47 protein-coding genes (2 of these 47 cut by a window edge) are annotated in these 57,671 nt (G+C 45.4%); 33 read left to right on the top strand and 14 right to left on the bottom strand.

From position 1 onward, the window contains the following. The 4 genes from KDM92_RS15430 to KDM92_RS15415 all read left to right on the top strand — a co-directional run. Positions 1–345, top strand: partial view of a phosphoheptose isomerase gene (locus KDM92_RS15430; RefSeq protein WP_212685334.1) — the 3' portion only. Its footprint begins 252 nt before the window's first position; the window shows 345 of its 597 coding nt (coding positions 253–597); the start codon falls outside the window, past its left edge; it ends in the stop codon at positions 343–345. Then, positions 338–1,009: a BON domain-containing protein gene (locus KDM92_RS15425; RefSeq protein ID WP_212685333.1), complete on the top strand. Its 672-nt coding sequence runs from the start codon at positions 338–340 to the stop codon at positions 1,007–1,009. Before KDM92_RS15430 ends, KDM92_RS15425 begins: the two co-directional genes overlap by 8 nt. Positions 1,010–1,072: 63 nt before the next feature. Continuing rightward, a complete protein-coding gene (locus tag KDM92_RS15420) occupies positions 1,073–1,663 on the top strand; it encodes a LemA family protein (RefSeq protein ID WP_212685332.1) in 591 nt (196 codons plus the stop codon). Between the two features lie 48 nt (positions 1,664–1,711). Then, complete coding sequence (locus KDM92_RS15415) at positions 1,712–3,718, top strand: M48 family metallopeptidase (RefSeq protein ID WP_212685331.1); 2,007 nt, start codon at positions 1,712–1,714, stop codon at positions 3,716–3,718. 47 nt (positions 3,719–3,765) lie between these two features. Here KDM92_RS15415 and KDM92_RS15410 read toward each other — a convergent pair whose 3' ends face one another. The 4 genes from KDM92_RS15410 to KDM92_RS15395 all read right to left on the bottom strand — a co-directional run bounded on the left by KDM92_RS15410 (position 3,766) and on the right by KDM92_RS15395 (position 5,872). Further along, positions 3,766–4,191: a BLUF domain-containing protein gene (locus KDM92_RS15410; RefSeq protein ID WP_189345678.1), complete on the bottom strand. Its 426-nt coding sequence runs from the start codon at positions 4,189–4,191 to the stop codon at positions 3,766–3,768. A gap of 35 nt (positions 4,192–4,226) precedes the next feature. Further along, positions 4,227–4,931: a GTP cyclohydrolase I gene (gene folE / locus KDM92_RS15405; RefSeq protein ID WP_212685330.1), complete on the bottom strand. Its 705-nt coding sequence runs from the start codon at positions 4,929–4,931 to the stop codon at positions 4,227–4,229. A 142-nt stretch (positions 4,932–5,073) separates the two neighbouring features. Next, positions 5,074–5,280 carry a zf-HC2 domain-containing protein gene (locus tag KDM92_RS15400; RefSeq protein WP_212685329.1) on the bottom strand — a complete coding sequence of 69 codons (207 nt, stop codon included), beginning with the start codon at positions 5,278–5,280 and terminating at the stop codon, positions 5,074–5,076. A gap of 7 nt (positions 5,281–5,287) precedes the next feature. Then, positions 5,288–5,872: a sigma-70 family RNA polymerase sigma factor gene (locus KDM92_RS15395; protein ID WP_212685328.1), complete on the bottom strand. Its 585-nt coding sequence runs from the start codon at positions 5,870–5,872 to the stop codon at positions 5,288–5,290. Positions 5,873–5,962: 90 nt separating this feature from the next. On the opposite strand from KDM92_RS15395, the gene argB reads away from it, so the two are divergent. The 4 genes from argB (at position 5,963) to slmA (ending at position 9,031) form a co-directional block, all read left to right on the top strand. After that, positions 5,963–6,886 carry an acetylglutamate kinase gene (gene argB, locus KDM92_RS15390; RefSeq protein WP_189345682.1) on the top strand — a complete coding sequence of 308 codons (924 nt, stop codon included), beginning with the start codon at positions 5,963–5,965 and terminating at the stop codon, positions 6,884–6,886. 160 nt (positions 6,887–7,046) lie between these two features. Next, positions 7,047–7,379: a hypothetical protein gene (locus KDM92_RS15385; RefSeq protein WP_189345683.1), complete on the top strand. Its 333-nt coding sequence runs from the start codon at positions 7,047–7,049 to the stop codon at positions 7,377–7,379. A 342-nt stretch (positions 7,380–7,721) separates the two neighbouring features. Then, positions 7,722–8,426 carry a pyrimidine 5'-nucleotidase gene (locus KDM92_RS15380; RefSeq protein ID WP_212685327.1) on the top strand — a complete coding sequence of 235 codons (705 nt, stop codon included), beginning with the start codon at positions 7,722–7,724 and terminating at the stop codon, positions 8,424–8,426. Positions 8,427–8,458: 32 nt separating this feature from the next. Continuing rightward, on the top strand, positions 8,459–9,031 hold the full coding sequence (gene slmA, locus KDM92_RS15375) for a nucleoid occlusion factor SlmA (protein WP_212685326.1): 573 nt from the start codon (positions 8,459–8,461) through the stop codon (positions 9,029–9,031). An 82-nt stretch (positions 9,032–9,113) separates the two neighbouring features. Here slmA and KDM92_RS15370 read toward each other — a convergent pair whose 3' ends face one another. The 3 genes from KDM92_RS15370 to ettA all read right to left on the bottom strand — a co-directional run bounded on the left by KDM92_RS15370 (position 9,114) and on the right by ettA (position 12,028). Then, the gene (locus KDM92_RS15370; protein WP_212685325.1) at positions 9,114–9,710 is read right to left on the bottom strand and encodes an IMPACT family protein; all 597 of its coding nucleotides are present in this window, start codon (positions 9,708–9,710) and stop codon (positions 9,114–9,116) included. A 79-nt stretch (positions 9,711–9,789) separates the two neighbouring features. Further along, complete coding sequence (locus KDM92_RS18755) at positions 9,790–10,221, bottom strand: flagellar basal body-associated FliL family protein (protein WP_212685324.1); 432 nt, start codon at positions 10,219–10,221, stop codon at positions 9,790–9,792. A gap of 139 nt (positions 10,222–10,360) precedes the next feature. Next, positions 10,361–12,028, bottom strand: coding sequence for an energy-dependent translational throttle protein EttA (gene ettA, locus KDM92_RS15360; protein WP_212685323.1), 1,668 nt, complete (start codon positions 12,026–12,028; stop codon positions 10,361–10,363). A 602-nt stretch (positions 12,029–12,630) separates the two neighbouring features. On the opposite strand from ettA, the gene KDM92_RS15355 reads away from it, so the two are divergent. The 3 genes from KDM92_RS15355 to KDM92_RS15345 all read left to right on the top strand — a co-directional run bounded on the left by KDM92_RS15355 (position 12,631) and on the right by KDM92_RS15345 (position 17,004). Next, entirely contained in the window at positions 12,631–13,680 is a 1,050-nt protein-coding gene (locus tag KDM92_RS15355; protein ID WP_212685322.1) for a GGDEF domain-containing protein, read from the top strand. Between the two features lie 134 nt (positions 13,681–13,814). Beyond that, positions 13,815–14,783, top strand: a complete 969-nt coding sequence (locus tag KDM92_RS15350; RefSeq protein ID WP_212685321.1) for a LysR substrate-binding domain-containing protein — start codon at positions 13,815–13,817, stop codon at positions 14,781–14,783. A gap of 265 nt (positions 14,784–15,048) precedes the next feature. Next, positions 15,049–17,004, top strand: a complete 1,956-nt coding sequence (locus KDM92_RS15345; RefSeq protein ID WP_212685320.1) for an alpha/beta hydrolase family protein — start codon at positions 15,049–15,051, stop codon at positions 17,002–17,004. 110 nt (positions 17,005–17,114) lie between these two features. Here KDM92_RS15345 and KDM92_RS15340 read toward each other — a convergent pair whose 3' ends face one another. Both KDM92_RS15340 and KDM92_RS15335 read right to left on the bottom strand, forming a co-directional pair. Continuing rightward, complete coding sequence (locus tag KDM92_RS15340; RefSeq protein WP_212685319.1) at positions 17,115–19,244, bottom strand: M56 family metallopeptidase; 2,130 nt, start codon at positions 19,242–19,244, stop codon at positions 17,115–17,117. Further along, positions 19,237–19,638 (bottom strand): BlaI/MecI/CopY family transcriptional regulator, encoded by a 402-nt coding sequence (locus tag KDM92_RS15335; protein ID WP_212685318.1) that lies wholly within the window; start codon positions 19,636–19,638, stop codon positions 19,237–19,239. Before KDM92_RS15335 ends, KDM92_RS15340 begins: the two co-directional genes overlap by 8 nt. Positions 19,639–20,290: 652 nt before the next feature. Here KDM92_RS15335 and KDM92_RS15330 point away from each other — a divergent pair. From KDM92_RS15330 to KDM92_RS15305, 6 genes are all read left to right on the top strand, one after another. Beyond that, positions 20,291–23,899, top strand: a complete 3,609-nt coding sequence (locus tag KDM92_RS15330; RefSeq protein WP_230408374.1) for an indolepyruvate ferredoxin oxidoreductase family protein — start codon at positions 20,291–20,293, stop codon at positions 23,897–23,899. Positions 23,900–24,202: 303 nt separating this feature from the next. Then, positions 24,203–27,553 (top strand): fused isobutyryl-CoA mutase/GTPase IcmF, encoded by a 3,351-nt coding sequence (gene icmF / locus KDM92_RS15325; protein WP_212685317.1) that lies wholly within the window; start codon positions 24,203–24,205, stop codon positions 27,551–27,553. A 158-nt stretch (positions 27,554–27,711) separates the two neighbouring features. Further along, positions 27,712–29,082, top strand: coding sequence for an AAA family ATPase (locus tag KDM92_RS15320; RefSeq protein WP_212685316.1), 1,371 nt, complete (start codon positions 27,712–27,714; stop codon positions 29,080–29,082). Between the two features lie 4 nt (positions 29,083–29,086). Next, positions 29,087–29,755 carry an RloB family protein gene (locus KDM92_RS15315; RefSeq protein WP_212685315.1) on the top strand — a complete coding sequence of 223 codons (669 nt, stop codon included), beginning with the start codon at positions 29,087–29,089 and terminating at the stop codon, positions 29,753–29,755. Between the two features lie 156 nt (positions 29,756–29,911). Beyond that, positions 29,912–30,460 carry an REP-associated tyrosine transposase gene (locus tag KDM92_RS15310; protein ID WP_212685314.1) on the top strand — a complete coding sequence of 183 codons (549 nt, stop codon included), beginning with the start codon at positions 29,912–29,914 and terminating at the stop codon, positions 30,458–30,460. Positions 30,461–30,712: 252 nt separating this feature from the next. Further along, positions 30,713–31,570 (top strand): alpha/beta hydrolase, encoded by an 858-nt coding sequence (locus KDM92_RS15305; RefSeq protein ID WP_212685313.1) that lies wholly within the window; start codon positions 30,713–30,715, stop codon positions 31,568–31,570. Positions 31,571–31,634: 64 nt separating this feature from the next. Here the strand turns inward: KDM92_RS15305 and KDM92_RS15300 are convergent, their stop codons facing one another. The 3 genes from KDM92_RS15300 to KDM92_RS15290 form a co-directional block, all read right to left on the bottom strand. Further along, positions 31,635–33,470: a serine hydrolase gene (locus tag KDM92_RS15300; protein WP_212685312.1), complete on the bottom strand. Its 1,836-nt coding sequence runs from the start codon at positions 33,468–33,470 to the stop codon at positions 31,635–31,637. Between the two features lie 390 nt (positions 33,471–33,860). Then, positions 33,861–34,280 (bottom strand): organic hydroperoxide resistance protein, encoded by a 420-nt coding sequence (locus KDM92_RS15295; RefSeq protein ID WP_212685311.1) that lies wholly within the window; start codon positions 34,278–34,280, stop codon positions 33,861–33,863. A gap of 396 nt (positions 34,281–34,676) precedes the next feature. Beyond that, positions 34,677–35,138 carry a MarR family winged helix-turn-helix transcriptional regulator gene (locus KDM92_RS15290; protein ID WP_438947480.1) on the bottom strand — a complete coding sequence of 154 codons (462 nt, stop codon included), beginning with the start codon at positions 35,136–35,138 and terminating at the stop codon, positions 34,677–34,679. A 257-nt stretch (positions 35,139–35,395) separates the two neighbouring features. Here KDM92_RS15290 and KDM92_RS15285 point away from each other — a divergent pair, with 257 nt between their 5' ends. From KDM92_RS15285 to KDM92_RS15275, 3 genes are all read left to right on the top strand, one after another. Continuing rightward, complete coding sequence (locus tag KDM92_RS15285) at positions 35,396–35,938, top strand: hypothetical protein (protein ID WP_212685309.1); 543 nt, start codon at positions 35,396–35,398, stop codon at positions 35,936–35,938. A 15-nt stretch (positions 35,939–35,953) separates the two neighbouring features. Then, entirely contained in the window at positions 35,954–36,499 is a 546-nt protein-coding gene (locus KDM92_RS15280; protein WP_212685308.1) for a hypothetical protein, read from the top strand. 67 nt (positions 36,500–36,566) lie between these two features. Continuing rightward, positions 36,567–36,908 (top strand): hypothetical protein, encoded by a 342-nt coding sequence (locus KDM92_RS15275; protein WP_212685307.1) that lies wholly within the window; start codon positions 36,567–36,569, stop codon positions 36,906–36,908. 51 nt (positions 36,909–36,959) lie between these two features. Here the strand turns inward: KDM92_RS15275 and KDM92_RS15270 are convergent, their stop codons facing one another. Then, positions 36,960–38,009 (bottom strand): type 2 periplasmic-binding domain-containing protein, encoded by a 1,050-nt coding sequence (locus KDM92_RS15270; protein WP_212685306.1) that lies wholly within the window; start codon positions 38,007–38,009, stop codon positions 36,960–36,962. A 431-nt stretch (positions 38,010–38,440) separates the two neighbouring features. Here KDM92_RS15270 and KDM92_RS15265 point away from each other — a divergent pair, with 431 nt between their 5' ends. The 11 genes from KDM92_RS15265 (at position 38,441) to KDM92_RS15215 (ending at position 55,152) form a co-directional block, all read left to right on the top strand. Beyond that, positions 38,441–38,860 carry a DUF2845 domain-containing protein gene (locus KDM92_RS15265; RefSeq protein ID WP_212685305.1) on the top strand — a complete coding sequence of 140 codons (420 nt, stop codon included), beginning with the start codon at positions 38,441–38,443 and terminating at the stop codon, positions 38,858–38,860. Between the two features lie 429 nt (positions 38,861–39,289). Continuing rightward, positions 39,290–39,379, top strand: coding sequence for a K(+)-transporting ATPase subunit F (kdpF, locus tag KDM92_RS15260; protein WP_212685304.1), 90 nt, complete (start codon positions 39,290–39,292; stop codon positions 39,377–39,379). Further along, the gene (gene kdpA, locus KDM92_RS15255) at positions 39,379–41,199 is read left to right on the top strand and encodes a potassium-transporting ATPase subunit KdpA (protein WP_212685303.1); all 1,821 of its coding nucleotides are present in this window, start codon (positions 39,379–39,381) and stop codon (positions 41,197–41,199) included. Before kdpF ends, kdpA begins: the two co-directional genes overlap by 1 nt. 16 nt (positions 41,200–41,215) lie before the next feature. After that, complete coding sequence (gene kdpB, locus KDM92_RS15250) at positions 41,216–43,399, top strand: potassium-transporting ATPase subunit KdpB (RefSeq protein ID WP_212685302.1); 2,184 nt, start codon at positions 41,216–41,218, stop codon at positions 43,397–43,399. Between the two features lie 49 nt (positions 43,400–43,448). Next, the gene (kdpC, locus tag KDM92_RS15245) at positions 43,449–44,021 is read left to right on the top strand and encodes a potassium-transporting ATPase subunit KdpC (RefSeq protein WP_212685357.1); all 573 of its coding nucleotides are present in this window, start codon (positions 43,449–43,451) and stop codon (positions 44,019–44,021) included. A gap of 30 nt (positions 44,022–44,051) precedes the next feature. Then, complete coding sequence (locus KDM92_RS15240; RefSeq protein WP_212685301.1) at positions 44,052–46,811, top strand: DUF4118 domain-containing protein; 2,760 nt, start codon at positions 44,052–44,054, stop codon at positions 46,809–46,811. Then, the gene (gene kdpE / locus KDM92_RS15235) at positions 46,808–47,527 is read left to right on the top strand and encodes a two-component system response regulator KdpE (RefSeq protein ID WP_212685300.1); all 720 of its coding nucleotides are present in this window, start codon (positions 46,808–46,810) and stop codon (positions 47,525–47,527) included. Before KDM92_RS15240 ends, kdpE begins: the two co-directional genes overlap by 4 nt. Positions 47,528–47,700: 173 nt before the next feature. Beyond that, the gene (locus KDM92_RS15230) at positions 47,701–48,447 is read left to right on the top strand and encodes a TorF family putative porin (protein ID WP_212685299.1); all 747 of its coding nucleotides are present in this window, start codon (positions 47,701–47,703) and stop codon (positions 48,445–48,447) included. A gap of 278 nt (positions 48,448–48,725) precedes the next feature. Then, complete coding sequence (locus KDM92_RS15225) at positions 48,726–52,433, top strand: response regulator (RefSeq protein ID WP_212685298.1); 3,708 nt, start codon at positions 48,726–48,728, stop codon at positions 52,431–52,433. Positions 52,434–52,658: 225 nt separating this feature from the next. Further along, a complete protein-coding gene (locus KDM92_RS15220; protein WP_212685297.1) occupies positions 52,659–53,849 on the top strand; it encodes a pyridoxal phosphate-dependent aminotransferase in 1,191 nt (396 codons plus the stop codon). 328 nt (positions 53,850–54,177) lie between these two features. Beyond that, a complete protein-coding gene (locus KDM92_RS15215; RefSeq protein WP_212685296.1) occupies positions 54,178–55,152 on the top strand; it encodes an alpha/beta hydrolase family protein in 975 nt (324 codons plus the stop codon). Between the two features lie 225 nt (positions 55,153–55,377). On the opposite strand, the gene KDM92_RS15210 is transcribed toward KDM92_RS15215, so the two are convergent. Continuing rightward, complete coding sequence (locus KDM92_RS15210; protein WP_212685295.1) at positions 55,378–55,932, bottom strand: cytochrome b; 555 nt, start codon at positions 55,930–55,932, stop codon at positions 55,378–55,380. A 241-nt stretch (positions 55,933–56,173) separates the two neighbouring features. Between KDM92_RS15210 and KDM92_RS15205 the strand changes: the two genes are divergently transcribed. Together KDM92_RS15205 and KDM92_RS15200 are read left to right on the top strand one after the other, a co-directional pair. After that, entirely contained in the window at positions 56,174–57,379 is a 1,206-nt protein-coding gene (locus KDM92_RS15205) for a sensor histidine kinase (protein ID WP_212685294.1), read from the top strand. 118 nt (positions 57,380–57,497) lie between these two features. Continuing rightward, positions 57,498–57,671, top strand: partial view of a LytR/AlgR family response regulator transcription factor gene (locus KDM92_RS15200; RefSeq protein WP_212685293.1) — the start only. It continues 576 nt past the right edge of the window; only the first 174 of its 750 coding nucleotides appear in the window; its start codon is at positions 57,498–57,500; the stop codon falls past the right edge of the window.

Raw genomic sequence — 57,671 nt, 5'->3', positions numbered from 1 at the left:
TCGATTATGACTGCGGTTGCTAATGATTATAGTTTTCAAGAAGTGTTCTCTAAGCAAGTACAGGCATTTGGACAAGCTGGAGATGTTTTATTGGCGATCACGACTTCAGGAAATTCGCAAGGTGTCCTGAATGCAGTAGATGCTGCACTTGAACGTGATATGCGCGTGATCGCCCTAACTGGAAAAGGCGGTGGCGAGATGCGCAGTCGATTGACGGATGCTGACGTGCATATATGTGTGCCGCATGACCGCACCGCACGAATACAAGAAGTACATTTATTAACCATACATTGCATGTGTGACGGCATTGATGCCGCTTTATTTGGAGGTGATACGGATGAATAATTCTTTGTGGAATCCGCTAGTGAAAAAAATTTCTCGCCCATTGTTGGCAGTTAGTTTGTCTTGCGCAGCTTTAGTCAGCTTGCAGGGCTGTGTTGCCGTGGTGGTAGGTGGTGCGGTGATGGGGACTTTAGCCGCAACTGATAGACGTACTTTCGGCGCGCAAACCGAAGACAAGGCGATCGTTCTGAAAGGAGAATCGGCTGTTAAACGCGCTTTAGGTGATGCGGCGCATATCAACGTCAATAGTTTTAATCGGGTTGCTTTATTGACGGGTGAAGTGGCTGACGCACAAGCACGCGCAACCGCAGAACGCGAAGTGAAAGCGATTCAAGGCGTATTAGCGGTGCAGAATGAATTAGTCATATCAGGCCTATCCAACTTATCGGCACGCTCATCGGATGTCGTGATTACGACTAAGGTAAAAGCGTCGATTGTTGATACTAAAGATTTGTATAGCAGCGCATTTAAGGTCGTTACAGAAGCTGGTACAGTATTTTTGATGGGACGTGTGACGCATCGTGAAGGCGATTTGGCGGCACGTGTTGCAGCCGGTGTGAATGGTGTGCGTAAAGTTGTGAAAGTTTTTGAATACATTACTGAGGACGAGCTAAAAACCATGTTAGCAACCCCAAGTAAAGTGGATTTGAACGAAGAAAACAAGTAAGCGTGAAGTCAAAATCACAGAGCTGCAAAATATTTTTGCAGCTCTTTTTTTCAGGAGAAAGATATGGGATTCATTATTTTTTTACTTATTATTGGTGGGCTCATCTTTTGGGCGATCAGCACCTACAATAATTTAGTTAGTTTCCGCAATCGTTTCAAAAATGGATTTGCGCAAATCGATGTGCAGCTTAAGCGTCGCTATGACTTGATCCCCAATTTGGTCGAAGTGGCCAAGGGCTACATGAAGCACGAACGCGAAACCTTAGAAGCCGTCATCGCCGCGCGTAATCAAGCAGTCACTGCGAACGCGAAAGCTGCGGTTGATCCATCGGATGCGGCGGCGGTACATCAGTTATCGAATGCAGAAGGCGCATTAGCATCTTCACTCGGCAAACTGTTTGCATTATCTGAGGCTTATCCTGATTTAAAAGCCAATGAAAACATGCTGCAGCTAACTGAGGAATTGACTAGTACCGAAAATAAAATTTCGTTTGCACGTCAGGCATATAACGACAGCGTGATGCAATACAACACGGCGTGCGAGCAATTTCCAGGCAACATCTTTGCTGGTATGTTTGGCTTTAAGCTTGCTGAGTTATTGCAATCCACCGAAGCACCAGAAGAACGAAAAGCAATCAAAGTTTCATTTAATTGAAGTTACAACTGAGTCGATATTTCTGAATTCCAGTACAGGCCAGCGAGCATGAATTTTTTTGAACATCAAGCGCAAGCACATAAAGAAAGTAAGAAATTGCTGTTCTTATTTGTGCTTGCCGTGATTGCGATCGTGTTAGCGGTGAATGGCACTTTAGCTCTGTTATGGATATGGATGAAAGGCCAAATTCCTACTGGGATTTACACTTATCCACGAGGCTTCTTTTTTACTAATACAGCAGTGACTTTGTTGTTCATTGGCGGCGGCATGTTGTTTGAAATGTCGCGCTTAAAAGATGGTGGTGATGCGGTAGCGCGGATGGCAGGTGGTCGATTAGTGCAGCCAGATTCGCGCGATATTCAAGAACGTCGTTTGTTGAATATCGTCGAAGAAATGGCGTTAGCGGCGGGCATGGCATGTCCACGCGTCTATGTGATGGATGAAGAAGATGCGATTAATGCTTTTGCTGCTGGCTATCACCAAAATGAAGCCGTGGTTGCTGTGACACGTGGCAGCTTAACGCGTCTAAGTCGTGATGAATTACAGGGCGTGATAGCGCATGAATTTAGCCATATTTTGAATGGCGATATGCGCATGAATATTAAGTTAATTGGCGTGCTGTTTGGGATACAAATGTTGGCGGGTTTTGGTCAGCATTTGATGGAGTGGGGCGCACGATTCGGTGGTAGTCGGAGCCGTGATGAGAAAGGGCCATCGATACAACTTATCTTGTTTGTATTCGGTTTGGCGCTGTTCGTAATTGGTTATATCGGTATCTTCTTCGGACGTTTGATTAAATCTGCGGTCTCGCGTCAACGCGAATTTTTGGCAGATGCCAGTGCAGTACAGTTCACGCGTAACCCTGATGGCATTGGCGGTGCTCTGCGTAAAATTGGCGGCCTCACACGTAGTAATCAATGTGGTTCACGTATCAAAAATCCAAATGCGGAACAGTTATCCCATATGTTTTTGGGCGCTGCACGGCCAAATCTTATATCTGGTTTGTTTGCCACGCATCCTCCTTTAAGTGAGCGTTTGCAACGTTTGTATGGACGTAATATTGAATTATTGGATGCCAGTGAATTGCCTCCTGAAATGGAGCTTGATGAACATGCAGTGAGTATGAGTTTTGCTGCAGGCGACGGGACGAATGCGGGATCAAGCTCGACCGGACTCACGGTGTCGCCTTTGGGATTTCATCCTGAGTATGGTTATCAAACAGCCCCCGCATCAAGTGCAAATAACTTTAGCGATAATGCGGCTAAACCAAGCACCGCTAAACAAGAAGCACCTATCGCGACCATCCCAGCAGAACTGGTACAGGCTGCGCGTGATCCTAAAGCCGCTAGTGCACTAGTGTATGGACTTTTATTGGATCGACGTGATCCCGCTAGTTTTGAAATTCAACTTGCAATTTTGCGTCAAGCCTTGCCTCAGCAATGTGCGCTCGTTAGTTTGTTGCATGAGACATTAGAAAAACTCACAGTCAGTTTACATCTTCCGATGCTTGATTTGGCAACACCGGCTTTGAAATTGTTAGATGCTGAGCAGCGTCAGCAGGTACTGGGAATTAGTGCACGTTTGATCGCAGCAGATCAAAAAGTATCGCAGGCAGAATTTGTGTTGCAGACCATATTGCAGCGGCGTTTAAGTCCAAAGTCTGGGCGCGATGTTGGCGTGAAATATGCCGGTCTCGCGCAGTTGCAAACAGAAGCCGCTTTGATGATTTCTTTAATGGCGACGACCGAATTTTCTGCTGAACACGCACCGCAGGCGTTTGTAAAAGCGTCGAACAGTATGCCGGAACTACATTTGCAAGCAGCACAATTTGTGGCGCGCGATCAAATGGATTTCTTTGCGGTGAAACAGGCTTTAGACAAGTTTCAACAATTAGCACCATTGGCAAAACCATTTTTGATTCGCCTGATGTTGCAGGCGAGTGGCAATCCATTAAGTGCCGAAGGTGCTGATTTATTGCGTAGTGTTTGCGCTGCGCTCGACGCTCCAGTGCCGGATGTTGTGAGTGCGAGCTATGCTGAAAGACCGCAGCACTGATCATTTGTGTTGCAATCATCCGACAATCATGGTGTGACAGTATTTTCTTAAGCGCGTCCGACGATTGCTGCAGTTGCCATCAGCTCTTCAATCAAAGCCAATGACATTTTTCCCGACATGCGATGAGGGTTGAGCTCAGGCAATGCAGAGTATTTCAATAAAATTGATGGATTGATTTTGCCTAAGTTTGCTTGTCCCATCGTCCAGCCAGCATAACGACGTTGACTAATTTCTTCATAGTCAAGTAACACCACATCGGTATGACGCGGGTCGCGCAAGATGTGCGCATACAGTGTGTTGATTGCTTCGCGCCCACCTTCTAGCACTTGCATGAAAACTTGATCGCTATGGCAGAGTATGCCGGTGATACCGTGTTGAGGATTGTGATCGCGCGATTGTTGCATGATGCTCTGCACGATTTCACCTAGGTTTCCATCGACAGCACGGCTGGCATATAAGAGACGAACTAACATACGATATTCCTCATCACAGTGGATATTTTGTTGGCTTATTTTTTGATCAGCGATAAAAATTCACGACGCAAGTTTGGATCTTTCAAGAATGAACCATGCATCACGCTATTAATCATTTTTGAATCCATATCTTTCACGCCGCGCCAATGCATACAAAAGTGATCGGCTTCCATCACGACAGCTAATCCGTCTGGTTGCATTTTTTCTTGCAATGTATCTGCCAATTGCACCACTGCTTCTTCTTGAATTTGCGGGCGACTCATAATCCAATCCGCAATCCGCGCGTATTTAGATAGACCGATCAGATTGGAATGTTCATTCGGCATCACGCCTATCCACACTTTGCCGATGATAGGGCAAAGATGATGTGAGCAAGCTGAGCGTACCGTAATTGGGCCGATGATCATCAACTCGTTCAAATGTGATGCATTGGGAAACTCAGTGACTGGCGGCATTGGCAAATACCGGCCTTTAAAAATTTCATTCAAATACATTTTGGCGACACGACGTCCGGTGTCTAAAGTATTGTGATCACTGGCGGTATCAATCACGAGGCTTTCTAATACGCCACGGAGTTTTCCTTCGACTTCCGCTAATAATTCGTCGAGTTCACCGGGTTCAATGAAGTCAGCAATATTATCATTGGCGTGATAGCGAACTTTGGCTTTGACGATGCGCTCACGAATACGTTGTGAAACTGGGATCGCGGGAACGGCTTGATATTGAGAATCGGTCGGCATTATGTATCCAATCGGCGTAGGCGCCAAAATGCAAGAAATTGGTATGGTAACTGAATCGTAGTACTTGTGTTTTTTGTTTGGGAATTTTTTCGGTTCAACTTTAGCAAGATCGTTTTTTTGCGACCGCGCTTATCTGCACTTACTACTGTGGATCTTGGTCAGATGATTTGCCAGCTGCCATTTGTTTCATCGCCATGCGGATAGTTTGCATCTGCGTTTTAAAATTACTACAAGATGCACACATACTCAGATGCAGCTTGAGTTGCGCGCGCTCTGTTAGACTCAGTTGGCGGTCTAAATTCTCTGAGAGTTTTTGATGGGCTTGTTTGCAAGTGTATAGAAATAGCATAGCGATCCTATTTTGTTGTCGTGGCAATGGCGAACCAATTGAGTTCCAAACACTCACGCAGACGCAAGCGCGCTCTATACAAAAGAACCCATAAGTTAGACGAGCTGAGGTCTAATTCCTTACAAATTTCTTCGCTTGATAATTCCAACCACTCGCGCATCATGAATACGCGTGCGGTTTGTGCTGGCAGTTTCTCTAGACATAGTTCTAATGTTTTGAAAAAGTCATTTTGCTGCAAGTTGGCTTCTGGAACACCCCAAGCACTCGCTGCGGTTAAGGTATGTCCACTCGCATGAAATAGATGATCAACGATATCATCATCGGCTTGATCTATCGCGCCAAACTCACTGAGTTGCGCCTCACGATTGCCGCTACGTAAAAAATCAATAATTTTGAATTTTAAAATGCCAATCACATAAGTTCGCAGGCTGGAATGACCTTGGAAGTTTTCTGGCTTCTCTAACACTGCCAGTAGCGTTTCCTGAATCGCGTCTTCTGCATGAACGGCATTTCGCAACTGTAGCATGGCAAATCGATACAGAGCGGGACGCATCGCTTCGAGCTCTTGCGCTAAATTGACTATGGGAGCCATGTATAAAAATACCTGATGAGGTTTTAACGAGGGATGGATTTGCCTGTAAAATTCAGGCTAAACCCCGATTCTTCATAGGATAACCTTAATATGAGCAATACGACAATCATCCCTCACGAAACTTCTGATCGTTTGGCAGGTGTAGAGCCTGAGATCAAAGCAGAGATTCTAGCTGAGGCTTTACCGTATATCCGTAAATTCCACGGTAAAACTATCGTCGTCAAATACGGCGGCAATGCAATGACGGAAGAGCGTCTCAAACACGGGTTTGCGCGTGATGTGATTTTGCTTAAATTGGTTGGCATGAACCCAGTTGTCGTACATGGCGGTGGTCCACAAATCGACAACGCGCTGAAAAAAGTCGGCAAGCAAGGCACTTTCGTACAAGGGATGCGCATCACAGACGAAGAAACTATGGAAGTGGTGGAATGGGTACTAGGTGGTGAAGTACAACAAGATATCGTGATGCTGATTAACCACTACGGCGGCCAGGCGGTTGGTTTAACAGGCAAAGACGGCGGCTTAATCCGCGCCCGCAAAATGAAGATGCCAGATCGCGAGAATCCAGGTGAATTCTTAGATATCGGCTTCGTTGGTGAAATTGACGCCATCAATCCAGCAGTGGTCAAAGCCCTGCAAGACGACGCCTTCATCCCGATTATTTCGCCTATCGGTTTTGGTGAAGACGGCCAAGCCTACAACATCAACGCCGACCTAGTCGCAGGAAAAATCGCCGAAATCCTGAAAGCCGAAAAGCTAATCATGATGACGAATATTCCTGGCGTATTAGACAAACAAGGCAATTTGGTCACCGACTTATCAGCAAGAGAAATCGACGAAATGTTCGCCGACGGTACGATCTCTGGCGGCATGTTACCGAAGATTTCTTCCGCATTAGACGCTGCGAAATCAGGTGTGAATACGGTACACATTATTGATGGCCGCATTCCGCATTCTTTGCTGCTTGAGATTTTGACGGAGCAAGCTTTTGGTACGATGATTCGATCCCACTAATATAAATTCCATTTTCGGGCGCATTGCGTTGTTGCTTGTCCTCGCAATACCTGAGTATTGCTGCGGGAAGCGCCTAGCACTGCATCCCGAGAATGAAATTTCTGACTAGTGGTCTATCCAGTTTGAGAAAGATAGGTTTTTTAATGCAAAGTTCAACATCATGGAAATAGTCTCGAACCATACACACTTGTTAGCACCAGTTGATTGGCCATTCGATGCGCCGACTAACGCTGTTGCGTACACTAATCAGCGAGTTCTACGAGAAGATCATCCAGTACTTTTAGTAAGCCACGACAATGATGGTGATTGGCAGTTCTTGTGTGGAAGCGACGACCCTGGTGAATGTCTTATCGTTTGTCTAGCGTGCGCGTTTGAGCGGGATAGAACCGTGGGCTTAGTAGCCGATCTGCCAGTCGGTTGGCAAGCATGGCGTGAATCAGTAAGTGATCATTGGCATCGTGCACCGCGTGAAGACGATGAAAATGATGTTTGATATTACATTCGGGGCGGATTGGCTTGAAGAGGTTTGATTCTTTAAAAATTGTCTGTTCGGCCTGCAATTCAATTCCACGTTGAGTAGTCCGACTTCATTCGCATGTGACACTGCCAATTGTGCGGGACAGAAATGGGAAAAAGAGAGTCAGATGTCTGAGCGAAGCGAGTTTCTGACTCTCCCCATTTTTGTCTTGCACAATTGGGAACCCGAAGGGCAGTGGCGCCTGCGACGCCTTTTTTGGGTTACCTTTTTTGGCGAAGCAAAAAAGGTAACTGGCTGTCGGGCCACCCCCGACCAGTAAACAACATAGCTTAGCTCAGGTCGCGAAAATCGCTACAAATGAAACAAAAAACAAAACCAACCATCTGGCTATTCGACCTAGACAACACCCTACACAACGCCAGCGCAGCAGTCTTCCCCAGCATAGCCAACAACATGACCCGCTACATGACACAAGTCTTAGCGGCGGCAAACCATCCTTCAGACATAGATACCGTCAATCAATTAAGAGTCGATTACCTAAAACGTTACGGTGCCACGCTTAAAGGTATGGTGATCCACCATGGCGTCAACGAAGCGGACTTTTTACGTGAAGCACATCAGTTTGAACATCTTCCTGATTTGCTCAGAAGAGAACGTGGTTTATCAAAAATTCTTGCACTACTACCTGGCCAGAAAATTTTATTTACGAATGCGCCGCAAGAATATTCAAAGCAAGCGATTCGCTATTTCAATTTGCATCGTCACTTCTCGGACCACATTTCGATAGAGTCTATGCATGTACATGGCAAGTCGCATCCCAAGCCAAGCAAGCCCTATCTTAGAAAATTATTGGCGCAACATGCTTGGTCGCCACAACAATGTATTTTGGTGGAAGATAGTGTTGCGAATTTGGTCGCCGCGAAACAAATTGGTTTGCGCACAGTGTTGGTGACTGGGCATGGCCAGCATGTACAGCAGAAAAGTATTTCTGCCAGCGCCGATATCAAAGTAAAATCGGTGTTTGAATTGCCGCATCGTTTGCGTCAATTAGGTTTCTCTTAGTTGTCCTTAGTTGTTCTAATTTGTCCAAAACTATGTCTATCACAAAGCCCGGTGAGCGTAAGCTCCAGATTTTGCAAACTTTAGCCGCGATGTTGGAAAACCCGAAAGGGGAAAAAATTACGACGGCGGCATTGGCAGCGAAGATCGACGTGTCTGAGGCGACCTTGTATCGACATTTTGCCAGTAAGGCGCAAATGTTTGAAGGCTTGATCGAGTTTATCGAGACCACAATCTTTGGTTTGATCAATCAAATCAGCCAACAACATAAAGATGGTTTGCAGCAAGCGCATAACATTACCTTGATGTTACTCAGTTTTGCAGAACGTAATCCAGGTATGACCAAGGTCTTGATCGGTGATGCTTTAGTCAATGAAGACGAGCGTTTGCAGCAACGCATGAATCAGTTGATGGATAGAATTGAACTGGCTTACAAACAAGCTCTGCGACAAGCCGGTGTGCAAGGGCAAGTACCAGAATCAGAAGTGGCAATGCGCGCGAATCTACTAACGACTTTCGTGTTGGGTCGCTGGCAGCGTTATGCAAAAACTGGTTTTAAAGCGAGCCCAACCGAGTTGGTCACCGCGCAAATCACTTTATTGCTGTGAGTCGCGAGCAATTGGATAGCCGCGCAAGTCAGAAATAAACTGCTCACCGAATGCTTGATTGACCTAAGTAAATGAATTGAACTCAGGCGACATCGTCGATCGCAAGTTTTTCGAGATTGCCACGCAATAAATTGTGCGCCTCGTTGTAGAACGCATCGACTTGATTTTCTTTGAGTCGAATCCGCAAGATGGCGCGATCGGTATAGTCTGATGCGATGATGTTCGCTTGGTAGTACTCACATAGGCGACGTAGTTGTGATTCATCGGCAAATTGAACCGCTAACTTGATCTCGCTGAGCACCTCAATCGCGATTAATTCTGCATTTTTGAATGCATCAGAAATGGCTTGACCATATGCACGTGTTAAACCGCCTGCACCAAGTTTCGTGCCACCCCAATAACGCACGACTACCGCCAGTACATTGAATAGTGCTTTATGCACCAAGACGTTGTACATTGGTTTTGCTGCGGTGCCCGATGGTTCGCCATCATCGTCTAAACCTGAATCACCCTCACACAAAAGTACCCAGCAAACATGCACTGCACTGGGATGTTGCGCACGAATCTGCGCCAGCATTGCTTGTGCTTCGACACGACTAAGAACTGGATAAAGCTGTCCGAGAAAGCGGCTTTTCTTGATTTCGATTTCAGCACTGACGGCTGATTTAAGTTGATACATAAAGTTGATACATAGATCCCAGCGATTGATTCCTAGTAGAAGAATCTTGGGCGTATTTTAGTGCTGCAAATGAAGCTTCTTATTGAATGACAAAATTTTCAAAGAAGATATCTTGTACACCATCGTGATCTTTCGCCGACAAAGCACCATTGATCTTCTTACGCAACTCTTCAATCAAGGTCTTTTTCCCCTCGACGGTTTGTATTTCAGTATAGTCCTTGCTGCTAAGCGTCGTAATCACTGCATGACGAACCATAGGCATAAACAACTTTACTTTGTCGGCCGATTCAGGAGCGCCCATTTGCAAAGTGATGATCGTTTGTAAGTAGCGATCAAAGCTCGCGAGATTTACTACAAATGGTTCTAGACGCGCGGTTGGTGCTGCGCCCGCAGATGCACTTGCGCTCGCCTTGTCGCTAGCATGTGCCGAGCCGATGCTAACGACGCATCCTATGCTCAACAACACGCTAGCTATCCAATTTTTTGCAAACGATTGAGATTTGTTCGACACAATTCACTCCTTTAATTTTGCTACGCATGAATGTCAAGAATTAGGTCTGCAGATTTGCTAAATAAGACTGCACAAATTAAGCACACTAATTCTTGAACATCGTCATGGCGCGATTGGCTTGCGACTACTTTAGTTTGCCTTAGGTCGTTAAAGGCTTGTAGCGAATGCGTTTTGGTTTAGCTCCTTCTTCACCTAAACGTTTCTTCTTATCAGCTTCATATTCTTGGTAGTTACCGTCGAAGAACGTGACTTGTGAGTCGCCTTCAAATGCCAAGATGTGTGTTGCAATACGATCCAAGAACCAACGGTCATGCGAAATCACCATCACGCTACCAGCAAATTCCAACAAGGCGTCCTCTAATGCACGCAATGTTTCAACGTCTAAGTCATTTGATGGTTCATCGAGTAGCAGTACGTTACCGCCTTGCAGTAAAGTTTTCGCCAAATGCAAACGGCCACGTTCACCACCAGATAAATTACCAACGATTTTCTGTTGATCGCCGCCTTTGAAATTGAAGCGACCTAAGTAGGCACGTGAAGGCATCTCGAAACGACCCACCGTTAAAATGTCGGCACCATTGGCGACATCTTCGAATACCGTTTTGGTATTACCCAAATCCTCACGAGATTGATCAACCAAAGAAATTTTGGCAGTTTGACCCAATACCACTTCACCGCTATCTGGTTGTTCGATGCCTTTGATCATTTTGAACAATGTCGATTTACCGGCACCGTTTGGACCAATGATACCGACGATAGCACCAGGTGGAATTTTAAAACTGAGATTGTCGATTAACAGACGGTCACCAAATGATTTGCTGACGTTTTTAAATTCAATTACTTCGTTACCTAAACGCTCAGCAACAGGGATGAAAATCTCTTGTGTCTCATTCCGTTTTTGGTATTCGTGTTCACTCATCTCATTAAAGCGTGCCAAACGCGCTTTGCTCTTGGCCTGACGTGCTTTTGGATTTTGACGCGCCCATTCCAATTCTTTTTGCAAGGCTTTTTGGCGTGCAGATTCGGTTGCTTCTTCTTGCTTCAAGCGTGCTTGTTTTTGATCTAGCCAAGAAGAGTAATTGCCCTTCCATGGAATACCAGCGCCACGGTCTAGTTCTAGAATCCATTCCGCCGCATTGTCCAAGAAGTAGCGATCATGGGTAATGGCAACGACGGTGCCAGGGAAGCGTAATAAGAATTGTTCTAGCCAATCGACTGATTCTGCATCCAAATGGTTGGTAGGTTCATCAAGCAACAGCATGTCTGGTTTGGATAACAATAAGCGACAAAGTGCGACGCGACGTTTTTCACCACCGGATAACACACCGATTTTTGCATCCCATGGTGGCAAGCGTAATGCATCCGCCGCCATTTCTAATTGCAGTTCGACATTGTCACCAGCAGACGCAGAAATAATCGCTTCTAGACGCGCTTGTTCATTGGCAAGTGCATCGAAATCTGCATCTTCTTCAGCATAAGCCGCATAGACTTGTTCGAGCTTTGCTTTCGCTTCAAATACTTCACCTAATGCGCCTTCAACGGCTTGGCGTACGGTTTGTTCAGGATCTAGTTGCGGTTCTTGCGGCAAGTAACCGATATTCAAATTCGGCATTGGCACTGCTTCGCCTTGAATATCTTTATCGATCCCTGCCATGATTTTTAACAGAGACGATTTACCTGAGCCATTTAGACCCAAGACACCGATTTTGGCACCAGGGAAAAATGAAAGTGAGATATCTTTCAGAATTTGACGTTTAGGCGGCACGATTTTGCCGACTCGGTTCATGGTGTAGACGTAATTTGCCATTTTTGGAGTAATTTTATAGAGGAAATTGGAAGCCGCTAGGATACCTCAATCGCATCCTTAAAGTATCGATAAACGGCTTGTATGGAATAAAAATAATTCCGTATTTCACCGATGATGATCGATCAAGTTGCTATGAATACGATTGTCTATGCTCTTGCAATTTAGATTGTTACAAAATGTTACTTCTTCTCGAACTGCGCGTTTATCGTCGCCAATTTTGTGTTGAATGTGGTGGTGTGAGGTGTTTTGCCTAGATAGGCTTTACTCAATAAAAAAATCGACCACAAGTTTGGGTGGTGCAGGCCTGACATAGTGCGTATTTCCACCGATGGAAAGTCTTGCTATCACCACCCTATGTAGTTAAGATGTTTGGATGTGTTTTGATGATGGTTATCAAAGAAATAAAATGCTGTTATAGTTTATGCTTGTCATTGCTATTTTGATTCATTTTGATGGTGATTTCGCCCTTATAGAAATCAATTGATTGGTTTGGGATTCGCCTAAGTAGTGATGAGTAGTTCTTTTACGATGTATCACGATTTGCACTTACTTGGCACGTACCGCTAGTGTCTTTTCTGGAATTTGTTCCTTAGATTGTGTTTATGGAATCAATCATTAAACATTTGATGGAGATTACGGGTCACCGCGACCACGATCTTCTCAATATTTCTGTGATCTCAGCCTTGAGCGAGCTAACCCATGCGTCACGCGCACGAGTGCTCGATATTTTGCACGTTGGCGACAATGTTTTCGTGAAGGCGCAAATTACGATAGATCATGGCAAATTGGCTTCCAATGAAGAGCACCTGGTTCACTTGATTCCAGAAGTCCCGATTGAGCAGTTTCCTCAGCTTGCTTCCGGATTGCAGCAACATGAAAATGTGATTGAGCATGTCGCCGATAATGGCGATCGTACTGTTTGGTTGCCGATCTGGATGAATGAAAAAGTCCACGTTTGCCTCGAGATTTTTAATCCCGCCTCATTTACTGACAACACTAAAGAAGTAATGAGTGGTATTTTGGTTGTATATCGCAATTTCCAAAACTTACTTGATTACAGTGAGCGTGATTCATTGACTGGGCTATTAAATCGTAAAACCTTTGACGATAATTTCTCAAAAATATTACGTACTAGCGTACAGAAGCAATTATCCGAAGAAGTGGGTCAACCTGCAATTGAACGACGTCGCGACGACAAAGAAAAACAGCATTGGTTGGCTGTATTGGATATTGATCACTTTAAACGCGTCAATGATACTTTCGGACATTTGTATGGTGACGAAGTGTTGATTTTGGTGGCGAATCTGATGCGCAGTTCTTTCCGTCCAAGTGATAAATTATTTCGATTTGGCGGCGAAGAGTTTGTGATTTTGTTGCGCTCAACAACCAAGGAAGACGCGCACATGATTTTTGAGCGCTTCCGTGAAAATGTGGCGCGTTATCCATTCCCACAGGTTGGTACGGTAACGATCAGTATTGGCTTCGCCCATATCGATCCGTTTGAACCGGCGGTCGGCATCATTGGTCGTGCTGATCAAGCTTTGTATTACGCCAAGAGCAATGGGCGTAACCGAATTTGCCATTACGAAGATTTGGTTGAATCGGGCTTACTACACATCGAGCACTCTCAAGATAGTGTCGAATTCTTTTGATCTTTTTCTGATCTAGTTTGATGAGGAAACTCCTTGCCTTCAAAGATTTTAGGTGAGCGACTTCGTTAGTCTTGCTTGCTAATTACGACTTAATTTCCAGTTCTTCGTTGAGCTAATCTGCGCTAATTCATATTATGGAACTACGTCAACTACGCTATTTTGTCGCCATCGTTGACCACGGTTCACTATCTCGTGCCGCACGTGTTTTGCATATCGTGCAACCAGCGTTAACCCAACAAATTCAGCAGTTAGAAGAAGAACTGGGCGCGAGTTTGTTGCATCGTTCCGCACAGGGAATGCAAGCAACCGACGCAGGAAAAATTTTCTATGAGCATGCGCTGGCGATCTTAAAGCAAATCGCTGACGCTAAATCTGCGGTTGCGCAATCGACCGATAAACCAACCGGAACGGTCGCTTTAGGAATCCCACAAAGTGCTTCTGGTGCTTTGGCGTTTCCTTTGTTGACGGCAGTGCGTGCTGCTTATCCCGATATTGTGTTTCAGTTGACAGAAGAGTTGACTGGAAACTTAACTGAGCAGTTGGCTTCGGGGCGCTTGAATTTAGCGATCTTATTTGATGATGGTCAGCTTGGTAAATTCCATACTAAGACCTTGGTTGAAGAGCAGATGATGTATATCACGCGCGCCAATTCGCAGTTTGCATGCAAGCGCAAATCGATCACCTTGGATAAGGTATTGCAGTCACCATTGATCTTGCCTAGCATCCAACATGGTGTACGACCACGTATCGAACAAGTGGTGCGCGCACAAGGAAAGCAAATCGAGAATGTCATTGATATTACCTCGATTGCGATTTTAAAGTCTGCGATTTTGGCCGATATGGGCGCCACCATTTTGCCCATTTCTCCTTTTTTTGCGGAAATCCAACGCGGCGAAATGTGTGCTACGCCGATTAGTGATGTCACTCTATCGCGCACCGTGAGTTTGTGTGCGTCAAAAAATATTCCTTTGACGAATGCAGCGATGGCAGTTGAAAGACTGGTACTTGATGTCAGTCGTGACTTGTGCGAAAGCGGTCGTTGGCTTGGGGCGAAAAGTCTCGCAGAAATGAAGCCAGTCAAATCCTGTTCACCGAGTAATTAAAATCATCAATGCCTAAATCGCATCACGATAATCGATGATGCGAGATGTCCTCTCTTTGGCGCTGATCTTTGTTGAGATCTTTTCTAATTAAGTGTTACTTGCCCAAACATCAAATCAGTAATCATGTGGCTTGAGACATGAACACCTTGGTTGCCACTAGACAGTGGATTTTCCATAGAAATTTTTAGTAATAGATAATTAAATTTAGCTATTAAGCTTTCGATATTGCAGTTATGATCACTGTTTTCGATTAAGGGAGACATTAATGAAAAGACTGCTGTTATCTGGATTAATTTTAGCGATTCCAACTTTTGCAAATGCACAAACAAGCAATAAGCTTGTGCCGATAGATGCTTTTGTTGAAGAACAAAAATACAGTATGCCGCGCTTGTCGCCAGATGGTAAGCATCTGGCTGTGAATGTGCGGATACAGCGTCGTGATCGTATTGTTCCAACCATGACGATTTATGCCTTACCTGATTTAAAGGTCGTTAATACTTTCGTGCTGCCCGGCTACGAAGTGCCCATCGATTTTGGATGGATAAAAAATGATCGTTTGGTCATTCAAAAAGGGATTGAGGTCGGCTATCGCGAACGGCCCGAGGCAACGGGTGAGGTTGTTGCGGCAAATATGGACGGCACTGAAATTGAGTACCTGTATGGTTACAACGGCTCCACACAGTCGAAACGTGCCTCACGTTACCACGACGATTTGGGCTATGGAATTATCAGTCACATTCCAGCATCGATGGATGGCACGATACAGCTGACGTCGAATGAGTGGCGAGTTGACCGTACGCAGTTATATGAGATCAATACATTCAGTGTGTATCGCAAACTACTGGCTGATATTCCCATGCGTCGTTTGAGTTTTGTGCATCAATCTGATGGAAAGCCACGATTCGCAATTGGTTCCAATCAAAAAAATGAAACCATCGTATTGAGAAAAGATGACGCAACCGGAGCTTGGAATAGCATTGATCAAGCTTCCTTAGATATGCATCTTCAACCATTTGACTTCACAGCAGACGACAGCGCGTTCTATGCAAACTTTAGTCAAGATGACGGTCCATATGGCTTGTTGCGCGAAGACATAAAGACAGGCAAGCGCAGCATTATTGTGCAAGACAAATTGTCGAGTCTGGGAACCATAGAATACACATCTCACCCATCTACACCATTTGCCTACACCCTAAGTGTTGGAGTACCAAAGGCACGCTATTTAGATGAGAGCTCAGCGGATGCACAATTGCACAAATCCTTGAGTGCTTCGTTTCCTGATGCTTACGTGCACTTTATTAACTTTACGATGGACGGACAGAAATTGCTATTTAGTGTGAGCAGTGATCGCGATCCAGGTTCCTATTATATTTTCGACAGAAAGACAGGCAAGGCAGATTTATTGTTAACGAATATGCCGGGGATCAATGCTGAGCAGATGGCTGAACGCCGTGCGATTAAATTTAAGGCACGCGATGGTTTGGAACTTACGGGTTACTTGACGATGCCAAACAATCCAGATGGGAACAAATTGCCGATGGTTTTGTTACCTCACGGTGGACCATTTGGGGTGTCAGACACGTGGTATTTTGATGACGAAGCGCAATTCTTAGCAAGTCGTGGTTACGCAGTATTACAAGTCAATTTTCGCGGCTCTGGAGGACGAGGCCCGAAGTTCCGTAGAGCGGGCTATCGTGAATACGGTGGAAAGATGATGGATGATCTGATTGATGGCGTGAAGTGGGCGAATAATCATCCAGAAATTGATAAAGATCGTGTTTGTGTCTTTGGTATTAGCTTTGGTGGTTACGCTGCACTAATGGCACCGATACGCGCGCCTGGTATGTTTAAATGTGCAGTTGGATATTCCGGCCGTTACGACTTAGCAAGTCGTTTGAAACGTGAAGATATTAGTTCAGATAAACAAGCAACAAATTTTGTAGTTGAATCAATGGGAAACGATCCACTCGTTTTGGCGCAACAATCGCCAACAAGCCAAGCAGAGAAGATCAAAATTCCGGTGTTTTTAGCGCATGGAACTAAAGATGAAACAACCCAATTAGATCAAGCGGAAAAGATGCGTGACGCCTTGATTAAAGTTGGAAATTCACCTGAGTGGATGCTAGCTAAAAACGAAGGTCACGGTTTCTATGATAGCGAACATCGTCGTGATTTTTATACACGTTTAGAGACGTTCTTGAAAAAGCATTTGTCTAAATAATCATCTACTCAGAATATTCGACTTCGTAAAAAAATGAAGCATAGCCAGATCTGCTTTTGGCTATGCTTCATTCAAGGGGAGACTATTCTTTGCTATCGACTTACTTCAATTTATTTGGTGTTCACAACTGGAGCGACGTTTGGATTGCTAGACGTTGTAACTGAGCGAACTCCAGTTTCAATTTCTACTGGCCTGCGTTCCATTCTGGCAAAGTGCTCTGTATCCCAATCGTTTTTGCGAATGGTATTGCGTGCCAATTGCAAACTAATTTCTGATCTCCAGATTTCATTTTTTTTGTTGAATTCAACCAACATCTCTTGACTATCACGCATCGCGCGCAAACCCATCTCAAAGTATGTGTCTTGTACTAATTGTTTAGCCTGTTCGATTTCATCTTTGCGCATTAGACGACGTAAGTCAGGGCCAAGATAGTCTTCGTTGTTGAAGCTCTGCTGAAGACTAGCGACATAATTGTTATAGCAGCCTAAGTTGGCGTTGAGTTTGTTGACGATCTCCTTATATTCTTTCAGAGATGGGCGTGCACTATTCAAGCTAGGTCGTTCACAACTTTGTGCTTTCCATTTCAATTTCCCACCATCAAATTGTTGCGTGTAGAAAGTGATTTCTGTCTGACGTTTAGCTCTTTCGGCAAACAAGGCTGTGTATTGCTGAGCCTTAGCGTGCCCTTGATTGGCAGCTTGCGTCAACATCGCTATGGCTGTTTCTGGATCGACATTGCTGCCTTCACCGCGCCATAGCATATCGCCAGCCATATATAAGGCTTCTGTGTGTCCACGTTTAGCGAGATCGCGAAATAGTTGCAGCGCTTCCGTGAAATTCTTATTCTCATAGGCGGCCTGTGCCTTTTCAAACTCATTGGCTTGTGTCGCTCTTGTCTCACTAGGAGTAACGGCTAGCTCACTTACTGATATATGATTTTTAGGTGGATCATCATTAGTATGAACAGCAATCGTATGTGTGACTTCTGCATCATCTTGCGCTTCAGTTTGTGTCACAGGCATCAGCATGCTTGGTGCATCAACTTTACGAACTTCTTGGCGAGTGGGAGCAGATGGTGCAATGCTTGCTTTAGCGATGGGAACATCAGCAAATCCTATCGTTGGCATCGCGTAACTGATTCCTGATAGGCTAGCGATTGCGATTAGGCCTAGCGCTAAGTTGCTAACGCTTGAGGGTTTATTGTGTTCTCTTGGTGTTTGCTTGTTCATAATATCCTCATCTAAGATGAATTCAATGCGTTGAAGTAGAGACGTACTTTTTGCCATGGGTATAGCGAACGAGGGATGTTTGCTGGAGACGACCATTTCTGCACAGCGCACAAGAGCTTGAGCAAAGGTGTCGACCCCATTTGCTCTGACTGCGACATAGTCGCAATCGATTTCTGCGAGCAGTGTTAATTGCTTATCTGCTGCACGATTTAATACCTGAAAAAAGAAAGCAGTTTTAATAAATTCTTGGGCGATACGCCAAGCGCTATCCTTCCGAATAATGTGCCGAATTTCATGTTGCAACATCGCATGACATAAAGCTTGATTTTCTTGCTCTAGAGCCCATGCGGGCAAACATATGATGCCGTTTGGACAGACAAAGGGGCTATTAAAATTAGTACTAACACGCAGCGCCTGTGCATTGTTTCGTTTAGGTAGTGCTTTGGCGACTAAAGCTGTTAAATCTTTACGAGAGACGATAGGCATTGCGTTTGCTATGCGATTTAAATGGCGCACGTGGAGCGCTATTTTGGCAGCGATCAGCGCGCAATAACCTAGCCAAATCAGAGCCATTGCACTTATCAGATCTTGTAAGTTTGCCGGCAAACGAATCGTAGCCTTGTCAGATGGCGTGTTTGTTGCAAGTTGAGCGACGGTCTGATTGTGTACATGACTTGCAGAGGCTGTTAAATCGACTGGTTCATTCATGGACAACAGTTTTCCTGAATCATTCGCAAAGTTGACTTCCTTAGTCGAGATGATCTCAGAAGGAGCACTTATCAAGCTATTGTTATTTGGTGTTTGCAAATATAGTTGCACGCCAAGTTGTAAGCTTGCCGTTGCCAGACCACCAAACAATGCTAAGCGCCAAACCAATTCCGCTAGTCGTCTTTGTTGGAGTGCTCCGCAGTACTGAGCCAGACCGGCGCAGCCAAGTAAGATGCTGCTGTGAACCAGATAATTGAACAACCAGCTCAATGTGTGTGCGGCCAGTGAGTGGACGTTATCCATGTGTCTTTCCTTTGCTGGAATGAGCAAGCAATCGCTGACGAATTTGTTCTAGATCTTCTTCTTTGATTTCTTCTTCGCTGACGAGGTGTGAGAGTAGTGCGCGTGCATTTCCCATAAAGACGGAAGAGAGCAATTCCGAAACCATCGATTTTTGAATTTCGGCTTCAGAGTAAGATGCGCGGTAGATTAATTGACGACCTTCTTTGATGGTCGTTACTAGACCGCGCTTTTCTAACCTGCTGAGCATAGTTGCGATGGTGGTATGCGCGAGTGGACGGGTTTGGCGCATCGCATCGACGACTTCACTAACGCTGGAATTGGGTTTGCTCCATAGCACACGCATTAAGGCTAACTGTGGCTCACTAAGCGAAACGTTTTTGCTATCTTCTTCCATGCTAAGTATCTCTAAATATCTTTCGGTTGTTGGCGATGTTCGAATAGTTAAGCTGCTTTGTCTTTGCATAACTACTCATGTAGTTCTACAAATGTAGTTGATTAAAAATGAGAAGTCAACATAAAAACTTACATTTATTTTTTAGGTGTATGTTTGTGCAACATGTTGATGTGTTTTAGACCGGTTTGCATGGGTATCACTTTTCATGATATCCCTATGATTATTCCGTATTTTTCAAATGTCTAAACTCTGACTACACTGTGAACACAGCAGATTTCAAAGGAAGTCGAGAAAGCGCTGCAGCGAATGGGTGTGGTCTCCATCCCGGTATTTCGAAAGCTTTCTTTGATGTCTCCGATTCAGATTTGCCTGAAACTACGTAAAGTATTAAAACCTGATGTTCAAGCGCCGTTCATAGGAATTGTGGCGCGGCTCATTAGGTTTTAAGAAACTTTCTTAAGAAAAACGACCATGTTCGCGGGCGTTTTCTTGGGTATCAGGCCTGAATTGAATTAAAATGGCTGCCATCTCAGCCGATGCAACTTGAACTTATGGCGATTACCTTCCCATAAGCTCAGAACAGACTTGTGTCTTACCGGACGCAGCCCAAGTTCTTTGCACACAAAAATCACAAATTTTTTGGAGCTCTACAATGTCATCCGACACAGCAATGAAATCTGCTGGTCCGGTGGAAGCGTCTTCGCTTTCGTCTAACCTAGCATCTACAGCATCAGCAACATCCTCCGTCGTTTCCAATTCTGCGTCACCGTTGGTACCCATCTTGGCACCAGTCACGCTGGACGACAAATACACTTCTAATTCCGGCACCATTTTCTTATCAGGCATTCAGGCATTAGTGCGCTTGCCGATGATACAAAGACAGCGTGATCTCGCCGCTGGCTTGAATACGGCCGGTTTCATTTCAGGATATCGCGGATCACCGCTCGGTGGTTTGGATGAAACTTTGTGGAAAACCAAAAAATTACTGGAACAGAATCATATTAAATTCGTTCCTGGTGTGAATGAAGATTTAGCCGCTACCGCCGTGTGGGGTACGCAAACTGTCGATCTGATTGGCCCTGCCAAATACGACGGCGTGTTTGGTTTGTGGTATGGCAAAGGTCCGGGCGTCGATCGTAGTGCCGACGTTTTCAAACATATGAATCATGCGGGCACTTCGAAACACGGTGGCGTGATCTTGGTGGCCGGTGACGATCACGGTGCTTATTCTTCGACACTACCGCATCAGTCTGATCATATTTTCTCCGCTTGCATGATCCCGATGTTGTATCCAGCGAATGTGCAGGAATACTTGGACTTGGGTTTGCATGCATGGGCCATGTCGCGCTTCTCCGGTTGTGCGGTCGGCTTCAAAGCCTTGGCAGATACGGTGGAATCGACATCGTCGGTCGATGCTGATCCTTTCCGCTTGAAAATTACAATCCCTGAAGATTTTGTGATGCCTGAAGGTGGTCTGAATACCCGCCTATCACTCGACACTCTCGGTGTGCAAGCACGTAAGCAAGAAGCTTTGATGCAGGATTACAAAATCTATGCCGCTCTTGCGTATGCCCGCGCCAATAAACTCAATCATGTAACGATCGATAGCCCACACGCTAAGCTCGGTATTGTGGCTTCAGGCAAGTCTTATCTTGATGTCTTGGAAGCATTTGAAAACTTGGGCATCGATGAACAAATGGCAGCGGACATCGGCATTCGTTTGTACAAGGTAGCGATGCCTTGGCCTTTGGAACCGGACGGTGTGCGTGAGTTTGCACAAGGTCTCGATGAAATTTTGGTGGTCGAAGAAAAACGCCAAATGGTTGAGTACCAACTCAAAGAACAACTGTACAACTGGCGCGACGATGTGCGTCCACGTGTGATTGGTAAGTTCGATGAAAAAGGGGAATGGGTTGCACCACGCGGTGAATGGTTGTTGACCTCAAAAGCCGACTTCTCCGTATCGCAAATCGCTCGCGTGATCACCCAACGTATTGCGCGCTTCCATACTAGTGATCTAATCAAAGAACGCATGGCTTTCTTGGAAGCGAAAGACGAAGTATTGACCAAACAAGTCAACACGCCAGCGCGACCAGCGTACTACTGCTCAGGTTGTCCGCACAATACGTCCACCAAAGTGCCAGAAGGCAGTTTGGCTTTAGCAGGGATCGGTTGCCACGTGATGGCCACCGCGATTTACCCTGAGTTCAATAAGCTGACTACACACATGGGTGGCGAAGGCGCACCATGGATAGGTCAAGCGGCTTTCTCGACTTTGCCACACGTCTTCCAAAACTTGGGCGATGGTACTTACTTCCACTCTGGTTACTTGGCGATTCGTGCCGCAGTGGCAGCCAAGGTCAACATCACTTACAAGATTTTGTATAACGATGCGGTCGCGATGACAGGCGGTCAGCCAGTGGATGGCACGATCAGCGTCCCCATGATGGCGCAACAAATGGCAGCCGAAGGTGTGAAGCGCATTGCCTTGGTTACCGAAGATTTGAGCCGCTACGCAGACCGTAGTGGTTTGCCTGGTCAAGTGACTTTGCATGATCGCAAAGACATGGATGCAGTACAACGCGAATTGCGCGACATCGAAGGCGCTACGGTGTTGATTTACGATCAAACCTGCGCTGCTGAAAAACGCCGTCGTCGTAAGAAAGGCCAATTCCCCGATCCGAACCAACGCATGTTCATCAACGATGCGGTCTGTGAAGGTTGTGGCGATTGCGGTGTGCAATCAAACTGTACTTCCATCATGCCGGTCGAGACCGAGTTCGGTCGCAAACGCGCAATTGATCAATCATCCTGCAATAAAGATTATTCCTGCGTCAAAGGCTTCTGCCCTAGCTTTGTGACTGTCGAAGGCGGTAAGTTAGTGAAGTCGAAAACGGGTGTAGCGAAAGCCGACGACTTCGGCGATATCCCCTTGCCGACTCTACCAAGCTGCGATACGTCCTACAATATTTTATTGAACGGTATCGGCGGTACCGGTGTGATTACCGTTGGTGCTTTGCTCGGCATGGCAGCACATCTGGAAGGCAAGGTCGCTTCTGTGTTGGACATGACGGGCATGTCGCAGAAGAATGGTTCGGTGACGTCGCATATTCGCGTGGTGGAAAAAGTCAGCAAGTTGCGTGCGCAACGTATTCCAACGGGTGAAGCTGATTTGATTTTGGGCTGCGACATTTTGACAGCAGGCCAACACGATGCGATTTCGAAAATGCGCGCGGGTCGTACGCGTGCTGTGATCAATAGTCACGAACAGCCAACGGGTGCGTTTGCGAAGAACCCAGATTGGCAGTTCCCTTTAGAGTCAACAGAGCGTTTGATTTCTGATTCCGTCGGTGGCAACGTTGACTTCGTCGATGCGACAAAGTTGGCGACGGCTTTGATGGGCGATTCGATCGCGACCAATTTGTTCATGCTGGGTTTTGCTTTCCAAAAAGGCGCGATCCCCTTGTCTGAAGCGGCCTTATTGCGCGCCATTGAATTGAACGGCGTCGCCATCGATGCAAACAAAAAGGCCTTCTTGTGGGGACGTCGTGCCGCCGTCGATTTGAAGCGCGTGGAGAACATCGCCTTCCCAGCCAAACCAGTCGTCGTGCAGATGCCGCAAAGTTTGGATAGCATAATCAAACGTCGTGTAGCAGAACTAAGCGCATATCAGGATGCGGCTTATGCAAAGCGCTACGAAGATTTAGTACAACAAGTTCGCGCTGCTGAAGACAAGCTAGGCAAAGGCAATAAGCTCGCAACGGCTGTCGCTAAATACGCGTACAAATTGATGGCTTATAAAGATGAATACGAAGTCGCACGCTTGTACACCAATGGCGAGTTTACAGAAAAACTCAAGCAACAATTTGAGGGCGAATTCTCGGTGAAGTTTAACTTAGCACCACCGCTATTTTCTAAGAAAGATGGTCAAGGCCATTTGATCAAAGCGCAATATGGTTCTTGGATGTGGCAAGCTTTCAAATTGCTCGCTAAATGCAAAGGCTTGCGCGGGACTAAGCTTGATATCTTTGGTTACACCGAAGAACGTCAAAAAGAGCGCGCATTGATCACTGACTACCGCGACACGATCTTGTCTTTGTTGAATAAACTCAATGCAGATAACCTCGATCAAATCGTCGCGATTGCCAGCTTGCCTGAAAAAATCCGTGGCTATGGCCATGTGAAAGAAAAGGCAATGCAGGCTTATCATGTCGAGAAAGCGGCTCTGATGAGTGCGCCGGCCAAACAGCTAGTCGCTTGATTTTAAGCTCCCTCTCCCGCAAGCGGGAGAGGGTTGGGGTGAGGGTGGTTCAGATATGAAAGAATCAATTCGAAGTAAATTAATCAAGCGCTTCTCTTTAGCTTTCGTTTTTTTATTCGAACCTGAATACCCCTCATCCCCAACCCTTCTCCCGCTCGCGGGAGAAGGGAGCAAAAACCAACAAATAAACACGATTTGCAAATGACGTGAACGTAAACGTAAAGTAATCAGAAACGAAACGTCATATAATCGAAATCATCGAAAAAATACCCAAACCATGCCACAAGCATCGAAGGAATAAAAATGACCGATCTATCCATCGCCGAGAAGTTAACCGAATACAAACCTACTAACAAAGTCCGTTTCGTGACGGCTGCCTCATTGTTCGACGGCCACGATGCCTCGATTAATATCATGCGCCGTATCTTGATGGCGAATGGTGCTGAAGTGATTCACTTGGGACATAACCGTTCGGTTGAAGAAATCGTCACAGCGGCCCTGCAAGAAGACGCACAAGGTATCGCGATTTCAAGTTACCAAGGTGGACACGTTGAGTATTTCAAATACATGATCGATTTGCTCAAGCAACGTGGCGGTGAACATATCAAAGTATTCGGCGGTGGTGGCGGCGTCATCGTGCCAGAAGAAATCGCGGATTTGCATGCCTATGGTGTAGCACGTATTTTCAGTCCAGAAGACGGTCAGCGCATGGGCTTGGCCGGCATGATTTTGTCCATGATCAAAGCATGCGATATCGATCTCTCACCATTTGCACCAACCAGCTTAGATGTTTTGAAACAAGGCGAGCTCGCCGACAAACATCGCCCATTAGCGCAACTGATTACCGCATTAGAAAACGATAAAGTCGATGCAGGCTTGCGTGCAACGATTATGGAATCTGCCAAAGCGATTAAGACGCCAGCCTTCGGTATCACAGGTACCGGCGGCGCAGGTAAGTCTTCATTAACGGATGAGTTGATTCGTCGCTTCCGTCTCGATCAAGACGATGAACTGAATATCGCCTTGATTTCCATCGATCCATCCCGCCGTAAATCTGGTGGTGCTTTGCTCGGTGATCGTATTCGTATGAATGCGATCAATCCATGGAAAGGCAAGACACGCGTCTTCATGCGTTCCTTGGCAACACGCGAAGCCGGTTCGGAAATTTCTCCAGCCTTGCCAGACGTGATCGCGGCGTGCAAAGTTGCGGGCTTTGATTTGGTGATTGTCGAAACCTCTGGTATCGGCCAAGGTGATGCGGCCATCGTGCCGCATGTGGATTTGTCGATGTATGTGATGACACCAGAATTTGGTGCTGCTTCCCAGTTAGAAAAAATCGACATGCTCGATTTCGCAGACTTTGTCGCCATTAATAAATTCGATCGTAAAGGTGCGCTCGACGCCCAACGCGATGTCGCCAAACAGTATCAACGCAATCGCGAACTCTGGAGCAAGAAGCCAGACGAAATGCCTGTCTACGGCACGCAAGCGTCGCGCTTTAATGACGATGGCGTAACTGCGCTATATCAAGGTATCTTGCCTGAGTTGGTCGCACGTGGCTTGAAAGCAAAGCCAAGCAAGCTTGCGGTAGCAAATACAAAAACTTCTAGCGCACAAAATGTGATCGTGCCACCAGCACGCACGCGTTATCTGGCAGAGATTTCTGACACCGTGCGCGCTTATCACAAGCACACTTACAAACAAGTTGATATCGCACGTGAACGTCAGCAGCTATTCGAGTCAGCGCGTATGCTCCGTGAAGCGTCATCCTCGCGTACGCGGGGATCCATTGAAGGAACATCGGTTGAAAACATGGATTCCCGTTTCCACGGGAATGACGCAGTGGAGTTGCTATCTGAACTTGCGGCAGAACGCGAGAATCAACTCACAGCAGAATCTAAAAAACTCATCACCATGTGGCCAGACATGCAGAAGGCCTATGCTGGCGATGAATACGTCGTCAAAATTCGCGATAAAGAAATTCGTACACGCCTCACGCAAAAATCCTTGTCTGGCACCACGATTCGTAAAGTCGCATTGCCACGCTTTGAAGATCATGGCGAAATATTGCGCTGGTTAATGTTAGAGAACGTGCCAGGCTCTTTCCCATTCACTGCTGGCGTGTTCGCATTTAAACGCGAAGGCGAAGACCCAACGCGTATGTTCGCCGGTGAAGGCGATCCATATCGTACGAACCGTCGCTTCAAGTTGGTATCGCAAGGTATGGACGCGAAACGTTTGTCGACCGCGTTTGACTCTGTGACTTTGTATGGCGCCGACCCAGCGATTCGTCCAGATATCTACGGTAAGATCGGTAATTCCGGTGTCTCCGTCGCTACTTTGGAAGACATGAAAGTCCTCTACGACGGTTTTGATCTCTGTGATCCAGCTACTTCGGTATCGATGACGATTAACGGCCCAGCACCAACGATTTTGGCCTTCTTCATGAACACGGCGATTGATCAGCAAATGGATAAATTCCGTGCTGATAATAAGCGTGAGCCGACCGCTGATGAAGCTGCAAAAATCCGCGCATGGGTCTTGATGAATGTGCGTGGTACGGTGCAAGCCGATATTTTGAAAGAAGACCAAGGTCAAAATACTTGTATCTTCTCGACCGAGTTTTCACTCAAAGTGATGGGCGACATTCAAGAGTATTTCGTGCATCATCAAGTACGTAATTTCTACTCCGTGTCGATCTCCGGTTACCACATTGCCGAGGCCGGTGCGAATCCGATTTCGCAATTGGCCTTCACTTTGTCGAATGGTTTCACCTTCGTTGAAGCCTACTTGGCACGCGGCATGCACATCGATGATTTCGCGGCCAACTTGTCCTTCTTCTTCAGTAACGGCATGGACCCAGAGTACACGGTCTTGGGTCGGGTTGCTCGTCGTATTTGGGCGGTGGCGATGCGCGATAAATACGGCGCAAATGACCGTAGCCAGAAGTTGAAATACCATATCCAAACTTCAGGCCGCAGCTTGCATGCACAAGAAATCGACTTCAATGATATCCGCACCACGCTGCAAGCTTTGATTGCGATTTACGACAACTGCAATAGCTTGCACACCAACGCTTACGACGAAGCGATCACCACGCCGACTGACGAATCAGTCCGTCGCGCCTTGGCAATTCAGTTGATCATCAACCGTGAATGGGGTCTCGCGAAAAACGAAAACCCAATTCAAGGTAGCTTTATCATCGAAGAATTGACCGACCTCGTCGAAGAAGCGGTCTTGCAAGAGTTCGAACGCATCGCTGAACGTGGCGGCGTTTTAGGTGCGATGGAAACCGGCTACCAACGCGGCAAGATTCAAGAAGAATCCATGCACTACGAACACCTCAAGCACGACGGCACCTTGCCTATCATCGGCGTCAACACCTTCCGCAATCCAAAAGGTGGCGAAACCGTACAGAAGATCGAATTGGCGCGCTCCACAGAGGAAGAAAAACAATCGCAACTCACGCGCTTGGCAGACTTCCACCAACGCCACGCCAACGTCGCACCACAAGCACTCGCCGCTCTACAACAAGCAGCGATTAATAATGAAAACGTGTTCGCGAAATTGATGGATGCGGCGCGGGTTTGTTCTTTGGGGCAGATTACGACGGCGCTTTTCGAAGTGGGTGGGCAGTATCGACGCAATATGTAGATGATGTAACTATGAATTCATGAGTTGTGTGTTTTTTTGCATTGTTATTCACTTGTTAACTTTAATTGATTTGTGAAAAAATCACACGAAATATTTAGTTTATGTCAAACTAGGGTCTGGAAATTGAAAAAATATGTAAAAAAAACACAGGAAACAAAATGTTAGTCTCAATTTCAGTTGAAAATTTTCGTTCGTTTTCCGGTGAGGAAACCTTCTCAATGGTTGCGTCCGAGCGCTTGGCTGGTTCTCACTCCGATCATGCACTTCCAATTCCAAACTCTTCCGAAAAAGTACTTCGAGCTGCGGTACTCTATGGTGCAAATGGTGCGGGAAAATCAAATCTTTTTAAAGCATTGCGGTATGTTGAAAGGATCGCATTGCGAACAAGTAAAAAAAATGCAAATACTAAGCGTGAGAGATATTTATTTTGTGATGATTTAACAAAACCATCATCATTCGATCTTCAATTTATTGCTAATAATAAGCTTTATAGGTTTGGCTTCAAGGTGGATGAGCTGCATATCATAGAAGAATGGCTGATTGAAGTTGTAGGGCGTAAGGAAAAAATAATCTATGAGAGAACTACGGACACCAATGGTATCGTAATGGTGGATGCACCTGAACTTTCAAAAATTGGTCCAAAACTCGCAGCTTTGGCAATGATTGGAGGTCCTCAAAACCAGTCATTTTTGGCGACTATTAGCGCGACATTAAATAGCTCTGAGTACGGAGATGAGATTTCTGGAATTCTGAGATGGTTTAAATCCACACTTACGATGGTTGCTCCTGATGAATCCTATGCAGAGCTTGGGCGGGATTTGTCTGAAAATATTGATTTTTTAAACTTCGCTGGAGATTTTCTCAAGGCATCTGGTACTGGCGTTGATCACCTCATACCTCAAAAAACGGAAATTTCAGAAGATGATCTTCGATCTTTACTTCCCAAAGAAGTTGCCAATCATTTCATAGACGTTGTGAACGGTGATGAAAACAATGGGCGAGGAATTGTACACTTGCCGAATGGAAATGAAGTAATGATAGAGAAAGCTGGTGAGAGTAGGATCTACAAAATTTCAATTCAGGCTTCGCATACGCTTCCATCTGGTGAAAATTTTTCTATTGAGTTGAATGAAGAGTCTGATGGAACAAAGCGATTACTTGATTTCATTCCCGCATTGCATCAATCAAAAAATAAAAACTCAGTTTATTTTATTGATGAAATAGACAGAAGTATGCATCCAATGTTGGTGTGGAAGTTTTTGGAGTTTTTTTTGCGCTCATGTAACTCTAGTTCCTCACAGATTATCGTAACAACGCATGAATCTAATTTATTGGATTTGGAGTTATTAAGACGTGATGAAATTTGGTTTGTAGAAAAGGATCAAAGCCTAAGTACTCGCATTTATTCACTGGCGGATTTCGCAGTTAGAACAGATCAGGCGATTCAAAAGCATTATCTTAATGGCCGTTTTGGAGCTGTGCCATTTCTCGGCAATTTGGAAAATATTCTTCCACAACGAAATAAATAGTTAAATGAGTCTAACGAATCGGAAAACTCGCCCACTAAAAAGAAACGATACGGAATTTCGTGATGATCGCCTTTTTCTAATTGCGTCGGACGATACTTATGCACCTAAACAATATTTCGATTTTTTTGCAATTTCGCGCATAAAAGTATTGGTTATTCCGAATGAAGATAATGGTTCACATGCTCAGCAGGTGGTTGATCGGATACGGAACTACAGGGCAGATGATCTAGAGGAATACGATGAACGGTGGATATTGTTGGATACTGATCATTGCGTTCAAAGTGCACATATCTCAAGTTACATGTCTGCGATACGACAAGCAAAAGAACTGGGCATAAATATCGCTATTAGTAGATCATGCTTTGAAGTCTGGTTGCTTCTCCATTACGTTGACGTTAATGAAGTGAGTGGGCTCGGTAATGCTGCAGACGTGGAGGCTGCCTTGAGACGTAAAATCGGTTCTTATAACAAAACGAATTTAAAAGCTGAGCATTTTCCACTCTCTCTAGTGGTGGATGCATGTCAGCGAGCAAAGCGACTTGATAGTATGGTTCTTGGAGGGGACATTCCAGAAAGTACTACGAGTAGGGTCTATCTGTTATGGCAAGCCATCGCATCAAAGGCTTTGCGAACTCAACTTCCACAAGAGCTTTGGCCCTTAATTAGTGATTGAAATATTTAACCTGATGGTGCGAAGCCTCGGTGTTCTGGTAGTCTAGTTTGTAACTCGAACGCAACCCGCGCACTAAACCCGCCCTTGAGTTATCGGTTTTTTCCTCGTTCAGCGTTCGCGCTACGATTGTAGTGTCAATCAATTGCGAACCTACCGATGTCCCGCTATCGCCGTTCGAACATTCAAGGTGCTACCTATTTCTTTACGGCGGTTACTGAGCGTCGGCAACCGATTCTGACCAACGAAGATGTGCGTAACGCTTTGCGTGCGGCGATTATGAAGGTGCGTTCTACACATCCTTTCGAAATTGATGCATGGGTTTTGTTGCCCGATCATTTGCATTGCATCTGGACTCTGCCCGTAGGCGACGCTGATTTCTCTACCCGTTGGCGTTTGATCAAACGTGAGGTGACGGTCGCGATTGGCACAAAATATTTTCGAGAAGATTTGCACACCGGACGACGTGCACGAAAACAGCAAGGCACGATTTGGCAGCATCGGTTTTGGGAGCACCTAATTCGCGACGATAATGACTATTCTGCGCACGTGGACTATCTGCATTTCAATCCGGTCAAGCATCGCTTAGTAAAGACTGTAAATGATTGGACTTGGTCTTCGTTTCATCGTTTGGCGAATGAAGATATCTACGCATTTAACTGGAGTGGTGAAGGTGTAGAGGCACTTCTTTTGAATCATGATGATTGATAACTTGTGGGGGCAGGTTCAAATCTAGCGGTGATTTTTTATAACAATTTCCGCACTCTATTTGCATAACTACTTTTTTAAATCCCAATCACCTTCCATCCCCATTTATCGCACGTCGGTCTTGCTTGTTTTGGTTTTGCTATCGAAATAATTGCCATAAAAGATAATTGTTGAAATAATCTTGCGCGGTGATCTTTGTTCGATCGCCTTGTTGTTCAAATCATTTAAACAATTCTAAAACATGGGGGATTCATGCGGTTTTTTATGCTGATGCTGTTGGTCTGTGGTTTGAGTGCTTGTAAATCAATTGTGGTGAAAGATTTAGATTTAATTCGTCCAGACAATTTAACTGGATACAAAACCAAAGCGGTGTTTGATCAAGAAAAATTACAAAAGATTTTGCCGTCTGCGCAGTTAAAGGATGAGCAAATTTTAGTCGCGCAAGATGGCGTTGAACCAGTTGTTATCAAAGGGGTTCGTGCGGTATTGCCCGAGGCGAAAACGACAGTGCTCTATTTTGGCGGCAACCTCACCCATGTTGATGAGAATGCTCCGATTCTGGCCAAGTTGTCAGCAACGTGCCCTGCTAACTTTATCACTTTTGATTATCGTGGTTATGGTCGTACCAATGGGCAGCCTGATGCCTTGTTGTTGAAAGAAGATGCTTTGCGTATTTATGATTTTGTGCGTGCTTCTACTAGTGGAAAGTTGCTGGTGTATGGTTATTCTTTGGGTGGCTTTATGGCTAGTCATATCGCGGCGAATCGGTCGATTGATGGTCTTGTATTAGAGGGTAGTGCGACGACGCCTGCGCAAGTAGTCGATGCACAAATTCCCTGGTACTTTAAGCCTTTCGTGAATGTGACGATTTCAGACAATCTAAAAACCATCGACAATCTGGCTGCGACCTCACAATACAAAGGTAAAATCTTGGTGATTACGGGCGGCAAAGATACGACTATGCCCGCCTATTTGGGACAGCAGCTGTATGACAATTCACCAAGTCAAGAGAAGCAGTATGTCTTCGTTGAAAACGGTACACACAGCAATTTGACAAACGATGCGCGCGTCAAAGCGCAGTACTGCGAATTATTGAATAAGCTTAATTAAACTAGGAATCGCGAGCTGTTTTATAGCGCCAAGTGTGAAACGCACTTGGCGCTTTTTGTTGGCATCAGTTTTTTGCAAACTGCAGAAATGGCTTGGTGTTGATTGCAGCTTCTTTTAGTTGGCTAGAATAGCGTATCGCTCTTGCATTCAATGATTGCTGCTGATCGCTGTCGATTTGCAAGTAATAAACACCTTGATGAGTGACTAGCGCATAGACATTCGAATGTAGATGGTGGACAGGCCACTCATATTGCATCGCTTGAATTGTCCCTCTACCTTGATTGATGTTTAGCTTGCCTGTGAATGGTGTATCTTGCCCGCCAAATTGCATCTCTCCCTGAATCGCGTAGTGACCATCGGCGATGCTAGGATTACTTTTCTTGTTTAAAAAAGCCTGCGCTAACATATGTGCGGTTTCTTCGATTGAACTGACCCACTCCAAATTGGTCATCACAGAAATAGCGAGATCTTCATTAGGAAAATAACTAATGACTGAGCGTGCGCCTTGAGTGACTCCAGCATGTTCATAGACCGGGCGACCTTGGATGTCATAGCTCAGGCGCCAGCCAATACCAACTTGGATTTTCTCGCCTGATTGCAAGGCTTGACTCGTGAACATGGTTCGCATCGTATCCGCACTGAGATAGCCGTTTGAAAAAGCTCGAGTCATGTTTACCATATCACTTGGTGTAGTTACCCATCCGGCAGACGCCCAAAAAGCACTGTGCTCACGCGGATTTTCTACCAGCACATTATTGTTTCCTGACTTTGCATAGATACGCGACATGTTTGGCATCACCTTGTGCCGCAGCATCTCAGCTTCAGTGTGTTTTAGCCCCAAAGGGTTGAGTACAGATTGTTGGACATAACTTAAGTACGGGATTCCTGATGCGGCTTCCATCATTGCAGAGAGTAAGACAGTGCCATGTGAAGAGTAGTGGTACTTTGTTCCTGACGGCGCAATTTGTTGGTGATGGGCGAACACATTTAATGCATCTTGCACGGTAGGATAGTAGCGATTTTCTGTTCGATCGCTCATGATGTAGTGCGGAAAACCTGCAATATGTCCGGATAGTAAGCGGGCTGTAATTGGATATTCTTTTTGTGGAAATTGTGGAAGATAGCGTGCAATCGGCGCATCAATATCAATTACTCCATCTTGCATCATTTTTGCTAGTGCGGTTGCGGTAATTGCTTTTGATACGGATGCTGCACGGAATTGGGTTTGTGGTGTGACAGGCTGACGCTTTTCGATATCGGCGAAGCCAAAGCCTTGCGCAAAAACGAGTTGATCTTTATGTCGAATGGCGACCGACAGGCCTGGAAGATTTGCAACTCTCAGTAAATCGTCTGCGATGGCCCGAACCTTTTGTGATTGATCGAAGTCACCACCGATCGCCTCTTGAGGCTCTGGCTTAATTTTTTCTAGTTCTTTGGAAAAAATCACACTAACGATTTTCCAATCATCGGCTACCTTAATTAAGTGCCATAGCTCTTTGCCCCAATTTCCTTTCTTTCCATTTACCCAAAAACTGTAATCGAAGGAAACCGATGCAACGTGACCATCTTCGACGATTTCGATGTTTTTGAAGTGCTCTTGCTTAGGACTATTTTGCATTACGGACTGAAACCATGTTTGATAGTCAGAACGCTGATAATTTGGCGCAAGCGGGTTTAGCTTTAAGCGCTCTTTTTGTGTCGCATCTTTATTCACAGCAATCCAAGTTACGGGGCCATCCAGAAAAAGTGCGTACATTTTTTCTTGATCTTTGGTTTCAATGTACCGCATGAACGACTGCAGCAGCGATTCAATCTTTTGTCGATCTGTCAGTGACTGTGATGGCGTGTTGTGGTCTTGAATCGATATCGCATTTGCGTTTGCGATAAAGTTTGTGAACATTGCAAACACAATGATGCATCTTATTATGAGTCTCATTTTTTCTATTTCCTTTAAAGGGGAAAAGTGTGGCGCAACCAGTTTTTGTAGTTGCGTTCGCGTTGAAATGCGAAATGAGATTCTAACTTTCTGCGGTACGAGATTATGTTTGTTGAATGTATGGAAATGTATCTTGATAATACGTATTGATACTTTAAGATACCTAATGCTTTTGCAAGATAGGCGCTGGCTTTGTTGAGTTTTCCTTGACTTGCAATCGCACTCAGTAGTGCTCGTATGCGTCCACGAGCCAATCATAGGCTCGCGGAGTTAGCTTTATTAATTTGTGTATAGAAGTCGCGGCATCATCCGCCAGATAACTTGTTGATGCCAGAATCCCGCTCCAACATGGGTTTAAACTAACTTCAAATCCACTTCAATATTGCCACGTGTCGCGTTTGAATAAGGGCAGACTTCATGTGCTTTAGCGATAATGTTTTCAGCGACAGCGCGATCTAAACCAGGTAGTGCAACGCTTAAGCTGACTTTGAGCCCAAAGCCGCCCTTGCCATTGGGACCAATGCCGACTTCACCAGTGACGTTGGTATCGGCAGGGAGGGGTTGTTTCGCAGCTGCTGCGACAAACTTCATTGCACCAATGAAGCATGCTGAATAGCCTGCAGCAAATAATTGTTCTGGATTGGTACCTTCGCCGCCAGCACCGCCCAATTCTTTTGGTGTGCTTAAACTGACGCTGAGTTTTTGGTCATCGCTATGAGCGCGACCATCGCGGCCGCCAGTTGCTGTTGCGCGTGCTGTGTATAGAACTTGCATGATGAATTCCTTGATTAGTGGAAGCAATGAACAAATTGCATTGCTTCTTTTCGATTAAATAAATACTGCTATCCGTTATCAAATCTTTTGTGATTGAGAAGGATTAAAGAGAATGATAATGCACAATTCAATTGTGTGCAATTGAATTGTGCAAAATAATGTTAATCGGTCTGATAGTGAATATTGATGACACTAGGTCGAGAGCGCACGGTTTTCTACGTAGATTCTTGTGTGGCGCACTGTATGTTTTAATCTCTATACGAGTGTAGAGGCGAATTAAGTAGCCAGTAGAAAGTTAGTCTCGTAATTATCAAGCTGGCAATCTGTTAATTGCGCGGTGTGAGCGTGAATCAAGGCGTCATAGTGGTCAAGCAAGCTGATTGCCAAAAAAATTTATCAATCTAAGTTGGCATGTAATGCGTCTCTTAAGCCCTGCAATTGCGAACGCAATTGGGCTAATTGCGATGCATCTTGTCCGCTTGCACAAAGAATTTCACGTGGGATCTTTTCCGCCAATCGCTTCATAGCGTGGCCGTTGGGTCTGAGTTGGATGCGTACTTGTCTTTCATCTTCGAGGTCGCGTTGTCTAGTGATGATATCGGCGGCTTCCAAACGCTTGAGCAAGGGCGTGAGGGTTCCCGAATCGAGAAAAAGCTTCTCGCCAATCTCCTTAACCAAAAGTCCATCTTGTTGCCAAAGAACTAGCATCACAAGATACTGCGGATAAGTCAGGCCAAGTTCATCGAGCAATGGCTTATACGTTTTTGTCATCGCTAATGACGCCGAATATAAGGCAAAGCAAAACTGCTTATCTAAGCTTAGAAAATCGGTGTTGGTAGAGGATTTTTTTTTCATCATAGTCTTTCAAGAGAGTCACATTATGATGAAGTGTGCCTCGATTATCAATCGACATTCTACGTATGCTGAGTTTCAGCATACGTTCAGAGTAATTTGATGCGAACTTATCGATTAGCGACGATTAGAACCGTTTGCAAGTTGAATGATTTACAGGCATTCTTTCATTTCTATCTATATCAATAAACTAAGATCCAATTGAAATAATGCCGCAAGCCTATTGACCGCAATCCAATCAAAAATATCAGGAGAAATCTCGCATGTCAGAAAAGTCGGTGTTCATCAATATTCTCGTGGCACTCACTGCTTTTACAGGAGGCTGGTTTGCGCATCAAGAGTTACGTCCGTTTCTATCTCCGCTAAACGAGGCTATGCCTCAGAAAATCGCGACGCCCGGGCAACTAGCACAAACCTCGCGCGTGATTTTTACTGCAGACAAATCTGGAAACTATCGAGATCAGAAGATTCGCGTTGAGCAGGTGACGATGTTGCAGGAACTGCCTGAGTCAGTGTTGATGGAAGTGAAGTATCACTATGACGGTGCGGCGCCAGCTAATGAAGTCAAGATGTTTGTTGGTATGGAGTCGAAGTATCTTTACTTGGGTAACGATACTATACATCCCGGCGATGGTGTGCTGCGTTTGGCGATAGGAATGATAGAGAGCGATATGAAGCAAGACCAAATACAAAACTTCAAAACCGAGCGTATGCATATCTCTTTCGAGCATTATCCACCGGGCTCGTATCAAGGTGTTTTGGCGACGACCAAAATTCCCTATAGCAAAGAATGGAAGTTACCTTAAATTGAAGGAGTTGCAATGCGTGTCTTGAGCGTATTTTTGATCTTGTTACTCGGTGCTGCTTATTTCTTGTTTGATCAATGGCTAGCGCCCCAACTACGTGGCCCAATTCGTATAGGCGAATCCTTACTGTCGGTGCAAGAACAAAAGCTCGCGCTCGATAAGCAAGCTTTCTCTATTACCCATGCGAACATCGTTGAAGAGAACGATAAGCGCATCGTGGTTCAGTTTACTTATCAAGGCAAAGATCCTAGCTGGCATTTGAATGCTTGCGGTGATATTGCGGAAAATAATATGAACGGTCCTTGGGGATGTGAACCGCGTGTACTACAAGTGGCTGACGACGGTAAAGTTGATATTAGTTTTGTGTTAGCGAATGGTGAAACTGTAAAAGGACGTAGCAGAGAATGTTCAGATACCGTGAGTGTCAGTGTTTACGGTCGAGATGGCTCAGTGTTTTATCGCCATAAATTTGCGCTAAAAAAAGTATGGCATCAGGAGCCAGGCATGTGGTCTTGGTATCGATATAGACATGAAGGTTGCCCAGTGCGAAATGGCATGTAAGTGGCGTTTCGCTGTCAAAAAATTGGCTATTTACTTTTATCAACGACCAAAGCGAAGTGTGTAATCAGTGAATTTATCTAACCTGTCACGTCAGCCTATCTTGCAAGGTATGTTCACCATGCTGGTGTTTGCCGCCTTATCTTTGTGGATATCGGAGCCTACTATTCCTTGGGGCGTTGCATTCGGCATGTGTGCCGCGTTTAACTGGTTTCAAACCTGTTTTATTCAGTTTGGATATGGTGCGTGCTTAGCTTGGCTTAAGTTGATTATCATTGTTTTTCTTTTTGTCGAAGGTAGTGCTGCGATGCTTGCTATGCCGATTTTAGCAGTTGAATTTGGAGCAGCTCTGTTTTGCGGCGTATTAGTGGTGAAAGCTCTACGACTCCTAGTTACCTTTTTTAGTCGCTAAGTTGTTGCGGTGGGTTGTTTTTTTATTCGCCAAAGATGGTCGACACGCGTATTAAGGCTTGAACCATAGTTTTGTATTCTGCAATGGCAGTGATCCATCTTTGATTAATGGATTTTTTAATTCGAGAATCACGCGGTCTTTGATATTGGCACTGCGGATAAATCCTTGAAAATATTTATTGAATATGCGCTCGAAACTTCCATCTGCAACCGCGCGTTCCAAACCTAGTGTCAAATCGGCAGCGAGTTTCTTTTGATTTGGCGCCACGAAAAAATAAAATGCGGTCGGATAGTGCACAATGAATGTGGTGTCGATCACAAAATCTTGGTAGGCTGGATTTTTTTGTTCATTCCAAATCGCAATGACTGGTCGCGGAAAATAGTCGAAGCGTTTTGCTCTCAGCATATTTGCTAAGGACTCGTCGGCACCTGTAATGACGGGTAAACCATTGCTTCGTAAGATATCGGTATCTGGCCACAATGCACCTTGACCAGCGCGAAACTTTGCCAAATCGTTTATTTCTTTAACTTTGCTAAGTAATTGTGGCTGGTCGCGATGCACAAATGCGATACGCCAACCAAAAAATCCTTTATCAATCGGAATGCGAATAGGCAAAATTTGACGCTCACGTTCGTCACTGGTCATAGTCCAGATTACATCTAACTTGCCGAGATTTTGCGACATTTCGACTATTTGGCGTGCTTGTGGTACTGGCGCTTCTTTTGACTTGACGATGAAGTAAGGTTCACCACTTTTAGTAATCGCGAGTTGCAGAATCTCGACGATGTAGGATGCGATAGGATCGCCGGTTTTTTCTAAATCTTGGATGCGAATAGGAATCAGCGTGGTCGATTTGCTTTTGCTGCTTTCTTGCGCTGTTGGCTTGGTATATTCAGTTGCAGTAGTCGAGGTTTGTGCAGTTGCTATGTTTGCGATGCTCGATAAGATTGCAAGACAGGCAGTGATGAAGAAGATGCGGATTGAAAGTAATCGATCTTGCGCCAATTTAGCGAATTGTTCGCAATGATTTGAAAACTTTAAATTTAAAAATCCTAAATTTAAAATGTTGAATGCGGGAATGTCGGCTAGATACAGGCGCATGCGTGGTGAAATCAATTGATCATTCCCTAGCAGTTTGTGACTCTTTAAAAGAGTCAGCGTTTTCGATATTGCAATTGGCTTTAATCTACGCGTTATTTACGAGTTATGTGCGAGCTATAGGCAGCTAAGTTACGAATAATTGCATTGATCACAAAGCGATAAATGTGAATCGAGTGTAGCGTATTTTTTTGTACGTCACTTATACATACTATGTATTTTGTCGTGAAAATGCGTCTTAGTTTGATTTTGATCGTCTTTTTGAATGAAGCTTGTCGCGTTTCGTCACAATCACGAGCGCAAGCAGCGACAAGGCTGATGATTTTGACGTTTCATTTTGGTCAACCTTCGCGGGTAATTACGCGTTGCCTAAGTTTGAAGTTGGACGCATACCATTAATGATTCCATTAAATCGACCAAAGTTAGGAGTGCAGATGAAAAAGCGATATTTGACCTGTTTAAGCGCTTTGCTGCTGCTTGGACTAGCGCCAGTCGAAGCAGCACAAGCGCTGGCATTTCGCTGTAATTCTTATGTGATTGACGTTGGCATGCATAAAGCCGAGGTCATGCAAAAATGCGGCTTACCTGCACTTCGTGATCAGAAGACTGAGCGACGTCGTATCGGCTTGCGCCGGTTTGATCCATCTTTGATTGCTCATTCAAATCAGAACGCTGGCAACCGTGTAAGTCATGCCCGCACTTATGAACACCAGATTGCGCACGAAACTGCATACGAGATCGATGTTCAAATTGAAGAGTGGGTTTATAACTTTGGTCCACAACGCTTTATGCAATTGCTGCGTTTTGAAGATGGACGATTAAAACAGATTCAAGATTTGGCTTCTGGACACTAAATTCAATAATTCACTTTAGATATCGAGTACTCGATATTCTTTCTTATCTCTTGATTACTTGGGCTAGAACTAGAGCCACTGTCTTTTCTATTCTCTTCTAATTCCTCATACAGCTAGGCTGATTCTTACTTCGGTCTCGATTGTCTAAAAAACACAATTGACGACGGAGACATTCAATTATTTGGCGCGCATCTCCAGTTAGGCTTTCTCTATCGATACCAAATAGTGAATTTTTACACTTTGTTTACATCCTCAGCCAGTCTTTTAACAAGATTCTTACGGCATTTTTACTATCCTTCAATCTGCAGAAATTGCTTATGGAGGTTGGGATGAATAATTTAATCGATATGTTGTATGTAGCAGGAATCTTAGGATTTCTCCTACTGGTATTGGCGCTTACAAACTGCAAAACCATCAGGAGGACAAATAATGAATAGCTTTTATGTGATTGGCGCTGTGGTCGCGGCGGTATTGCTAATTTATTTGGTAGTTGCATTATTAAATGCAGAGGAGTTGTGATGACCGCTCAATCAATTTTATTAATGCTGATTTTCTTTGTGGTGTTGTTAGCCTTAGCCTATCCAATGGGTAAGTTAATTAGTCAAGTTGCAGATGATAAGGCCAAGGTCTCTGGATTGCAGTACTTGGGTTTAATAGAGCGTGGCTTATATAAATTGGCTGGTGTCAAAAGCGCACAGGAGATGACTTGGAAAGCTTACGCTATCGCTTTGTTAGTCTTTAATGCATTTGGCACTTTAATGGTCTATCTGGTGCAGCGCCTACAATTTTGGTTGCCTCTTAATCCGCAAGGATTGCCAAATGTTAGTCCAGATTCGTCCTTCAATACTGCGGTGAGTTTTGTCAGTAATACGAACTGGCAGGGCTATGTCGGCGAAGCGACCATGAGTTATCTGACGCAGATGTTAGTGCTGGCTGGACAGAATTTCTTTTCCGCTGCGACGGGAATTGCGGTTGTGTTCGCGTTGATTCGTGGATTCTCGCGCCATTCATCCAAATGCATCGGTAACTTCTGGGTCGACTTAACGCGATCTACTGTGTATCTGTTATTACCATTATCGGTGATTTTCGCGACGTTTCTGGTTAGTCAGGGCGTGATTCAGAATTTCTCATCGTATAAAGAAGTGCAATTGATTCAGCCTGTGACATACAGCGTGCCAGCAACGGGTGCTGATGGGCAAGCTTTGAAAGATGATAAAGGTGCGCCAGTGATGGAGACGTTGACGATGAAAACACAAACGCTGGCGATGGGCCCAGTGGCATCACAAGAAGCGATCAAATTGTTGGGTACTAATGGCGGTGGGTTTTTCAACATGAACTCAGCACATCCGTTCGAAAATCCAACGGCATTGAGTAATTTTTTCCAGATGATCGCGATCTTCTTAATTCCTGCTGGCTTATGTTTTGCTTTTGGTCGTATGGTCGGAGATCAACGACAAGGCATGGCGGTTCTTGCCACGATGAGTGTTTTATTTCTTGTGATGGCTGTGGGCGTCATGGCAGCCGAACAGCAAACACACCCCGCCTATACGGCCTTGAATATTGATCAAGCGTCAAGTGCGCTGCAAGCTGGTGGCAATATGGAAGGTAAAGAAAGTCGCTTTGGTATCAATGCTTCAGCGTTGTTCGTAGCTGTTACTACGGCGGCTTCTTGCGGAGCTGTTAATGCAATGCATGACTCTCTTATGCCACTCGGGGGATTAGTACCACTAGCTTTAATGCAATTTGGAGAGGTCGTATTTGGTGGCGTTGGCTCTGGTTTATATGGCATGTTGATCTACGCGATTTTGGCGGTATTTATTGCTGGTCTGATGATCGGTCGTACACCAGAATACTTAGGTAAAAAGATTCAAGCTTACGAAATGAAAATGACCTCGATTGCAATCTTGGTGACGCCGATTCTGGTGTTAGCTGGCACTGCAATTGCTGTGATGAGTGAAGCTGGTCGGGCAGGCATCTTAAATCCCGGCGCTCATGGTTTCTCTGAGGTGCTGTACGCGTTCACTTCAGCGGCGAACAATAATGGTAGTGCGTTTGCAGGATTAACTTCGAACACACCTTTCTACAACATGATGTTGGCAATAGCGATGTGGTTTGGACGTTTTGCGGTGATTGTTCCTGTGCTTGCCATCGCGGGCGCTTTAGCAGCAAAAAAACGTCTGGAAGTGAATGCTGGAACGATGCCTACGCACGGCTTAATGTTTATTGCTTTGTTAGCGGGGACTGTAGTGTTAATCAGTGTGTTGAATTATGTACCCGCTTTGGCTTTGGGACCAGTGGTTGAACATTTGCAAATGTTTAGTTCTGCAAGTCCACGCTAAGCCTGAGGAGAATCTGATGTCTAATTCGAAGTTACAAAAAAATCTTGCTGTAGCAAATGCAGCAGCAAATGCAGCAGCAAAAGCTGAACAAGCCGCAAATGTGGAAATCGCCAGCGCGAATAATCGTCTGGCTCTATTTGATGCGAAGTTGATCAAACCTGCCATCATCGATGCTTTCCGCAAATTGACGCCACGCGCGCAATTACGCAGCCCAGTGATGTTTGTGGTGTATATCGGTAGCATTATTACGACCTTGTTGTATGTACATGCCTTGTTCGGAAAAGGCGAAGCCGATGCGAGCTTTATTTTGGCAATTAGTATCTGGTTATGGTTCACGGTATTGTTTGCAAACTTTGCCGAAGCACTGGCTGAAGGTCGCAGCAAGGCACAAGCGGCGTCGTTAAAAGGTCTCAAGCAATCGGTGATCGCCAAAAAACTGGCAACGCCCAAATATGGCACAACTTGGTTGCCAGCAAACGTACAAGATTTACGTAAAGGGGATGTGTTTTTGGTTGAAGCCAACGACGTAATCGCGATTGACGGTGAAGTCATCGAAGGTGTTGCGACCGTCGATGAAAGTGCAATTACTGGTGAATCTGCGCCTGTGATTCGAGAATCTGGTGGCGACTTTTCTTCTGTGACGGGCGGTACTCGGGTGCTGTCTGATTGGCTGGTGGTGCGAGTGACCTCCAATCCGGGCGAGGCCTTTATTGACCGTATGATTGCTATGGTAGAAGGTGCTAAACGTCAGAAAACTCCGAATGAAGTCGCACTCACGATTCTTCTGATCGCGTTGACGATTATCTTTCTGGTTGTGACTGTAACCTTGTTACCGTTCTCTTTATTTAGTGTGAATGCGGCGACCTCTTTAGGTTTTAGTTCCGCGCCTGTATCGATCACGGTGTTGATTGCTCTGTTGGTCTGTTTGATTCCAACTACCATCGGTGGTTTGTTGTCCTCAATTGGTGTCGCTGGTATGAGTCGTATGATGCAAGCGAATGTGATTGCGACGTCGGGTCGCGCAGTCGAGGCAGCGGGTGACGTTGATGTCTTATTGTTGGATAAAACTGGCACGATCACTTTGGGTAATCGCCAAGCGTCAGAATTTTTCCCAGCACCTGGCGTGACAGCGGTGCAGTTGGCCGACGTTGCGCAACTCGCCTCGCTTGCCGATGAAACGCCTGAAGGTCGTAGTATCGTGGTGTTGGCAAAGCAACGTTTCAATTTGCGTGAACGTGAGATGGCCTCGCTGCAGGCACAGTTTGTACAATTTACTGCGCAGACTCGTATGAGTGGTGTTGATATCGGAGAAGGTGTAGTTCGTGTTGTGCGTAAAGGAGCTGCTGATGCGGTGCGCAAATTCCAAGAAGCTGCGGGGCGCGCTTTCCCTGCTGAAGTGACTAAGACCGTAGATGACATTTCACGTCGTGGTAGCACGCCTTTGGTGGTGGTTGACGATGGTAAAGTCATGGGGACGATCGAATTGAAAGATATCGTCAAAGGTGGAATTAAAGAGCGTTTTGCTGAATTGCGTCGTATGGGAATCAAAACCGTAATGATCACCGGTGATAATAAGTTGACTGCAGCAGCGATTGCCGCTGAAGCTGGTGTCGATGATTTTTTGGCAGAAGCAACGCCGGAAGATAAATTGAAATTGATACGTAGCTACCAAGCCGAGGGACGCCTAGTTGCGATGACGGGGGACGGCACCAATGATGCACCAGCATTGGCGCAAGCGGATGTCGCAGTGGCCATGAATTCAGGTACGCAAGCAGCGAAGGAAGCGGGCAATATGGTGGATTTGGATTCGAATCCGACCAAATTATTAGAGATTGTTGAAATCGGAAAGCAAATGTTGATGACACGTGGCTCCTTGACTACTTTTTCGATTGCGAATGATATTGCGAAATATTTTGCGATTATTCCAGCTGCATTTGTGGCGACTTATCCGCAACTGAAATCACTGGACATCATGCAATTGACGAGCTCGAATTCAGCAATTATGTCGGCTGTGATTTTTAATGCTTTGATTATTGTGTTTTTGATTCCTCTCGCTTTAAGAGGCGTGAAGTATCGTGCAGTCGGCGCGTCTTTGTTATTGCGTCGTAATCTATTGATCTATGGCCTTGGCGGTATTGTTCTGCCTTTTGTTGGGATTAAATTGATCGATATGATTTTGACTTTTTTGAATTTGGCGTAAGCGATTCATCTGCATATATATAGGAAACATCATGAGTACAAATAATTCTATTCTGTCCACCTTGCGTCCAGCGGTGATGCTGTTTGTCGGACTTACCGTTGTGGTAGGGGTTGCTTACCCACTAGCGATGACGGGTATAGCCAAACTCGTTTTTAACGAAAAGGCAGAAGGTAGCTTGATTGTTAAAGATGGTAAGGTCGTCGGCTCTAGTTTAATCGGACAGTCCTTTAGTTCTCCGCAGTTTTTCTGGGGGCGTCCATCTGCGACAGGTCCGATGGCGAACAATGCGACTAACTCTAGTGGCTCGAATTTGGGCCCGACTAACGCGGCACAGTTGGACAATGTGAAAGCGCGTGTCGAAGCTTTGAAAGCCGCAGATCCTAGCAATACTGCGGCAATTCCAGTGGACTTGGTAACCGCCTCAGCCAGTGGTTTAGATCCAGAAATTAGTTTGGCTGCTGCGTATTATCAAGTTTCTAGAGTTGCGCGAGAGCGTAAAATGACAGAAGCGCAAGTGCGCGCATTAATCGATCAGTTCGCGCAGAAGCCTGTCATGGGATTATTTGGTGAGCCGCGTGTGAATGTTTTGCAGTTGAACCTAGCACTGCCGCAATCCAAGTAATTCAGTTCAATTGATCATACGCATATTGTTATGGGAAACACCGACCAACGCCCCGATCCTGATGTCCTGCTCGCGCATGTGCAAGCGCAGGAACGGCGTGCAACACGCGGCAAATTACGCATCTATTTTGGCGCCTCCGCTGGAGTCGGCAAAACCTACGCAATGCTATCTGCAGCACATAAATTACTGAAAAGTGGTGAAGAAGTCTTGGTCGGTGTGATCGAAACCCACGGACGTGATGAGACAGCCGCACTGCTGGATGGATTGGAAGTCCTAACCCTGAAAGCGATTGTTTATCGTGACAAAACTTTATTTGAGTTTGATATCGATGCAGCGCTGGAACGTCGACCCGATTTGATCTTGATGGATGAGCTTGCTCACTCGAATGCACCCGGGTCACGACATCCTAAACGTTGGCAAGACGTGGAAGAATTATTAGATGCTGGCATCGATGTGTTCACCACAGTCAATGTCCAGCATCTAGAAAGCTTAAATGACGTAGTCGGTGGCATCACTGGCATACGTGTTGCTGAGACTTTACCTGATACCATCTTTGACGAAGCCGATGAAGTTGTGTTGGTTGATATTCCAGCCGATGAATTGCTAGCACGCCTAAGGACAGGACGAATCTATAAAGTGCAGCAAGCCGAACGCGCTGCTAAGAATTTTTTCCGTAAAGGAAATTTAATAGCTCTACGCGAACTTGCTTTACGCCGCACTGCCGATAGAGTGGAAGATGATGTCCAAGCCTATCGTGTAGAAAAATCGATTAGCGCGGTTTGGAAGACCGACGCAGCCTTGCTGGTATGCGTTGGGCCACAAGCGAATGCGGATCATGTGGTTCGTAGTGCAGCGCGTTTATCGAAACAGATGAATGCGGAGTGGCAGGCCATCTATATTGAAACTCCTAACTTACAAAAATTGCTAGCACCGGCACGCGAACGTATTCTAAAGAATTTGAAGCTGGCACAAGATTTGGGCGCGAAGACCGCCGTATTGACGGGCAATGATGTTGTGCAAACGATCGTTGACTATGCGAATCAACACAATTTTTCTCGTATTGTCATTGGTCGTCGAAAAGCGGTGTTCAACTGGCGTACTACCTTGGCACAGCGGTTGGCAGCACGTGCTCACAATTTAGATTTGATTGAGATCGGTGGAGAATCGAATCAGTTTGAAAGCAATCAGGAGTCCCGTTCATTAGAGTTAAAGCCCACAGCGATCGCTGGCGCGAAGTCAGGTAAGCGACGCGTCTTACGCTATGTTTATGCAGGGCTCGCTAGCGTTCTTACCGTGATCATTGCGACGCCTTTATTGGCGGTGTTTAATTTAGTTAACATCGCGATGTTGTTCTTGTTAACTGTGGTTCTAGTTGCGGTGCGATTTGGACGTGGCCCTTCTGTGTTGGCCACGGTGGTTGGGGTGCTGGCATTTGACTTTTTCCTCGTGCCACCGCGCTTTTCTTTTGCAGTAAGTGATTTGCAATATGTCATGACGTTTGGCGTCATGCTTGCGGTTGGAATGATTACAGGACATTTGACCGCAGGCCTTCGATATCAAGCCAAGGTCGCCTCACATCGAGAGGCACGTTCACTTGCTTTGTATGAATTTGCGCGTGATTTATCTGGCTTTTTGCAAAGCGAACAAATCATTGAAGCGACGCAATCGGTTATTCAAAATGCCTTTCGGGCAAAAGCTGTTTTATTACTGCCAGATGAAGAAGGGCGCTTACAATTGCCTGAATCCGCGGCGGTTGGCTTAGATATGGGTATCGCGCAATGGGCTTTTGATAAAGTGGAAGCCGCAGGCATCAGCACCGACACTTTGCCTTCAAGCCCTTATTTTTATTTGCCTTTGGTTGCACCGATGCGGACGCGCGGTTTATTGGCGATCGCTCCCGCAAATCGGAGTTGGATTTTGATTCCAGAGCAACGCCAGCAATTGGATACTTTTGCAGCCCTAGTTGCTATCGCATTAGAGCGCGTGCATTACATCGAGGTTGCACAGGGTGCTTTGCTTCATATGGAATCTGAACGCTTACGCAATTCCCTACTGGCAGCATTGTCGCATGACCTACGTACCCCACTGACCTCGATCGTTGGCATTTCAGAAGCCTTGACTACATCAAAGCCCGAGCTTAGCCAAAAACAACAAGCGATGACGCAAGCCCTGCATGCGGAAGCATTACGTATGAGTGCGCTGGTCGCGAATTTGCTCGATATGGCACGCATACAAAGTGGTGAAGTGAAGCTCGATTTACAGTGGCAGCCATTCGAAGAGGTAGTCGGCAGCGCGCTACGCATCAGCGCACCGCAGTTGAGAGAGCATCAGGTGCAAACGCTGTTGGTGAACGACTTACCACTAGTGAATTTTGATGCGGTATTGATCGAGCGTGTGCTGTGTAATTTGTTAGAAAATGCTGCGAAATACACGTCAGAGGGTTCTCGCATCACACTAAGCGTGAACTTATTGGAAAGTGATCTCCAAGTGATGGTCTATGATAATGGACCGGGTTTGCCGAATGGCAAAGAAGAAGCGATTTTTGAAAAATTCACGCGCGGCGAGCGCGAATCGTCGAAGCCGGGAGTTGGCTTAGGTTTAGCAATTTGTCGCGCGATTGTGGAAGCGCATCATGGTCGAATATGTGCCGCAAATTCTCCTGATGGCGGTGCTTGTATCACTTTTACCTTACCATTGGGAATGCCGCCAAAAATGCCGGATTTTGAGGCTATCAACGCAATCCATAATGGATCGCCCGTGATTACACATGCTAAAAGGCAAGAGCAATGAGTCAAACAGCAAAAGATCCGAACATCAGTACACCGAGTGCGCTATTGGTGGAAGATGAACCGCAGATCCGTCGCTTTGTCCGCACTGCATTGGAAGAAGAGGGCTGGCAGGTGAATGAATCTAGCACTTTGCAGCGTGGTCTAATCGATGCAGGCACTCGGCAGCCCGATTTGGTAATACTCGACTTGGGTTTGCCCGATGGTGACGGCATTGATTTCATTAAAGATGTACGACGCTGGTCTAGTGTGCCGATCATCGTCTTGTCGGCACGTGTAAGTGAGATGGAAAAGATTCGCGCACTTGATGCCGGTGCAGATGATTATCTAACGAAACCGTTTGGGATTGGCGAACTGCAAGCACGCGTGCGCGCTACTTTACGACGACAACGCCAGCCAGGTGTCGACTTGAGCGGCATCGTGCAATTTGGTGACGTGAAAATCGATATGAAGGCAAGATTAGTGACCAAAGCTGACCAGGTTGTCCATTTGACACCGACTGAATTTAGACTACTCAATGTATTGGTGAATAATGCAGGGCGTGTGGTAACTAATCCGCAGTTACTCAAAGAAGTTTGGGGGCCATCTCATGGAGAAAGCGGACATTACTTAAGAATCTATATGCGTTATCTAAGACAAAAACTCGAAGATGATCCAACTCAGCCCCAGTATTTCTTAACTGAGACTGCCGTGGGATATCGTCTGATGCTACCGCACTAATTAAGTAAATATAAAAATCCTAGAAAAAGATGTACATCGACAAGCGTTTGGTTTGTCGATAGGGCTTCTGCACGCCAACATTTACTAATTGAAGTATTTTTGTTCTAGTCGATAAGCGAATTAATAAGAACATTCACCAGTACGACATCGTCGTTAATTTGAAAGGAAGTAAGATGAAGAGAGTTTTTTTAGTCACTGCTATAGCAACTATGTTTAACGTTCAAGTAGCACACGCGCAAGATGCTGCTCCAACCGCAAAGCCGGAGCATGAGTTTAGTTTCAATGCAGCGTTGGCATCAGACTATCGTTACCGTGGTATTTCACAAACGCGTTTAATGCCAGCCTTACAAGGCGGTGCTGACTATGTGAATAATGCTTCTGGTTTCTATGCTGGCGCTTGGGCATCGACCATTAAGTGGACCAAAGATGCAGGTGGCGGTGGTAGTGTCGAAGTCGATTTGTATGCAGGAAAACGTGGTGCTTTGACCAGCGATATCAGTTATGACGTCGGTGTTTTAACTTACGTTTATCCATCCAATGGTTTAGCAGTGAGTGCGAATACGACGGAAGTGTACGGTCAATTCAGCTATGGCCCAGCGTATGCGAAATACTCGCACTCGACGACGAACTTGTTTGGCTTTGCGAATAGCAAAAACAGTGGCTACCTAGACATCGGAGCGAATATTGAAATTGAGAATGGCTTGGTGATGAATCTGCATGCGGGTCATCAACGAGTTAACCACAACAGTATTTCTTCTTACACCGATTGGAAAGTTGGTATCACCAAAGACCTCGGCATATTCAACGCCGCCTTGGCTGTTATGGGCACGAATGCAAATAAGCTTGCCTACGCTTCACCTGCGAACGGAAAGTTTTTGGGAAAAACAGCGGTGGTAGCAACTGTTAGTAAAAATTTTTGATCAAGTTAAATTAATCTTGTCATTTTGAACTTTTTCTTGTCATTTGAAATCACCTAGCAAAGTTGAGTGAACGAAAAATGACAAGAGAAAGGCAGTCATACAACAAAAAAACGATGATTTAAAACAATTTTTTTGTGGAAATGGCTAGAAACATGCGCTTCACCTTTAGAATCAGAGGATTATAAAAACGCAGCAATTTTGTATTTAAGTTTTGCTTCGCTGTAATTTCTTCTTAACAGACTTTTCACAAGCTGTTGATCTCTGAATTCCGATACCGAATGGCAAAAGCGCTCCTTTCTCATCTGCGATTTAAGATATTGATGCTCACTTTGGTCGCGGTGTTTGGCGTATTAGACCTGTGGGCGAGTAGCTACTGGCAGCGTAGTGCCGGACCCAAGGTTGCGGCTGAGTTGGGGGCGACTTTCGGTGCACCTGATCGTTACTATCGGCTTCCCATAGAACATTTGAAACCAGAATCGCCCTTGCGGCAAGCTGGCGTGAGAGTCGGTGACCATGTCGTGTTTGACAGGATTGGTGATGAGTCACGTTTATTGGCGATGGAAGATCGTATTGGTTTGCGCTGGTACCCAGCCAATCAAGCGTCTGTTCAAGCTAAGTCTGCTCACCAAGGTGCAGAAGTTAGCCAATACGCTAGTCAACCTGTTAGTCAACATTTGATACTGCAACCTATCCCAAAAAATTTGCGGCATGCCGAGATTTGGTTGGCGATTACTTTAACGCAATTTGCAACGACTTTCATCGCTTTATTTATTATCAGTATGTTGGTCTTGCGCCATGCGAATAGTATGCCTATGCGCGTATTGGCGATTGCGATGTTGGCGATTATTCCTGATACCTTTATTCCGTATTTACCTAGCGGTGACTTACAGGATTTTCTAACTTTATATGTTTTCCCGATTGAGCTTTTTGTCGGTTACGTTTTCTTCACCTACTTCTGTCTTGTCTTTCCAGAAAGCCGACCACATTGGCGCCTAGCTTCGGTGCGACTCTTGTTCTATGTGTATATGCTGTGCTTTGCGAGCTATACCTTCTGCTACATCTTCTTGAAATTAGGTATCCTGCCTTGGGAATTACGCGAGTGGTTAAACATGCGTTTGTGGCGTCGTGCTTTGGCGATTACCTCGGTGATTTTCTCACTTGGTGCATTATTGGTGTCGTGGCGAGCAAGTAGTGGCATTACGCGGCAACGTTTGGCATGGATAGGTTTTTGCATGGGAAATATTTATGCGATCTATATGTTCCATAATTTATTTCGAATCGTCGACGAAGAACTCGCGCTTGCTTATGTCGAGTCATTCAACTCTTCAATTATTTTTCTTGCTTACGGTGGTTTAGGTTATGCCTTATTGAAGAATCGCTTGTTTGATTTTAGCTTTGCATTAAATCGTTTTAGTGTGTATGCCTTGGTCATCCTCGGCTTGTTTGCTTGTTTTGCCTTGATGCAGTTATTAATCGCTCCTTACTTTGCCTTAACCACACGCTGGACCACGTTGCTATTTGACGCAGTTTGCGGTTCGATTCTGTTGGCGCTCTATAAGCCTTGGTTAGCGTTTTCTGAGCAATTGGTGCGGACGTGGCTTTATCCAAGATGGCGTGCGCAGCAAGAGGCTTTGCAAATTGCGGTAGCCAATGCCAAAGATATCAAAGGACAAGCGCAATTAGTTGAGCACTATCTGAATGCATTTAGCGCCTATACCAATGGCGCTCGTAGTGCGATTTATACTTATCACGAAGGCTTCTGTCGCAAAATTGCTGGAGATTTTGACCTTGCTCCCGATAAGGTGTATGCCTTGGGTGGCGACTTGGCGCGCATCCTACGTTCGAAAATGCCGCAGTCGATTGCTAGTGTGGCGGGCGAGAATGCCTTGTTGGTGCCGTTCACCCATCGCGGTAATTTGACTGGCATGCTATTGCTCGGTAGTAAACCAGATTTCAATCAGTATCGTCCTGATGAAGTGCGTACCATCGTACAAACAGCAGAATTGCTCGATCAGGATTTGCAGGCAGAAGCGCAACGATCACATCAGCAAATGTTGGCGGAAAAAATTGCGGCCGAATTGCACGCGCGCGAAGTTGCGGAGTTAGCAAATCAAGCGAAGAGTTCTTTCTTAGCAAATATGAGTCATGAGATTCGCACACCGATGAATGCAATTATCGGCTTGGCGTATTTATCCTTGCGTACCGATTTAAGTACCAAGCAACGTGACTATCTCAATAAAATTCATGATGCAGGAAATGCTCTGCTGGGAATCATCAATAGTATTTTAGATTTCTCAAAAATTGAAGCAGGGAAAATGGATGTCGATTTCAGCCCATTTTCTTTGGACGAGGTCGTCAAACATGTGAGCACTGTGACGGCACAAAAAGCACATGAAAAAGGTCTGTTACTCAAATTTGAACTGGCTGATGCGCTTCCTAGATTTTTGGTTGGCGATGCTTTGCGTTTAGGGCAAGTGTTGGTGAACTTGGTCAATAATGCGATTAAGTTCACCGAGCGTGGCGAAGTTAGTTTGCGTATTACTGGGTCGACTAACGAGCACGCTATTTCGGGTCATCATGTGATGCTAAATTTTGCAGTCAAGGATAGTGGCATTGGTATGACCGAAGAACAAGTAGGGCGCTTGTTTTCCGCGTTTTCACAAGCAGATAGTTCTACCAGTCGTAAGTTTGGCGGTACCGGTCTGGGTTTGTCGATCTCGCATCAGTTAGTTACTTTGCTAGGCGGGCAAATTCAAGTGCAAAGTGAGTTTGGGGTCGGCTCTTGTTTTGAATTTAGTCTGCCGTTTGAATTGAGCCATCCAAACAATGTGGTTTCAAACAGTGGTGCTGGTTCACAGATTCAACATCGCTACGCTGATGCTTTAATCTTGTTGGTGGAAGATAATGAAATCAACCAGCAAATTGCTGTTGAACTGCTCGAAACGGTAGGAATTAAAGTAGAAGTGGCATCCAGCGGTCATGAAGCGCTTGCGCGGTTAGAACAAGTTGGACCCAATTATTACGATTTAATTTTGATGGATTTGGAAATGCCGGGGATGGATGGGCATCAAGCGACTCAGCATATTCGTAGTCAGCAGCAATTCTATCCATCACCAATTATTGCAATGACAGCGCATGCGATGGCAGATGTAAGGCAGCGGTGCTTGGATGAAGGCATGCAAGATTTTCTTGCTAAGCCTGTGCAACCAGATGCTTTATTTTCGAGCTTGGCGCGCTGGCTTGCGCATAAAATTTGTCCAACGTCGACTGATTTTTTATCCAATCAGAATGCATCAACCGCACTCGCTATTCAAGAAGAGCGTGAGGCCTATGCACCGCTGCCAGATAATATTGATCAAGTTGATTTCAATCGTTTGACACAAGTCGATAGTGCGTTAGGACTCAGTTTGATGATGGGTAAGCACGATCTTTATTTGAAAGTACTGCGTCGCTTTTTAGAAGGTCAAGCTGCCACCACAGAGCAATTGCAGCGAGCCTTACAAAGCAATAATGATGAACATGCTTTATTGTTGGTTCATACGCTCAAAGGACTCGCTGGCAGTATCGGGGCGAAGCAAGTGCAAGCAGATGCACTACAGTTGGAAATCACGCTACAGTTAGCAAAGCAAGATCCGACTGCAAGAACTCGTTATCAGACTTTGTGCGAGCAACTAGCGACTTCTCTTCAACTCCTGCTCACAGAGTTAAGACAACAGCTTCCCTCTAATTTACCTAGTTCGAGAAGTGTCAATCTCGATTCTGTGACCACAGAAATCGACGATAGACAAGTTCGTCAAAGGCTAGCGCACTTAGCGCAGTTGTTGAGTGAATTTAGTGGCGATTGTCCACAATATTTTGAAGAAAATCGTGCCTATTTCTGTCAGATCTTAGACCCCAACATGGTCGCGCGAGTTGAACAGCATATTGCGCAATATGCTTATGATGATGCGTTGACGGTGCTAAGGACGCTGCAATTCGTTCCTTAATAGGACTTACGCAAAATTGCGCTGGCTAGGCGGGAAGCCGAAGACAGTACGGTTGTACGGCGAGGCGAACCAACGACGCTAGCGTCTGTTTTGTGTAAGTCCTACTTAATTCGCTCCTTAGCATTTCGGCTATCACTTGATTTGATAGCGACATTGCTGGTTTGTATTTCCCAACTTGCGCTAAGCTGATTACACTAGCACTTCTTACCAATTAGTCCACCTCGTATGACAAATAACAAAAGTGCTTACAGTGCTCGTAGTCGGGCCATTGAACCATTTCATGTGATGGCATTGCTGGCACGTGCCAATGAATTACAAGCGAGTGGGCATGATGTTATTCATCTTGAAATTGGCGAGCCCGATTTTACGACTGCCGCGCCGATTATTCAGGCGGGGCAAGCCGCTTTGGCAGCAGGTCGCACGAAGTACACAGCCGCACGCGGATTGCCGCAACTACGTGAAGCAATTAGTGGTTTTTATCAACAACGTTATGGATTACAGATCGACCAGCGTCGCATCTTAATTACGCCGGGTGGTTCGGGTGCTTTGTTATTGACCTCGAGTTTATTGGTCGATCCGGGCAAACATTGGTTGATGGCAGACCCTGGTTATCCTTGTAATCGCCACTTCTTGCGTTTGATTGAAGCCTCTGCCGCCTTGGTTCCTGTTGGGCCAGAAATGCGTTATCAATTGACGCCAGAATTAATTCAAGCACACTGGCAAGAGCAGACGGTGGGCGCACTATTGGCGTCACCTGCCAACCCAACAGGCACATTGCTGAGCAAGCAGGAGTTGCTGGCCTTATCGCAGGCGATACATGCACAAGCAGGACACATGGTTGTGGATGAGATTTATCATGGTTTGACCTACGGCGTTGAGGCAAGTAGTGTATTGGAAGTGAATGATGATGCTTTTGTTCTCAATAGTTTTTCTAAGTATTTTGGCATGACAGGTTGGCGCTTAGGCTGGCTGGTTGCACCGGATGCTGCCGTCTCTGAACTAGAAAAATTAGCGCAAAATTTATACATCAGTGCTTCAAGCATTGCGCAATATGCCGCACTTGCTTGCTTTGAGCCAGCAAGTATTGAGATTTTCGAAGAACGCCGGCGTGCATTTGCAAGTCGGCGAGATTTTCTATTACCGGCGCTACGCCAATTAGGATTTAAGATTGCCGTTGAGCCTGAAGGCGCATTTTATTTATACGCCGACATCAGTGCATTTGGTGGTGATGCTTACACGTTCTGTCAGCATTTTTTAGAGACTGAATATCTCGCTTTTACGCCAGGACTTGATTTTGGATATCACCAAGCGCAGCAACATGTACGCTTTGCTTATACACAAGACCTTTCACGTTTGCAGCAAGCGGTAGAGCGAATTGCGCGCGGCTTAGCAACTTGGAAAAGCATTGCGGCATAAATTCGTTGTAGGAAATTCTGTGTTTGCGACGATGCCTTATCTCACCGTTTTTGAATTATGCTTGTTTTCGTCGACGCCAATTGTTGCTCGATAATGACATTGCAAACACTGCTGATGCTTCCTTAGCAGTAAATCACACCAAGCCACGGCAATTGCGATTCTTTTTCCATTAAAATTAGTACGATGCTAAATCTGATGCGACTGTATTTCCTCAGTTTGATGCGTCGCATAAATTAATTTGAATGCTTGTAGATCATTAAACTGATCAACCATAAATCTTCTGGTGCTGCGTTGTCTGTGCAGTACCTCATTAAATGTGGAGTCGTGTATGCAGTTATTCACCATTGCAAGACAGATTTTGTTCGGCACTTTGTTGTTGCTCTTGATTCCAGCGCGAGCAGAATTTTTGCAAACAACGATAACGGTGGGCGAGGGCGTCAACACACTGTATGGTAGCTTATTGGTTCCGGGACATAAGACCAAGCCGCCAGTGGTGTTAATTGTCGCTGGCTCTGGACCAACTGATCGCGATGGGAATAGTCCGGCTTTACCAGGAAAAAACAATAATTTAAAAATGCTTGCGGAAGAGTTAGCAATCGCTGGTTTCGCCTCAGTTCGTTTTGATAAACGCGGCATAGGTGAAAGTTTTGCTGCGGGCAAAGCCGAAGAAGATTTACGCTTTCAAACCTATGTCACGGATGTGCAAAGTTGGATTCAGTTACTGAATAAAGACCCGCGTTTTAGCGGTGTGGCGGTACTAGGCCATAGTGAAGGATCGACTTTAGGTATCATGGCCTTGCAAAATGAATCGGTGCAAGCCTATGTATCAGTTGCAGGGCCAGCACAATCCGCATCAAAAATATTGCGTGCGCAATTGGCAAACAAATTGCCCCCCGATTTGGCAAAGCTCAATGAGTCTATTCTCACCAGCATGGAGAAATCTGAATTCGTGAAAGATGTTCCTGCTCCATTGTTAGCCTTGTATCGCCCTAGCGTACAAGGTTATTTGATGTCGTGGTTCCCTATCGTGCCAGCTGATGCGATTAAAAAGCTAGCGATGCCTATCGCGATTTTTCAAGGTGATACAGATATTCAAGTAGGCGTGAGTCAGGCCGTACAATTAGCGCAAGCACAGCCCAAAGCGGAGTTACATGTGATCAAAGGAATGAATCATATTATGAAAACCGTACCTGCTGATAACGCCCAACAGATTGCTTCGTATAGCGACCCGAACTTGGTGCTTGATGCTGATTTCATTAAAAAGTTGACGAGTTTTTTGAAGAGAAACTTAGTAGCGAAGTAGTGACGTAGAGAGTGCTCGATATTTATATGCCGCTTAGTATTAGGTATTTAAGTAGGTGCTTGAGTCGGTGCTTAAGTCGGTGCTTTGGTAATCACACCAAAGCAAGTTAATAAAGAGAAACAGCGCCGTCTTGATGCGGCGCTGTTTCTTTTTAAAGTTTTTTTGCTGATGCTGTCTTAGGATTATTCTCCAGCGTTCATGAACAGTAAATACCCTGATCAGGCGCTAAGGCAACATCCGTTTTAAGGTATTGTCCTTCACCATATAGTGATGATACAGACCTGCTAAGGCGTGCAAGCCAATCAGGTAGTAGCCAACTAAGCCGACGGTTTCGTGTACTTCTTCGATACTTTTTGCAAGTGCCTTATCGGGACCGATTAAGGCTGGAAGTTCGAGGCCAAAGAATGGAATTGGCTGAGCTTCTGCGCTTAAGATTAACCAACCAGCAAGCGGCATACCAAGCATTAATGCATACAAGGCGATGTGCATGACTTTCGCTAGCATTTCTTGCCAAGCTGGTGGCGCTGGAATGATCGCTGGAGTCGGATTACGCAAACGGACTATTAAACGCAACACGGCAAAAGCGAGTACCGATAAGCCCAACATAAAGTGCCACATTTTCATCGCTTTGCGCGCATCTGTTCCTTTAGGAAAGAGTTCTCTTAATTCGATGCTGGCGTAGACTGCAATTACTAAAAATAGCATCAGCCAATGCAAGCCTATGCTAAGCGCGTGATAGCGCTGCGTGCTAACGGTAGAGACAGGTTTTGGGATAGCCATATAGTTTCCTTTGATGATGCCAAGTATTTATATGATAGGCGAAGTCCAGAGTCGATTGACATCGTTTAATGAAAAGTGTCGTTTTATTTGTAATAGCGCAAGCAGTTTGTCGAAGTGTAAGTCGCCAGATTGAATATTTCGTATTTGAGCCGCAGAAAATCGTGATTGATCTCAATTCGCTCGTATTACACGAGCAGTCGATCTACAGTAAGCTATCACTGATGTTGAATGAGGAAAAACTATGTGGCAGAGCGTAATTAATTGGTATGCAAATTGGAACGATGAATTATTGAATGTCTTGCGTGAGCCAGAATCCGCAGAGACTGTGACGATTCCTTGGCGCAAAAAAATTGCGAAGCAAGCTGCAAATTTATCGCCAATCGAGCGCGATCAGTTGTACCAATTTTGTCTTGAGTACCAAGGCGCAAAGCTATGGTGGGCGATAGCAAAGTTAACGATTTTGTTTTCTGCTCTAGGCTTGGTGCTGTATTCGTTTAAACAAAAGTTGCACTGGCTGCCTGCTGTGTTGGTGATGAATTTATTAGGATGGATGTTAGTGTTTGCCTTGGTTGGCATTTGGTTCAATTATCGTCAAATCTCGCGACGGCATTTTCATTTTTCTGTGAGTGCTTTTCTTGGCGTGCTGTTTGGTTTTTTTGGATTTACTTCATTAAGTGCGGTGATCCAGGGAAAAGATATTTGGGCAACAATTTGGAAAGACGGTCCGATTGTATTGGTGGTCGCTGGTATCGCTGGTGCATTGTATGTGCTGATGATTGGTATTGTCGCAGGTTGGCGCAATCAAGGCTACGAAACCAAAGCCGCGCAATTGGCGCTTGATGCAGAACGCGAAAAAAGCGCACGACAAGAAAGTGAGTCACAGTTGCGTTTGCTACGAGCGCAAATCGAGCCACATTTTTTATTTAATACACTAGGGGCCGTGCAACAACTCGCTGAGCAAGGAGCACCAAAGGCGGCGGAGCTGACTGCGAATTTGATTGTCTTTTTGCGAGCCAGTATGAGTGAAATGCGCGCCGAGCAAATCAGCCTAGCAGAAGAGTTTCGCTTAATCCAAGCCTATCTCGAAGTGATGAAAGCGAGATTGGGGTCACGGTTGAATTTTGAATTACAACTGCCGCCCGAGTTGGCATCGATTCCTGTACCAAGTATGTTACTGCTGACCTTAGCTGAAAACGCCATTAAGCACGGTATCGAGCCATCTTTACGTGGCGGCGATATCCAAATCGTTGCTGAAAAATTAGGTACGGATTTGCTGATCACAGTACAAGATAGCGGAGTTGGATTGAGTGATAAACCTAACCCAGGAATAGGATTGCGAAATGTACGTGATCGTCTACGTTTGCAATACGGCACACACGCGACACTGTCGATTGCAGAAGCGGAACAAGGTGGGGTGATTGCTGAAGTTACGATACCCTTGGCTTGACCTGTTTTGCTGGTCGTGGAGGCAAGCACATCACGGTTTGATAGCACTAACTAAATCAAATAGAGTCGTGAATCGATTCATCAATAAAAAATTTATACCAATCAATAAAGAGTGATCAATGAAAACAAAAGTCTTAATCGCCGAAGATGAACCTCTAATGCGTGAACGCTTATTAGCGCAATTAAACCGATTATGGCCGCAAGCAGAGATTGTCATGGTTGCGGAAAATGGTAACGATGCGTGGGACGGCTTTCTTGAGCACGAACCGAATTTGGTACTGCTAGATATTCGT

The sequence above is a fragment of the Affinundibacterium baiyunense genome, from assembly GCF_018139645.1.
Lineage (GTDB): Bacteria > Pseudomonadota > Gammaproteobacteria > Burkholderiales > Burkholderiaceae_D > Undibacterium > Undibacterium baiyunense.
Note: the sequence above shows the minus strand (reverse complement) of the source record. Positions and strands in the feature narration are given on the sequence as shown.

Bases quoted from the DNA above. Each gene is read 5' to 3' on its own strand.
- KDM92_RS15425 (WP_212685333.1), top strand. From the start codon at position 338: ATGAATAATTCTTTGTGGAATCCGCTAGTGAAAAAAATTTCTCGCCCA.
- KDM92_RS15420 (WP_212685332.1), top strand. From the start codon at position 1,073: ATGGGATTCATTATTTTTTTACTTATTATTGGTGGGCTCATCTTTTGG.
- KDM92_RS15415 (WP_212685331.1), top strand. From the start codon at position 1,712: ATGAATTTTTTTGAACATCAAGCGCAAGCACATAAAGAAAGTAAGAAA.
- KDM92_RS15410 (WP_189345678.1), bottom strand. From the start codon at position 4,191: ATGTTAGTTCGTCTCTTATATGCCAGCCGTGCTGTCGATGGAAACCTA.
- folE (WP_212685330.1), bottom strand. From the start codon at position 4,931: ATGCCGACCGATTCTCAATATCAAGCCGTTCCCGCGATCCCAGTTTCA.
- KDM92_RS15400 (WP_212685329.1), bottom strand. From the start codon at position 5,280: ATGCTATTTCTATACACTTGCAAACAAGCCCATCAAAAACTCTCAGAG.
- KDM92_RS15395 (WP_212685328.1), bottom strand. From the start codon at position 5,872: ATGGCTCCCATAGTCAATTTAGCGCAAGAGCTCGAAGCGATGCGTCCC.
- argB (WP_189345682.1), top strand. From the start codon at position 5,963: ATGAGCAATACGACAATCATCCCTCACGAAACTTCTGATCGTTTGGCA.
- KDM92_RS15385 (WP_189345683.1), top strand. From the start codon at position 7,047: ATGGAAATAGTCTCGAACCATACACACTTGTTAGCACCAGTTGATTGG.
- KDM92_RS15380 (WP_212685327.1), top strand. From the start codon at position 7,722: ATGAAACAAAAAACAAAACCAACCATCTGGCTATTCGACCTAGACAAC.
- slmA (WP_212685326.1), top strand. From the start codon at position 8,459: ATGTCTATCACAAAGCCCGGTGAGCGTAAGCTCCAGATTTTGCAAACT.
- KDM92_RS15370 (WP_212685325.1), bottom strand. From the start codon at position 9,710: ATGTATCAACTTAAATCAGCCGTCAGTGCTGAAATCGAAATCAAGAAA.
- ettA (WP_212685323.1), bottom strand. From the start codon at position 12,028: ATGGCAAATTACGTCTACACCATGAACCGAGTCGGCAAAATCGTGCCG.
- KDM92_RS15355 (WP_212685322.1), top strand. From the start codon at position 12,631: ATGGAATCAATCATTAAACATTTGATGGAGATTACGGGTCACCGCGAC.
- KDM92_RS15350 (WP_212685321.1), top strand. From the start codon at position 13,815: ATGGAACTACGTCAACTACGCTATTTTGTCGCCATCGTTGACCACGGT.
- KDM92_RS15345 (WP_212685320.1), top strand. From the start codon at position 15,049: ATGAAAAGACTGCTGTTATCTGGATTAATTTTAGCGATTCCAACTTTT.
- KDM92_RS15340 (WP_212685319.1), bottom strand. From the start codon at position 19,244: ATGGATAACGTCCACTCACTGGCCGCACACACATTGAGCTGGTTGTTC.
- KDM92_RS15335 (WP_212685318.1), bottom strand. From the start codon at position 19,638: ATGGAAGAAGATAGCAAAAACGTTTCGCTTAGTGAGCCACAGTTAGCC.
- KDM92_RS15330 (WP_230408374.1), top strand. From the start codon at position 20,291: ATGTCATCCGACACAGCAATGAAATCTGCTGGTCCGGTGGAAGCGTCT.
- icmF (WP_212685317.1), top strand. From the start codon at position 24,203: ATGACCGATCTATCCATCGCCGAGAAGTTAACCGAATACAAACCTACT.
- KDM92_RS15320 (WP_212685316.1), top strand. From the start codon at position 27,712: ATGTTAGTCTCAATTTCAGTTGAAAATTTTCGTTCGTTTTCCGGTGAG.
- KDM92_RS15315 (WP_212685315.1), top strand. From the start codon at position 29,087: ATGAGTCTAACGAATCGGAAAACTCGCCCACTAAAAAGAAACGATACG.
- KDM92_RS15310 (WP_212685314.1), top strand. From the start codon at position 29,912: ATGTCCCGCTATCGCCGTTCGAACATTCAAGGTGCTACCTATTTCTTT.
- KDM92_RS15305 (WP_212685313.1), top strand. From the start codon at position 30,713: ATGCGGTTTTTTATGCTGATGCTGTTGGTCTGTGGTTTGAGTGCTTGT.
- KDM92_RS15300 (WP_212685312.1), bottom strand. From the start codon at position 33,470: ATGTTCACAAACTTTATCGCAAACGCAAATGCGATATCGATTCAAGAC.
- KDM92_RS15295 (WP_212685311.1), bottom strand. From the start codon at position 34,280: ATGCAAGTTCTATACACAGCACGCGCAACAGCAACTGGCGGCCGCGAT.
- KDM92_RS15290 (WP_438947480.1), bottom strand. From the start codon at position 35,138: ATGATGAAAAAAAAATCCTCTACCAACACCGATTTTCTAAGCTTAGAT.
- KDM92_RS15285 (WP_212685309.1), top strand. From the start codon at position 35,396: ATGTCAGAAAAGTCGGTGTTCATCAATATTCTCGTGGCACTCACTGCT.
- KDM92_RS15280 (WP_212685308.1), top strand. From the start codon at position 35,954: ATGCGTGTCTTGAGCGTATTTTTGATCTTGTTACTCGGTGCTGCTTAT.
- KDM92_RS15270 (WP_212685306.1), bottom strand. From the start codon at position 38,009: ATGCGCCTGTATCTAGCCGACATTCCCGCATTCAACATTTTAAATTTA.
- KDM92_RS15265 (WP_212685305.1), top strand. From the start codon at position 38,441: ATGAAAAAGCGATATTTGACCTGTTTAAGCGCTTTGCTGCTGCTTGGA.
- kdpF (WP_212685304.1), top strand. From the start codon at position 39,290: ATGAATAGCTTTTATGTGATTGGCGCTGTGGTCGCGGCGGTATTGCTA.
- kdpA (WP_212685303.1), top strand. From the start codon at position 39,379: ATGACCGCTCAATCAATTTTATTAATGCTGATTTTCTTTGTGGTGTTG.
- kdpB (WP_212685302.1), top strand. From the start codon at position 41,216: ATGTCTAATTCGAAGTTACAAAAAAATCTTGCTGTAGCAAATGCAGCA.
- KDM92_RS15240 (WP_212685301.1), top strand. From the start codon at position 44,052: ATGGGAAACACCGACCAACGCCCCGATCCTGATGTCCTGCTCGCGCAT.
- kdpE (WP_212685300.1), top strand. From the start codon at position 46,808: ATGAGTCAAACAGCAAAAGATCCGAACATCAGTACACCGAGTGCGCTA.
- KDM92_RS15230 (WP_212685299.1), top strand. From the start codon at position 47,701: ATGAAGAGAGTTTTTTTAGTCACTGCTATAGCAACTATGTTTAACGTT.
- KDM92_RS15225 (WP_212685298.1), top strand. From the start codon at position 48,726: ATGGCAAAAGCGCTCCTTTCTCATCTGCGATTTAAGATATTGATGCTC.
- KDM92_RS15220 (WP_212685297.1), top strand. From the start codon at position 52,659: ATGACAAATAACAAAAGTGCTTACAGTGCTCGTAGTCGGGCCATTGAA.
- KDM92_RS15215 (WP_212685296.1), top strand. From the start codon at position 54,178: ATGCAGTTATTCACCATTGCAAGACAGATTTTGTTCGGCACTTTGTTG.
- KDM92_RS15210 (WP_212685295.1), bottom strand. From the start codon at position 55,932: ATGGCTATCCCAAAACCTGTCTCTACCGTTAGCACGCAGCGCTATCAC.
- KDM92_RS15205 (WP_212685294.1), top strand. From the start codon at position 56,174: ATGTGGCAGAGCGTAATTAATTGGTATGCAAATTGGAACGATGAATTA.